At 71.5% G+C, this 56,923-nt stretch carries 46 protein-coding genes, 1 tRNA gene and 1 pseudogene (2 of these 48 only partly in view); 30 read left to right on the forward strand and 18 right to left on the reverse strand.

The annotated features are described in order from the left end of the window. A protein-coding gene (locus tag ACZ4Z2_RS19780) for a helicase domain-containing protein (protein ID WP_468077692.1) crosses the window boundary here: on the forward strand, window positions 1–1,368 show its 3' portion. The gene continues 174 nt to the left of window position 1, outside the view; the window shows 1,368 of its 1,542 coding nt (coding positions 175–1,542); the start codon falls outside the window, past its left edge; the stop codon is at window positions 1,366–1,368. Beyond that, complete coding sequence (locus tag ACZ4Z2_RS19785) at window positions 1,365–1,826, forward strand: hypothetical protein (RefSeq protein ID WP_468077693.1); 462 nt, start codon at window positions 1,365–1,367, stop codon at window positions 1,824–1,826. The genes ACZ4Z2_RS19780 and ACZ4Z2_RS19785 overlap by 4 nt, the downstream gene beginning before the upstream one ends. Before the next feature lie 38 nt (window positions 1,827–1,864). On the opposite strand, the gene ACZ4Z2_RS19790 is transcribed toward ACZ4Z2_RS19785, so the two are convergent. Next, complete coding sequence (locus tag ACZ4Z2_RS19790) at window positions 1,865–2,497, reverse strand: class I SAM-dependent methyltransferase (protein ID WP_468077800.1); 633 nt, start codon at window positions 2,495–2,497, stop codon at window positions 1,865–1,867. 186 nt (window positions 2,498–2,683) lie between these two features. Here ACZ4Z2_RS19790 and ACZ4Z2_RS19795 point away from each other — a divergent pair. Then, window positions 2,684–2,869, forward strand: a pseudogene (locus ACZ4Z2_RS19795) (site-specific integrase); the annotation flags it as partial. A gap of 106 nt (window positions 2,870–2,975) precedes the next feature. Here ACZ4Z2_RS19795 and ACZ4Z2_RS19800 read toward each other — a convergent pair. The 3 genes from ACZ4Z2_RS19800 to ACZ4Z2_RS19810 form a co-directional block, all read right to left on the reverse strand. Further along, window positions 2,976–3,049, reverse strand: a tRNA-Pro gene (locus ACZ4Z2_RS19800). 29 nt (window positions 3,050–3,078) lie between these two features. Next, the gene (locus ACZ4Z2_RS19805; RefSeq protein WP_468077695.1) at window positions 3,079–3,912 is read right to left on the reverse strand and encodes a Pr6Pr family membrane protein; all 834 of its coding nucleotides are present in this window, start codon (window positions 3,910–3,912) and stop codon (window positions 3,079–3,081) included. A gap of 269 nt (window positions 3,913–4,181) precedes the next feature. Next, a complete protein-coding gene (locus ACZ4Z2_RS19810) occupies window positions 4,182–5,111 on the reverse strand; it encodes a metallophosphoesterase (protein WP_468077697.1) in 930 nt (309 codons plus the stop codon). A gap of 187 nt (window positions 5,112–5,298) precedes the next feature. On the opposite strand from ACZ4Z2_RS19810, the gene ACZ4Z2_RS19815 reads away from it, so the two are divergent. Then, a complete protein-coding gene (locus ACZ4Z2_RS19815) occupies window positions 5,299–5,763 on the forward strand; it encodes a GatB/YqeY domain-containing protein (RefSeq protein WP_055716363.1) in 465 nt (154 codons plus the stop codon). A 335-nt stretch (window positions 5,764–6,098) separates the two neighbouring features. On the opposite strand, the gene ACZ4Z2_RS19820 is transcribed toward ACZ4Z2_RS19815, so the two are convergent. Then, complete coding sequence (locus ACZ4Z2_RS19820; protein WP_468077699.1) at window positions 6,099–8,402, reverse strand: transglycosylase domain-containing protein; 2,304 nt, start codon at window positions 8,400–8,402, stop codon at window positions 6,099–6,101. 407 nt (window positions 8,403–8,809) lie between these two features. Here ACZ4Z2_RS19820 and wblA point away from each other — a divergent pair, with 407 nt between their 5' ends. Beyond that, entirely contained in the window at window positions 8,810–9,148 is a 339-nt protein-coding gene (wblA, locus tag ACZ4Z2_RS19825; RefSeq protein WP_033524587.1) for a transcriptional regulator WblA, read from the forward strand. Between the two features lie 315 nt (window positions 9,149–9,463). Here the strand turns inward: wblA and bagB are convergent, their stop codons facing one another. Both bagB and bagA read right to left on the reverse strand, forming a co-directional pair. Beyond that, the gene (gene bagB, locus ACZ4Z2_RS19830) at window positions 9,464–10,810 is read right to left on the reverse strand and encodes an ATPase BagB (RefSeq protein WP_468077701.1); all 1,347 of its coding nucleotides are present in this window, start codon (window positions 10,808–10,810) and stop codon (window positions 9,464–9,466) included. Continuing rightward, the gene (bagA, locus tag ACZ4Z2_RS19835; RefSeq protein WP_468077703.1) at window positions 10,807–11,784 is read right to left on the reverse strand and encodes an ATPase BagA; all 978 of its coding nucleotides are present in this window, start codon (window positions 11,782–11,784) and stop codon (window positions 10,807–10,809) included. The genes bagB and bagA overlap by 4 nt, the downstream gene beginning before the upstream one ends. A gap of 129 nt (window positions 11,785–11,913) precedes the next feature. Here bagA and ACZ4Z2_RS19840 point away from each other — a divergent pair, with 129 nt between their 5' ends. The 4 genes from ACZ4Z2_RS19840 to ACZ4Z2_RS19855 all read left to right on the forward strand — a co-directional run bounded on the left by ACZ4Z2_RS19840 (window position 11,914) and on the right by ACZ4Z2_RS19855 (window position 14,318). Further along, window positions 11,914–12,078, forward strand: coding sequence for a DUF4177 domain-containing protein (locus ACZ4Z2_RS19840; protein ID WP_099966959.1), 165 nt, complete (start codon window positions 11,914–11,916; stop codon window positions 12,076–12,078). Beyond that, on the forward strand, window positions 12,075–12,542 hold the full coding sequence (locus tag ACZ4Z2_RS19845; protein ID WP_468077706.1) for a RidA family protein: 468 nt from the start codon (window positions 12,075–12,077) through the stop codon (window positions 12,540–12,542). The genes ACZ4Z2_RS19840 and ACZ4Z2_RS19845 overlap by 4 nt, the downstream gene beginning before the upstream one ends. A gap of 79 nt (window positions 12,543–12,621) precedes the next feature. Beyond that, a complete protein-coding gene (locus tag ACZ4Z2_RS19850; protein ID WP_468077708.1) occupies window positions 12,622–13,491 on the forward strand; it encodes an NUDIX hydrolase in 870 nt (289 codons plus the stop codon). Continuing rightward, window positions 13,488–14,318, forward strand: a complete 831-nt coding sequence (locus ACZ4Z2_RS19855) for an MBL fold metallo-hydrolase (protein WP_468077710.1) — start codon at window positions 13,488–13,490, stop codon at window positions 14,316–14,318. The genes ACZ4Z2_RS19850 and ACZ4Z2_RS19855 overlap by 4 nt, the downstream gene beginning before the upstream one ends. 249 nt (window positions 14,319–14,567) lie before the next feature. Here ACZ4Z2_RS19855 and ACZ4Z2_RS19860 read toward each other — a convergent pair whose 3' ends face one another. Together ACZ4Z2_RS19860 and ACZ4Z2_RS19865 are read right to left on the reverse strand one after the other, a co-directional pair. Further along, complete coding sequence (locus ACZ4Z2_RS19860) at window positions 14,568–15,404, reverse strand: nucleotidyltransferase domain-containing protein (RefSeq protein WP_468077712.1); 837 nt, start codon at window positions 15,402–15,404, stop codon at window positions 14,568–14,570. A 196-nt stretch (window positions 15,405–15,600) separates the two neighbouring features. Next, window positions 15,601–16,275: a Crp/Fnr family transcriptional regulator gene (locus ACZ4Z2_RS19865; protein WP_005476003.1), complete on the reverse strand. Its 675-nt coding sequence runs from the start codon at window positions 16,273–16,275 to the stop codon at window positions 15,601–15,603. A 275-nt stretch (window positions 16,276–16,550) separates the two neighbouring features. Here ACZ4Z2_RS19865 and nth point away from each other — a divergent pair, with 275 nt between their 5' ends. The 3 genes from nth to ACZ4Z2_RS19880 all read left to right on the forward strand — a co-directional run bounded on the left by nth (window position 16,551) and on the right by ACZ4Z2_RS19880 (window position 19,917). Further along, window positions 16,551–17,615, forward strand: coding sequence for an endonuclease III (gene nth, locus ACZ4Z2_RS19870; RefSeq protein WP_468077714.1), 1,065 nt, complete (start codon window positions 16,551–16,553; stop codon window positions 17,613–17,615). 181 nt (window positions 17,616–17,796) lie between these two features. After that, window positions 17,797–18,600: an NUDIX hydrolase gene (locus ACZ4Z2_RS19875; protein WP_468077716.1), complete on the forward strand. Its 804-nt coding sequence runs from the start codon at window positions 17,797–17,799 to the stop codon at window positions 18,598–18,600. Window positions 18,601–18,717: 117 nt separating this feature from the next. Continuing rightward, the gene (locus ACZ4Z2_RS19880) at window positions 18,718–19,917 is read left to right on the forward strand and encodes a MarP family serine protease (protein ID WP_468077720.1); all 1,200 of its coding nucleotides are present in this window, start codon (window positions 18,718–18,720) and stop codon (window positions 19,915–19,917) included. Between the two features lie 79 nt (window positions 19,918–19,996). Here the strand turns inward: ACZ4Z2_RS19880 and ACZ4Z2_RS19885 are convergent, their stop codons facing one another. From ACZ4Z2_RS19885 to ACZ4Z2_RS19910, 6 genes are all read right to left on the reverse strand, one after another. Further along, window positions 19,997–20,188, reverse strand: a complete 192-nt coding sequence (locus tag ACZ4Z2_RS19885; protein WP_468077722.1) for a hypothetical protein — start codon at window positions 20,186–20,188, stop codon at window positions 19,997–19,999. Between the two features lie 159 nt (window positions 20,189–20,347). Then, window positions 20,348–21,304 carry an alpha/beta fold hydrolase gene (locus ACZ4Z2_RS19890; RefSeq protein WP_468077724.1) on the reverse strand — a complete coding sequence of 319 codons (957 nt, stop codon included), beginning with the start codon at window positions 21,302–21,304 and terminating at the stop codon, window positions 20,348–20,350. Further along, on the reverse strand, window positions 21,301–21,780 hold the full coding sequence (locus ACZ4Z2_RS19895) for a phage holin family protein (RefSeq protein ID WP_055521650.1): 480 nt from the start codon (window positions 21,778–21,780) through the stop codon (window positions 21,301–21,303). Before ACZ4Z2_RS19895 ends, ACZ4Z2_RS19890 begins: the two co-directional genes overlap by 4 nt. 110 nt (window positions 21,781–21,890) lie before the next feature. Continuing rightward, a complete protein-coding gene (nhaA, locus tag ACZ4Z2_RS19900; RefSeq protein ID WP_468077802.1) occupies window positions 21,891–23,294 on the reverse strand; it encodes a Na+/H+ antiporter NhaA in 1,404 nt (467 codons plus the stop codon). A gap of 216 nt (window positions 23,295–23,510) precedes the next feature. Further along, a complete protein-coding gene (gene acs, locus ACZ4Z2_RS19905; RefSeq protein WP_468077726.1) occupies window positions 23,511–25,466 on the reverse strand; it encodes an acetate--CoA ligase in 1,956 nt (651 codons plus the stop codon). Between the two features lie 171 nt (window positions 25,467–25,637). Beyond that, on the reverse strand, window positions 25,638–28,010 hold the full coding sequence (locus ACZ4Z2_RS19910; RefSeq protein WP_468077728.1) for a SulP family inorganic anion transporter: 2,373 nt from the start codon (window positions 28,008–28,010) through the stop codon (window positions 25,638–25,640). 293 nt (window positions 28,011–28,303) lie between these two features. Here ACZ4Z2_RS19910 and ACZ4Z2_RS19915 point away from each other — a divergent pair, with 293 nt between their 5' ends. After that, window positions 28,304–29,629 (forward strand): polysaccharide deacetylase family protein, encoded by a 1,326-nt coding sequence (locus ACZ4Z2_RS19915; RefSeq protein WP_468077729.1) that lies wholly within the window; start codon window positions 28,304–28,306, stop codon window positions 29,627–29,629. A gap of 69 nt (window positions 29,630–29,698) precedes the next feature. Here the strand turns inward: ACZ4Z2_RS19915 and ACZ4Z2_RS19920 are convergent, their stop codons facing one another. Continuing rightward, complete coding sequence (locus tag ACZ4Z2_RS19920; RefSeq protein WP_468077731.1) at window positions 29,699–30,679, reverse strand: ATP-binding protein; 981 nt, start codon at window positions 30,677–30,679, stop codon at window positions 29,699–29,701. A gap of 99 nt (window positions 30,680–30,778) precedes the next feature. Between ACZ4Z2_RS19920 and ACZ4Z2_RS19925 the strand changes: the two genes are divergently transcribed. Next, window positions 30,779–31,612, forward strand: a complete 834-nt coding sequence (locus tag ACZ4Z2_RS19925) for a Fic family protein (RefSeq protein ID WP_468077733.1) — start codon at window positions 30,779–30,781, stop codon at window positions 31,610–31,612. Between the two features lie 344 nt (window positions 31,613–31,956). Here ACZ4Z2_RS19925 and ACZ4Z2_RS19930 read toward each other — a convergent pair whose 3' ends face one another. Further along, window positions 31,957–32,781: an HAD family hydrolase gene (locus ACZ4Z2_RS19930; RefSeq protein ID WP_468077734.1), complete on the reverse strand. Its 825-nt coding sequence runs from the start codon at window positions 32,779–32,781 to the stop codon at window positions 31,957–31,959. Window positions 32,782–33,390: 609 nt separating this feature from the next. Between ACZ4Z2_RS19930 and ssd the strand changes: the two genes are divergently transcribed. The 7 genes from ssd to ACZ4Z2_RS19965 all read left to right on the forward strand — a co-directional run bounded on the left by ssd (window position 33,391) and on the right by ACZ4Z2_RS19965 (window position 38,659). After that, window positions 33,391–34,485, forward strand: coding sequence for a septum site-determining protein Ssd (ssd, locus tag ACZ4Z2_RS19935; protein WP_468077736.1), 1,095 nt, complete (start codon window positions 33,391–33,393; stop codon window positions 34,483–34,485). Between the two features lie 121 nt (window positions 34,486–34,606). Next, window positions 34,607–35,809 (forward strand): TadA family conjugal transfer-associated ATPase, encoded by a 1,203-nt coding sequence (locus ACZ4Z2_RS19940; RefSeq protein ID WP_468077738.1) that lies wholly within the window; start codon window positions 34,607–34,609, stop codon window positions 35,807–35,809. Window positions 35,810–35,828: 19 nt separating this feature from the next. Further along, window positions 35,829–36,647, forward strand: a complete 819-nt coding sequence (locus tag ACZ4Z2_RS19945; protein ID WP_468077804.1) for a type II secretion system F family protein — start codon at window positions 35,829–35,831, stop codon at window positions 36,645–36,647. Next, window positions 36,644–37,438 carry a type II secretion system F family protein gene (locus ACZ4Z2_RS19950; protein WP_468077740.1) on the forward strand — a complete coding sequence of 265 codons (795 nt, stop codon included), beginning with the start codon at window positions 36,644–36,646 and terminating at the stop codon, window positions 37,436–37,438. Before ACZ4Z2_RS19945 ends, ACZ4Z2_RS19950 begins: the two co-directional genes overlap by 4 nt. Before the next feature lie 147 nt (window positions 37,439–37,585). Next, the gene (locus tag ACZ4Z2_RS19955) at window positions 37,586–37,810 is read left to right on the forward strand and encodes a DUF4244 domain-containing protein (RefSeq protein ID WP_468077742.1); all 225 of its coding nucleotides are present in this window, start codon (window positions 37,586–37,588) and stop codon (window positions 37,808–37,810) included. A gap of 43 nt (window positions 37,811–37,853) precedes the next feature. Beyond that, window positions 37,854–38,186: a TadE family type IV pilus minor pilin gene (locus ACZ4Z2_RS19960; protein ID WP_468077744.1), complete on the forward strand. Its 333-nt coding sequence runs from the start codon at window positions 37,854–37,856 to the stop codon at window positions 38,184–38,186. A gap of 44 nt (window positions 38,187–38,230) precedes the next feature. After that, window positions 38,231–38,659 carry an Rv3654c family TadE-like protein gene (locus ACZ4Z2_RS19965; protein WP_468077746.1) on the forward strand — a complete coding sequence of 143 codons (429 nt, stop codon included), beginning with the start codon at window positions 38,231–38,233 and terminating at the stop codon, window positions 38,657–38,659. Window positions 38,660–38,684: 25 nt separating this feature from the next. On the opposite strand, the gene ACZ4Z2_RS19970 is transcribed toward ACZ4Z2_RS19965, so the two are convergent. Next, the gene (locus ACZ4Z2_RS19970; RefSeq protein WP_468077748.1) at window positions 38,685–41,150 is read right to left on the reverse strand and encodes a DEAD/DEAH box helicase; all 2,466 of its coding nucleotides are present in this window, start codon (window positions 41,148–41,150) and stop codon (window positions 38,685–38,687) included. Window positions 41,151–41,233: 83 nt separating this feature from the next. On the opposite strand from ACZ4Z2_RS19970, the gene bldG reads away from it, so the two are divergent. The 9 genes from bldG to tmk all read left to right on the forward strand — a co-directional run. Further along, window positions 41,234–41,575 (forward strand): anti-sigma factor antagonist BldG, encoded by a 342-nt coding sequence (gene bldG, locus ACZ4Z2_RS19975; protein WP_005475923.1) that lies wholly within the window; start codon window positions 41,234–41,236, stop codon window positions 41,573–41,575. Window positions 41,576–41,686: 111 nt separating this feature from the next. Next, on the forward strand, window positions 41,687–42,121 hold the full coding sequence (locus tag ACZ4Z2_RS19980) for an ATP-binding protein (protein WP_468077750.1): 435 nt from the start codon (window positions 41,687–41,689) through the stop codon (window positions 42,119–42,121). A gap of 303 nt (window positions 42,122–42,424) precedes the next feature. After that, window positions 42,425–44,830 carry a sodium-translocating pyrophosphatase gene (locus ACZ4Z2_RS19985; RefSeq protein WP_468077752.1) on the forward strand — a complete coding sequence of 802 codons (2,406 nt, stop codon included), beginning with the start codon at window positions 42,425–42,427 and terminating at the stop codon, window positions 44,828–44,830. 225 nt (window positions 44,831–45,055) lie between these two features. Beyond that, entirely contained in the window at window positions 45,056–45,643 is a 588-nt protein-coding gene (locus ACZ4Z2_RS19990; protein ID WP_468077754.1) for a small secreted protein, read from the forward strand. A gap of 82 nt (window positions 45,644–45,725) precedes the next feature. Continuing rightward, a complete protein-coding gene (locus tag ACZ4Z2_RS19995) occupies window positions 45,726–47,258 on the forward strand; it encodes a DUF7059 domain-containing protein (RefSeq protein ID WP_468077756.1) in 1,533 nt (510 codons plus the stop codon). Window positions 47,259–47,496: 238 nt separating this feature from the next. Next, window positions 47,497–49,788: a serine/threonine-protein kinase gene (locus tag ACZ4Z2_RS20000; RefSeq protein WP_468077758.1), complete on the forward strand. Its 2,292-nt coding sequence runs from the start codon at window positions 47,497–47,499 to the stop codon at window positions 49,786–49,788. A gap of 96 nt (window positions 49,789–49,884) precedes the next feature. Then, entirely contained in the window at window positions 49,885–50,082 is a 198-nt protein-coding gene (locus ACZ4Z2_RS20005) for a hypothetical protein (RefSeq protein ID WP_468077760.1), read from the forward strand. 314 nt (window positions 50,083–50,396) lie between these two features. Beyond that, window positions 50,397–53,246, forward strand: a complete 2,850-nt coding sequence (gene topA, locus ACZ4Z2_RS20010) for a type I DNA topoisomerase (protein ID WP_468077762.1) — start codon at window positions 50,397–50,399, stop codon at window positions 53,244–53,246. 391 nt (window positions 53,247–53,637) lie between these two features. Further along, window positions 53,638–56,923: the 5' portion of a dTMP kinase gene (gene tmk / locus ACZ4Z2_RS20015; protein ID WP_468077763.1), read on the forward strand. The gene runs 152 nt beyond the window's last position; the window shows 3,286 of its 3,438 coding nt (coding positions 1–3,286); it begins with the start codon at window positions 53,638–53,640; the stop codon falls past the right edge of the window.

Consider the following 56,923-nt stretch of genomic DNA (forward strand, 5'->3'; position numbering starts at 1 on the left):
AGTTACGCCGGTCTCGGGGGAGAGGCCCTGGTCATCAGCCGGGTCGACGTCCAGGACCCGGGCGACGAGGAGCCGGAGACGTTCTACGTCGGACGTCGCCCCGTGTTCGACCCCGAGAACCGGGACCAGGTGGTCGTCAACTGGACGACCCCGATCGCCGTACGCTGGCACAACGCACTGCCGGAAACACCCGGCGAGGTGCTGCTGCGGCGGCAACTGCGCTGCGTCGAGCGCACGGTCGAGGACTACCGCGACGAGATCACGCGAGCCCGAGCACCGCAGACCGGTGAGTCACGGGCCGAGGCGCCGGCGCCCGAGCATGAGACGCCCGTACCGGAAACGACCGCCGTGGGCACCGCCGCACCGGAAGCCGCCCCGCGCGGCCCCACAGCACCGGACGTGGCAGACGACGACCGGACCGGCGAGGAGCAGTCCGTACCGCCCCGGCCCGCTCCGTCGCCACGTGACGTCGCCCGCAGGCAGCGGAGGAAGCCCCAACCGGTCGACGACTTCCTGCTTCAGGAGCTGCGCAGGTCACGCAGCGGCCGGATGCGGGACATCGTCGAGACGATCCGACGCGACCAGATGGCCCTGGTCACCGGCTCACCCGCGGACATCCTCGTCATCCAGGGCGGACCCGGAACGGGTAAGTCCGCGGTCGGCCTCCACCGCGTGACCTGGCTCGTCAACAACGACCACTTCCGCGCCCAGGACATCCTGGTCGTCGGACCGCACCAGAACTTCCTCGACTACGTGGGCCGAGTCCTGCCCACCCTCGGCACCCGCAACGTCAACGCGGTCCAGTCGGCCCGGCTGTGGGAAGGAGAGATCCGCGGCACCGACACCGTCGCCGCGCGGCTGGTGAAGTCCGACGAACGGATGGCGGCCGTCCTGCGGCGACGGGTGGAGAGCGAGTGCCGACCGGAAGCCCTGGACTCCCTCGTATCCGCTCCCTCGCATGCCCAGGACGAGGCGGCCTTCGTCGTCACCGTGGGCAGCCTGGCCCTCCGGCTCCCGCGCTCTGAGGTGCTCGGCCTCCTCCAGGACGCCCGCGAGGGTGCCGGAGCGTACCGGGCGCGCAGGGACCGCTTCCGCACCCTGCTGGTCGACCGGCTCCTGAGCGAGCTCGTACGGATCGCTCCGCGCCGCAGCCGGGACCGGACCGTACGCCGCGACCTGGAGCGCAACCGGCAGGTCACGGCTGTCGTCGAGCGGACATGGCCCTCGTTGAGCCCCGAGGAGGCACTGCGCAGCCTGCTCGACTCGCGCACCCGGCTGAGCGAGTGTGCCGCGACCGACCTCGACGAAGCGGAGCAGGCCGCCCTCCTCGACGCCGCCAGCACCATCGCCCACGAGGAGTCCGCATGAGAATCTCTGGAACCCAGCGGACCGAGAACGAGAACCGCATCCGCGCCGCCATGGACCGTCTCCTGCGCGGCGAGATCCCACCCGGCGGAAAGTGCGACGTCAAGACCCTCGCCCGCGAAGCGGGCGTCGACCGCACGGCCTTCTACGGCACCCGCCCCTACGCACACCTCCGCGTCGAGTTCGAGCGACGTCTGGACGCCATGCGCGAGACCGGCGAGATCCCCGATCCTCGCGAAGCCCAGATCACCCGGCTGAAGGCAGAGAACACCAAGCTCCGGGAACGGCTGGCCCGGTCGGAAGAGACAGTCGAAGAGCTCAGCGACTTCCGCAGCCAGGCCCTGGCCCGGCTGGCCGCACAGCACGAGGAGATCGTTCGGCTCCGTCAAGCCGCTGCAGGGACAAACCGAGTCAGCCGCCTTCCCACTCCGCGAACCACGGTGATCGGGACCTGCAGTTGATGCGGGGCGGAGCAGAGGGGAAACACCACGTGGTCCCGTCAGCCGTGGTTGCGAAAGACGAGCAGATAGCGCCAGAAGAGGAGCCTGCGGATGTTGCATCCGGGCAGCAGCACCGCGGCTTCCCGGCGGATCTCGGCCAGGGGCATGGCCGGCTGTCTCACCGGCGCCTTCACCCCTTCCCGACGAGTCGCAGCAGAGACAGAGCGGAGTTTGTCCCTCACCGCGGCAGCCAGCCTGGCGACGGCGTTGACGGGCACAGCTGCCAGGCTCCAAGCCCAGTCGAGCCGGGTCTTCTCCGGATAGCACCCCAAGATCACGAGAACCCCGCCGGGCGCAAGCGCGTCACGCAATGCGGCGACGGTGTCGAACGGCATGTGGTGAATGCTGGCGAGGCACGAGATGAAGTCGTAGTGCGCCTTGGGAAGTTCGACTTCAGTCACGTCCGCGTGCTGGAAGCGCGGACTCCGGTCACCGGTCATCCGACCGGACAGCGCGCGAGCCTCCGCGATGACCTCCTCCGACGGATCGATCGCATCGACCTCTATGCCCAGATGAGCGAGCCGACGCGCGAACTGGCCGGTCCCGCACCCCACATCCAGTGCCGCACCGCAGTTCCGCGGCACCTGGCGCAACAGCAGACGGTGATAGTGATCGTTGTGATCAAAAGGCATGGCCCCGACCCTGCCACAGCGGACGCACTCGGCCTCACCTTCCGCCATCAAGACCCTTGCGGTGATCTGCGTCACATCAGCGGGTCCGGAATGCAACACGAGCCGCTGTCATCGTCGCGAACGCGGCGCCGGCAGCGGACCTGCTCAATGGCAACACGCACCCGACCGCACACGCCCTCTGCGGACACAAGGCACAGCTTCGTGTCACTGCTCTCCGACCGGGGCGTCCCGCTGGAGGAGATCTCGCGGCTCGTCGGGCACTCAGGTACCGCCGTCACCGAGGAGGTCTACCGTAAGCAGATCCGGCCCGTGATCCAGACTGGAGCCGTGGTCATGGACGGCATCTTCGGAGCCGCGCGGCAGCAGCCGTAGTCACTCAGCAGGCACTCTAGAATCGATAGTCACGCAGTTAGACACGCAGCAACGCCAGAGGGCCCTTACCGAGTCGGTAAGGGCCCTCTGACCTGGTACTTCACTGTCGGGGTGGCGGGATTTGAACCCACGACCTCTTCGTCCCGAACGAAGCGCGCTGCCAAGCTGCGCTACACCCCGATTGTCGCTGCTTGTCGCGGCGACGTCGTTTACTTTAGCCCACCGGGGGCTGGAGACGAAATCCGGTTTTCGGGGCGGCGGTCATGGCTGCGCGGGCGGCCTCGGCGGGGGCGGACGAGGTCGGGGCGGAGGCGGTCGAGGGCGACCAGTGCCAGGGCGAGGGCGTAGAGGGCGAGGCCCAGGAGCAGGGCGTTGCCGAGCACGCTCTTGTAGCCGTGGCGGTCGACGTCCAGGAACGGGTAGAGGTACGGCGCCGGCCAGTCGGGGGTCAGCAGGGCGGCCCGGCCCAGCGTGAACGCCAGGAACGCCATCGGGTAGAGCGTCCAGACCACGGTGTGGCCCAGCCGCAGGGCCGCCGGGCGGGTCAGGAAGAGCCAGTCCGCCACCACTGCCGCGGGGATCACCGTGTGGAACCCGAGGTTCGTCAAGGCGTGCCAGCTCGTCGGCGTCACCGGCGCCCCCGTCGATGTCACCGTCATCGAGAATGCCGTCGCGTCCGTCATCAGGACCAGGTGGTACACCAGCGCCGCGACCACGGCATACAGGACCGTGCCACCCGTCACCACGGGCGGCAGCGGGCGCTGGGCCGCCCAGGCGCGGCGGGACGACGCGGCGAAGACCAGCGCCACCAGCACCGTGCTCTGGACCGAGAAATGGCTGAGGACGCGCAAGGGGCTGCCCGCGACCATCTCGATCATCACAGTCACCGCCGCTGCCAGTGCCACCACGGCGCGGAAGACAGCTGTCGGCTTCCGTCGGGTCGGTGCCACCACCGCCGTCGCGGGCACGACGGACGTCACCGGTGCGGGGATGCCCGAGATCGCGGGCAGGTCTGGGATGTCCCTGGGTATCGGTGCGGTCATGCGCTCACGCTAGGCTGCGCCGACATACCGGGCGATTCGGGCGGGCCGTTCGGGCGATCCGTCCACTGGCAGTGGTCTTTCGTTCGGCCAGGCAGTTCGGCCAGGCAGTTCGGTCAGGCAGCGCCCGCTCGCGTTGTGACCGGCGGCGATCACCCTCCGTTCAGTTCACCGGCTCTCCGCCACGCCCCGGTCCAGTCCACCCGCTCGTCTTGCGCCTCGCCGCGGCCCACCGGCCCCGTCGGCCCCCGTCCCTTCCGCGCGCCGCGCCCCTACCGATCCCTCTCCACCAGCGTCAGCAGTGACGCCTCCGGTGGGCAGGCGAAGCGGACGGGGGTGTAGCGGTTGGTGCCGCAGCCTGCTGAGACGTGCATGTAGGCCGTGTGGTCGCCGACCGTGTGCGTGGAGAGGCCCTTGACTCGGTCCGTGTCGAGGTCGCAGTTGGTGACCAGCGCACCGTAGAAGGGGATGCACAGCTGGCCGCCGTGGGTGTGGCCGGCCAGGATCAAGGGGTAGCCGTCGGCGGTGAACGCGTCCAGCGACCGCAGATACGGTGCGTGGACGACACCGAGGGAGAGGTCGGCCGACTCGGACGGGCCGCCGGCGACCCGGTCGTAGCGGTCCCGCTTGATGTGCGGGTCGTCCAGGCCGGTGAGCTCGACCGACATGCCCTCGATCTTCAGCGTGCCCCGTGTGTTCGTGAGGTTGAGCCAGCCGGCGCCGTCGAAGCCGTCCCGCAGGTCCTCCCACGGGTTGTGGATCGCACCGACCACCGGCTTGTTGCCGTTCAGGCCGTGGCGGCCCTGCGCCTTCTCCATCAGGTACCGCGCGGGGTTGCGCAGCTTGGGGCCGTAGTAGTCGTTCGACCCGAAGACGTACGCCCCCGGGAACTCCATCAGCGGGCCCAGCGCGTCCAGCACCTCCGGGACGCCCTCGGTGTCCGACAGGTTGTCCCCGGTGTTGATCACGAAGTCGGGGCGCAGCCCGGCCAGGGAACGCAGCCAGCGCTGCTTCTTGCGCTGCCCGCTCACCATGTGGATGTCGGAGACCTGGAGTATGCGCAGCGGCCGCATGCCCGGTGGCAGCACCGGCACCGTCACCCGCCGCAGCCGGAACGAACGGGCCTCGAAACCCGCCGCGTACAACACACCGGCGGCACCGGCCGCCGCGATCCCCAGAGGTACTCCGTAACGCGCTCGCATGCGTCCATCGTGTCAGACCCCGGCGCGGCATCGCGCAGCCTGTGGACAACCGTGCCGCGACGCCGCCGCTCGCCAACTCTGCCTGTGGACAACCGACTCCGGGCCCGCCCTCCCGAACCGTCCCCTTCCGCGCACACCGGCGAAATCAAGGCGCGCCTCCCGCATCACACCTGCGACAATCGACGGCATGACCACGCTCAAGTCGAAGCTGCAGGAAGACCTCAACGCCGCGATCAAGGAGCGCGACGAGCTCCGCTCCTCGACGCTCCGGCTGACGCTCGCCGCGATCACCAAGGAGGAGGTCGCGGGTAAGGAGAAGCGCGAGCTCTCCGACGACGAGGTCCTCAAGGTGATCACCAAGGAGGCGAAGAAGCGCCGCGAGGCCGCGGACGCCTTCGCTCAGGGTGGTCGGGCCGAGTCGGCCGAGCGGGAGAAGGCCGAGGGCGAGATCCTCGCCGAGTACCTGCCCAAGCAGCTCTCCGACGAGGAGCTGAAGCAGATCGTCGTCCAGGCCGTCGAGGAGGCGAAGGCGGCCGGTGCGGAGGGTCCGCGCGCCATGGGCCAGGTCATGAAGATCGTCAACCCGAAGGTGGCCGGTCTCGCCGAGGGCGGCCGCGTCGCCGCGATCGTCAAGCAGCAGCTCGCGGGCTGACCATGACCGCGTGAGCGGCTGGGCCCTCAAGCCCGGCCCGGCCCCGGCCCAGGGGCCCCTGCTCAGCAGGCACCGGCTCTGCAGGCCACGTGCCCACCATCCCGAGCCCCACAGGTCCCGAGGCAGGTCCTGAGCGGCTGAGCCCTCGGCCACCACAGCCATACGGCGGTGGGGCGCCCCTTCCTGGAAGGAGCCCCCCACCGCCGTACGCATATGTGCCCGGGGCCGTCAGGCCCGACCCTTGAGCGGCCCGTCGGCCCTACCGCCAGCGGCCCCACGCCCCGAAACCCTCAACCACGGAACGCCGAACGCGGAACGCCGAACCCGCCGGCCCCTCACCCGCCGAACCCTCCGCCGTTGCCGCCGTTCCCGTTGCCCCGGTTGCCGCCGTTCGTCTGGCCCTGGATCCAGTCCTCGGGGATCGTGAACTCGGGCGTCGGGAACGTACCGCCGTCGGTGCCGCCGATGAAGCCGTCGTCGCCGCCGTTTCCGTTCCCGCCGCGACCGCCGTTGCCGTTCCCGTTGTCGTCCCCGTTGTCGTCGTCGTCGCGGTCGCGCGGCCGGTCCTCGGGGAGCGGGACGGTGGTGAAGCCGGGGGCTGGCTCGCCGGCCAGCGCGCCGGTCATCATGTCGCGCCAGATCGGGCCCGGGACCTTGCCACCGAAGACCTTGCCCCAGGTGGTGCCGCCGATGGTGATGTTGACCATGCGCCGCTTGTGGGCCGGGTCGCCGACCCAGACAGCGCCCGCCATGTTCGGCGTGTAGCCCACGAACCAGGCCGCGTAACGGAAGTCCGTCGTACCGGTCTTACCGGCGCTGGGGCGGCTCGCGCCGAGGCCCGCCTCGGTACCCGTGCCGTCCTCGACCACGCCCCTCAGCAGGGTGTTGATGGTGTCCGCGGTGTTCTCCGACATCGCGCGGGAGCACGTCGACTTCGGCACCTCCAGCGACTTCGACTTCTCGCCGACCCGCTGGGTGATGGACTCGATGGCGACCGGCGTGCAGTACATACCGCGCGCGGCGAACGTCGCGTACGCGTTGGCCATGGTCAGCGGGGACATCTCCTGCGTGCCCAGCGCGATCGACGGGTTCTGGCCGATCTTCGCGCCGTCGGCCCGGTCGACGCCCATCTTCTTGGCCATCTCCGTCACCGGGCAGATGCCGATGTCCGCGATCATCTGGACGAAGTAGGTGTTGACCGAGAGCGCGGTCGCCTTCCGCAGCGAGTAGGGGCCGACCTCGGACTCGTTCTCGTTGGTGAGCGTCGTGCCTGAGGTGTTCACCCAGTTCTTGCCGCCGCACACCGAGATCGGGCTCGGGTACTCCATCTTGTACGGCGCGGAGTACGTCTTGCCCGGGGACATCCCGCCCTCCAGCGCCGCCGCGGCCACGATCGGCTTGAACGTCGAACCGGGCTGGTAGCCCGCGCCGCCGCCCATGCTCTTGTCCACCGAGAGGTTGATGGTCGTCTCGTTCTGCTTGACGTCCATGCCGTACGGCCGGGACTGGCCCATCGCGAGGATCTTGCCGGTGCCGGGCTCCACGATGGTGGCGGCGGTCGCCACGTCGTCCTTCTGGTAGACGTGGTCCTTGATGGATGCCTGGACGGACTTCTGCGCCTTCGGGTCCAGCGTCGTCCGGATCGTGAGGCCGCCCTGGTTCCAGGTCTTGGCCCGGTCCTCCTTCGTCTTGCCGAAGACCGGGTCGTTCAGGAAGACCTCGCGGACGTAGTCGCAGAAGAAGCCCGCGCCCTTCACGGCCGTGATGCAGCCGTTCTTCGGCTTGCTGACGTCCAGGCCGAGCGGCTTCTTCTTGGCCTTGTCGGCCTCCGACTGCGAGATGTCGCCCACTTCGGCCATGCGCTGCAGCACGATGTTGCGCCGCTTGGTGGCCTCCTGCGGGTCGTTCACCGGGTCGTAGCGGCTCGGTGACTGCACGATGCCGGCGAGGAGCGCGGCTTCCTCGACGTCCAGGTCCTTGGCCGACTTGGAGAAGTAGCGGCGGGAGGCCGCCTCGACGCCGTACGCCTGCTGACCGAAGAACGTGATGTTGAGGTAGTTCTCGAGGATCTTCTTCTTGCCGAGCTCTTCCTCGAGCTGGATCGCGTACTTCAGCTCGCGGATCTTGCGGCCGAGGGTCTGCTGGGTGGCCTGGGCGACCTTCGTCGGGTCGTCACCGGCCTCCTCCACCGCCACGTTCTTCACCAACTGCTGCGTCAGCGTGGACGCGCCCTGGGCGACGCCGCCCTCCTGGGCGTTCCGGTTGAGCGCGCGCAGCACGCCCTTCAGGTCGATCGCGCCGTGCTGGTAGAAACGCGCGTCCTCGATCGCGACGATCGCCTTCTGCATGTACGGCGAGATGTCCTTGAGGTCGACCACCGTACGGTCGCGGGAGTAGACGCTGGCGATCTGGTCGCCCTTGCTGTCCAGGATCGTGGTGCGCTGACTCAGCGGCGGCTGCTTGAGGGTGGCCGGGAGTTCGTCGAATCCCTCGACCGACCCCTTGGCGGCCAGCCCCAGGACACCGACCGCGGGCAGCGCGATGCCCGCCATGACGGCGCCCGCGAGCACGCTGACACCGAGGAACTTGGCGGCCTGCTGCGTGGGGGACAGACCACCGCCCGAGCGCTTGTTTGGCATGGAGGCAGCCTACGTTCTCATTCGCCGGACACACGTACAGGCCTTGGCCTAAGCTGCTCTCAACTGTCACAACCGTTGGCCCTTGTATCAAGTACGTCCGGCGAGCCCGAATCGTTCCGACGTTCTTCCGATTTTTTCCGGGGTCGTGTCCGAATCCGCCTTGTGTGTCATTCGGTGTCCGTTGTGGCGCATGTCAACTGTCCCGATCTGTCGGGATAGTCACGTATGCCCTCGGGTCACTCCCGCGGGTGATCTGCCGCTTACGCATAGTCCGTTCGGGCCATTCAAGATTGGGCCCGAAGGGGGTGTTGCGCTGTGCCCTCCTTCCGTAACGTCCTCAACTGGCGGCGGTGAATATGCCGCTGCCGCCGTGGGGGAGCCTCGATTCGGGAGAGGACGGCGCCGGTATGGGCTGGGTAACCGACTGGAGTGCGCAGGCTGCCTGCCGCACTACCGATCCGGATGAACTGTTCGTTCAAGGAGCAGCGCAGAACAGGGCCAAGGCGGTGTGCACCGGATGCCCGGTGCGGACGGAGTGCCTGGCGGACGCGCTGGACAACCGCGTCGAATTCGGCGTGTGGGGAGGAATGACGGAGCGCGAGCGCCGCGCACTGCTGCGCAGGCGACCCACTGTCACCTCGTGGCGCCGGCTCCTTGAGACCGCGCGCACGGAGTACGAGCGTGGCGCGGGCATTCTGCCGCTCGACGATGACGAGATGTACGAGAACTACGCGGCGGTGAGCTGAGGACGAGACCCCTTGAGGGTCCCGTCGGTCCAGGGCGCCCTTGAGGTGTCGGCGCGTCGGGCAGGTGTGCCGACTCTCGGGTGCCCCGAGACATCGTTCAGCTCTCGTGACGCCGGTCGTTCGCAGGCCAGTCGTCAGGTCGTTCGCAGGCCAGTCGTCAGGTCGTTCGCAGGCCAGTCGTCCGGTCGTTCGCAGGCCAGTCGTCAGGTCGTTCGCAGGCCAGTCGTCAGGTCGTTCGCAGGCCAGTCGTCAGGTCGTTCGCAGGCCAGTCGTCAGGTCGTTCGCGGGTGAGTCGTCCGAGGTGGGCAGCTCCGGTCAGTCGTCCGAGGTGGGCAGCTCCGGTCGTACGGTCGCGAGCCGGTCCCCGATGTCCCGCAGGCCGGCCAGGTCATGGACATCGCCGGGCAGCGCGGCCACCTCGGCCACGGCCACCTCGGGATGCAGCGCGGTGAAGCGGTCACGTGTGCGCTGCTCGCGGGAGAGCAGCCGCATCCGCTCGGCGTGCAGCCTGAGCAGACCTGCGGTGAGCCGCTCGACGGCGCGATCCGGGGCGGGGGAGCCGTCCTGGGCGCCGGTGGATGCGGGAGATTCTGAACTGCCGGACGTGTCGGGAGAGTTACGAACTGCTTTCCCGTCCATCTGATCCACAATGCGGGGCTCGTCAAGATTTTCCGCGGCGGCGAGCGCGCGCTCGGCGGAGAGCTGGGCCGCGCCGCTGCCGTGGACGCGGTTGAGGACCAGACCCGCCAACGGCATGTCCTCGGCCGCCAGCCGCTCCACGAAGTACGCCGCCTCCCGCAGCGCGTCCCGCTCCGGCGCGGCCACCACCAGGAACGCCGTCCCCGGCGCCTGCAGCAGCTTGTACGTGGCGTCCGCGCGGGTACGGAAACCGCCGAACATGGAGTCCATCGCGGCCACGAACGTCTGTACGTCTTTGAGTAGTTGACCGCCGAGCAGCTTGCCCAGGGCGCCTGTCATCATCGACATGCCGACGTTCAGGAACTTCATCCCGGCCCGCCCGCCGACCTTCGCGGGCGCCAGCAGCACCCGGATCAGCTTGCCGTCCAGGAACGAGCCGAGCCGCTTCGGGGCGTCCAGGAAGTCCAGCGCCGAACGCGACGGCGGGGTGTCCACGACGATCAGGTCCCACTCGTCGCGGGACCGCAACTGGCCCAGCTTCTCCATCGCCATGTACTCCTGCGTGCCCGCGAAGCCCGCCGAGAGCGACTGGTAGAAGGGGTTGCCGAGGATCGCCGACGCCCGGTCCGGATCCGCGTGCGCCTCGACGATCTCGTCGAACGTGCGCTTCATGTCGAGCATCATGGCGTGCAGTTCCCCGTCGCCCTCGATGCCCTTCACCCGGCGCGGGGTGTTGTCCAGCGAGTCGATGCCCATCGACTGGGCGAGCCGCCGGGCCGGGTCGATGGTCAGCACGACCACCTTCCGGCCCCGCTCAGCGGCCCGCAGCCCCAGGGCCGCCGCCGTGGTCGTCTTGCCGACGCCGCCGGCGCCGCAGCACACCACGATGCGGGTCTCGGGGTCGTCGAGCAGCGGGTCGACCGCCAGGGGGCGGATCGAGTTGATCGCGCGGTGTCCGTCGGAGACGTGGGCGGGGTCGGTGGGGGCCGAGTCGTGCGGGGCGGCGGCCGGGTCCGAAGTCATGAGATCCCTTGCTGACGCAGTTCCGTGGCCAGTTCGTACAGTCCCGCCAGGTCCATGCCCTCGGCGAGCAGAGGCAGTTCGTGCAGCGGCAGGCCCAGCTCGCCCAGGACACCCCGCTGCTCGTGCTCCAGGGTGTGCCGCTCGGCGTACTCCTCGGCCTGGGTGAGCAGCGGCTCCACCAGACGCTCGGCGTTGCCGCCGCGCCGCGCGCCGCCGAGGCCGGCCGTGGACAGGGACTTGGCGACGGCCGTACGCGGCACTTCGCGCGCCAGCTCCAGCTCCTCGAAGTCCAGCAGCTCGGGCCGCACCATGTTGACGATGATCCGCCCCACCGGCAGCTTCGCCGCACGCAGTTCGGCGATCCCGTCGGCCGTCTCCTGGACGGGCATCTCCTCCAAGAGCGTCACCAGGTGCACGGCCGTCTCCGGCGACTTCAGCACCCGCATGACGGCCTGGGCCTGATTGTGTATAGGGCCGATCTTCGCGAGTCCGGCCACCTCGTCGTTCACGTTCAAAAAGCGCGTGATGCGGCCGGTGGGCGGGGCGTCCATCACCACGTAGTCGTACGTGTACCGCCCGCTCTTCTCCCTGCGGCGCACCGCCTCGCACGCCTTGCCGGTCAGCAGGACGTCCCTGAGGCCGGGCGCGATGGTGGTGGCGAAGTCGATCGCGCCGAGCTTCTTCAGGGCGCGGCCCGCACCGCCGAGTTTGTAGAACATCTGGAGGTAGTCGAGGAGGGCCAGTTCGGGGTCGATGGCCAGGGCGAACACCTCCCCGCCCCCGGGAGCCACCGCGATCTTCCGCTCCTCGTACGGAAGGGCCTCCGTCTCGAAGAGCTGCGCGATGCCCTGTCTGCCCTCGACCTCGACCAGGAGGGCGCGCTTCCCCTCGGTCGCGAGGGCGAGCGCGAGTGCGGCGGCGACCGTGGTCTTTCCGGTCCCGCCCTTGCCGCTGACGACCTGGAGCCTGCTCACGTATTCGAGACTAACCAGTCCGCGCGCGGCATACGCGGGAGGCTGTGGACAACTCCGCCCCACATGGCCCTCCGGACCGCCCCGGGGCAGCGGCGGAACCGGTACCGGCCAGGGGCTAAAGTCGGCCGCATGACCAAGAAGTGGGAATACGCGACCGTGCCGCTGCTCGTCCACGCCACGAAGCAGATCCTGGACACCTGGGGCGAGGACGGCTGGGAGCTCGTCCAGGTCGTGCCCGGGCCGAACAACCCCGAGCAGCTCGTCGCCTACCTGAAGCGCGAGAAGTCGGCATGAGCGCCGTCGAGGCCAAGCTCGCGGAACTCGGGCTGACCCTGCCCGAGGTGGTCCCGCCGCTCGCCGCGTACCAGCCGGCCGTGCGGTCCGGCGTGTACGTGTACACCGCCGGCCAGCTCCCCATGGTGGACGGCAAGCTGCCCGTCACCGGCAAGGTCGGCGCGGAGGTCACCCCCGAGGAGGCCAAGGACCTCGCCCGCACCTGCGCCCTCAACGCCCTCGCCGCCGTGAAGTCGGTCGCGGGCGACCTGGACCGCGTGGCCCGCGTCGTGAAGGTCGTCGGCTTCGTCGCCTCGGCCGCTGACTTCACCGGCCAGCCCGCCGTGCTGAACGGCGCGAGCGAGCTCCTCGGCGCCGTCCTCGGCGACAAGGGCGTGCACGCGCGGAGCGCGGTCGGCGTGGCCGTGCTGCCGCTGGACGCGCCGGTCGAGGTGGAGATCCAGGTGGAGCTCACGTCGGAGTGACCGCCCCGGGCCCCCTCGGCATCCACAAGATCGCGGGGGCTCACTCGAACATCCGGCCGTCACGGGTTAGCCTCCGCCCATGGCAAACGGGCAGTGGTACCCACCCGAGTGGCCGGACCGCATCCGCCGACTCGCGGCCGGCACGCTGACACCGGTGACCCCCAGGCGGGCCGCCACCGTCATGCTGCTCAAGGACACGGCCGACACCCCGGTCGTGCACATGCTGCGCAGACGCGCCTCCATGGCCTTCGCCGGGGGCGCGTACGCGTATCCGGGCGGCGGCGTCGACCCGCGCGACGACGACCACCGGATCCGCTGGGCCGGCCCCACGCGCGCGTGGTGGGCCGACCGGCTCGGTGTCGACGAGACCGGCGCCCAGGCGATCGTCTGCGCGGCCGTCCGCGAGACGTACGAGGAGGCCGGTGTCCTGCTCGCCGGCCCCACCCCCGACACGGTGGTCGGGGACACCACCGGCGACGACTGGGAGGCGGACCGCGCCGCCGTGGCCGCCAGGGACATCAGTTTCGCGGAGTTCCTGGACCGCCGGGGCCTGGTCCTGCGCTCGGACCTGCTCGGCGCCTGGACCCGCTGGATCACCCCCGAGTTCGAGGCCCGCCGCTACGACACCTGGTTCTTCGTGGCGGCCCTCCCGCAGGGCCAGCGCACCCGCAACGCCTCCACGGAGGCCGACCGCACGGTGTGGATCCGCCCCCGTGAGGCCGCCGAGGGCTACGACAAGGGCGAGCTGCTGATGATGCCGCCCACCATCGCGACCCTGCGCCAGCTCACCGCGTACGACACGGCCGCCGCGGCGCTCGCCGCGGCACCCGCTCGCGATCTGACCCCCGTGCTCGCCCGGGCCCGCCTGGAGAACGACGAAGTGATCCTCTCCTGGCCCGGCCATGACGAGTTCACCAAGCGCGTACCGTCCGGGGGAGGCCCCGCATGACCGACGCAGCAGCCCTCCCCGGACAGCCGCGCGGCGGCGTCCTCTCGGGCCCCGCCACCACCCGCGCGGTGAACGTCCTCGCGCCGAACGCGTCCGCGATGACCCTCGACGGCACCAACACCTGGATCGTCTCCGAGCCCGACTCCGCGCTGGCGGTCGTGATCGACCCCGGCCCGCTGGACGACGGCCACCTGCGCAACGTCATCGACACGGCGGAGCGGGCCGGCAAACGCGTCGCGCTGACCCTGCTCACGCACGGCCACCCCGACCACGCCGAGGGCGCCGCACGCTTCGCCGAGCTGACCCGGACGAACGTACGGGCCCTCGACCCCGCCCTGCGGCTCGGTGACGAGGGGCTCGGCGCGGGCGACGTCGTGAGCGTCGGCGGCCTGGAACTCCGCGTCGTCCCCACGCCCGGCCACACCGCCGACTCGCTCTGCTTCCACCTCCCCGCCGACCGGGCCGTCCTCACGGGCGACACCGTCCTCGGCCGCGGTACGACGGTCGTGGCCCACCCCGACGGCCGCCTCGGCGACTACCTCGACTCCCTGCGGCGCCTCAGGTCCCTCACGGTGGACGACGGTGTCCACACCGTCCTCCCCGGCCACGGCCCCGTCCTCGACGACGCCCAGGGTGTCGTCGAGTACTACCTCGCCCACCGCGCCAACCGACTGGCCCAGGTCGAGACAGCGGTCGAGGACGGCTACTCCACCCCTGGCGAGGTCGTCGCCCACGTCTACGCCGACGTCGACCGTTCGCTGTGGCCGGCCGCGGAGCTGTCGGTACGGGCGCAGATGGAGTACCTGACCGATCATGGCCTGATCTGAGGGGCGAGGCCCGGAGGGCCTTGCGGCGGCGTGAGCGGCCCGCTGAGGGCCGAGCGCGCGCCGGAGGCCGCTGGATGCCACCGGAGGTGCGCTGGGGTCCGAGAGGGGCTCAGGGGGCTGTGAGGCTCACGGGGGCTGCGGGGCTCACGGGGGCTGCGGGGCTCAGAGGGCTGCGAGAAGGCCGCGAGGGGGCTCGGGGCTGCGAGGGGCAGGAAGTCGTTCCCAGGGCCACGGTGCCCGCCCTCACCCCTACCCGTCTTCCGGGCGGGGCGTCTTCACGCCGTGCACGCGCGTGTACTCCTCGGCCAGCCAGGGGCCGAGGTCGTCGACATAGGACCGCAGCAGGGCTTCATGGCTCTCGGGGGCGGCATCCGGGTCGTACCCGGCGACCGCCGCCGCCCTCATCCGGTCGGCCTTCTCGGGGTAGTACTCGCCGAACGCCTCCGCCATCTCGTGGAGGTCGCTGGTCCAGCCGTTCCAGCGGGGCATGACCAGGGTGAAGCCGGTCCGGACCAGGCGGCGGGAGCAGGAGCGCACGAGGGAGCGCCGGTCCTCGGGGGAGGCCGCGTCGGCGATGCGTTCACGCCAGCGGGGCAGCAGCCGCGCGAGGTCGCCGTTGGTCTCGCGGGCGAGCAGGGAGTCGGGACGGTACCGGGGCAGGTCCTCGGCGAGGTCCTGGCCGAGCAGGGGGGTGCACAGGCAGGCCACGAACCACCCGAGGTCGTAGCGCTCCGGATCACTGAGCACCCGCGCCCGGCTGACGAGCAGCGTTCCTGCCCCGTCGATCTGCGGGAACTCCCGGTCCAGAGCCTCGTCCAGCGCTCCGGCCTCCGCCCGGTCCGCGTCGGTGGGCTCGTCGCGCAGCACGACCAGCAGATCGAAGTCGCTGCGTCCCGGGCGAGCGGTGCCGCGCGGGATCGACCCGTACAGGTACGCACTGTGCAGCCGCGGTCCGAACACCTCCAGCACCCGGTCCCGAGCCGTGGCCACCACGCCCCGGAACCCCTCCGGCACCCGCCCCAGCGCCCCCTCCCGCTCGATGTACCCCCGCGCGTCCAGCCCTCTGCGGGCCCCTCTCGCAGCCATACGACCACTGTGCCTCCAGGGGCGGAGCGAGGCAGGTCGTCCAAGGCGTGGCAAGAGCACGGAAAACCGCCGGGGCCCGCCCCCACGATCGGGACGGGCCCCAGTGACGTACGCGCAACCGCTGTCGGCGACCGGTGACCGGTGGCCGGCGACCGGCGACCGATGACGGCGACCGGTCATCGGTGGGTGGCGAAGGTCAGCGCGACCGCTTCGCCAGACGTTCCACGTCCAGCAGGATCACCGCGCGGGCCTCCAGCCGCAGCCAGCCACGCTGCGCGAAGTCGGCGAGCGCCTTGTTGACGGTCTCCCGGGAGGCTCCGACGAGCTGCGCCAGCTCCTCCTGCGTGAGGTCGTGCACCACGTGGATGCCCTCCTCGGACTGCACGCCGAACCTGCGGGACAGGTCCAGCAGCGCACGGGCGACACGGCCGGGAACGTCCGAGAACACCAGGTCGGACATCTGGTCGTTGGTCTTCCGCAGCCTCCGCGCGACGGCGCGCAGCAGCGCGGCCGCCACCTCGGGCCGCGCGTTCAGCCACGGCTGGAGGTCGCCGTGGCCGAGGCCGAGCAGCTTGACCTCGGTCAGCGCGGTGGCGGTGGCCGTCCGCGGTCCCGGGTCGAACAGCGACAGCTCGCCGATCAGCTCACCGGGTCCGAGCACGGCGAGCATGTTCTCGCGGCCGTCGGGCGACGCCCGGTGCAGCTTGACCTTGCCTTCGGTGACCACATAGAGGCGGTCCCCGGGGTCGCCCTCGTGGAAGAGAGCGTCACCGCGCGCGAGGGTCACCTCACTCATGGAGGCGCGGAGCTCCGCGGCCTGCTCGTCATCGAGCGCCGCGAAGAGCGGGGCGCGCCGCAGAACGTCGTCCACGAGTTCTCTCCTTGTCGACCTGCTCAGGGGATCTTGCTCCCCGTAGTACCAGGGGACCGTGTTCCCCGTTTAGCCGGACGGTCCAAACAGTGTGATCTGTCACAAGGATGCCGCACACATGTCCCTGGGTAAGCGTCAGGGGTCCAATTGGGGGCCGATCTTCAGGGCCCGGGGCGGATGTCGGTGGCGGGCTTTAGGCTGGCCGAGTGTCCAAATCGCCGGTGAGAGCACAGGCCAAGGGGGCTGGACGGGTGGTTGTACGTCGCGATTCCGCTGTGGGCGAACAGGGCCCCTCGGGAGCGAAGAAAACGGCAAAGAAGACGAACGCGTCGGCGCCCCCGGCGGTGGCGGAGCGCACGCCTCCGGCGGCAGAGCGCATGCCCGCGGCGGCGGAGCCCGCCCCCGGCGTGTCGACCCCCGCCAAGAAGGCGACCCCCGCCAAGAAGGCGACCCCTGCCAAGAAGGCGACCCCTGCCAAGAAGGTTGCCCCCGCCAAGAAAGCGACCGCCGCCCCGAAGCCCTCCAAGCCCTCCAAGGCCGCCAAACCCCCCAAGCCCCCCAAGCCCGAGTCCCCCACCGCCCTGGTCCGTCGCGCCCGGCGCATCAACCGTGAGCTGGCGGAGGTGTACCCGTACGCCCACCCGGAACTGGACTTCGAGAACCCCTTCCAGCTGATCGTCGCCACGGTCCTGTCCGCCCAGACCACGGACCTGAGGGTCAACCAGACGACACCGGCCCTCTTCGCGAAGTACCCCACCCCCGAGGACCTCGCCGCGGCCGACCCGGAGGAGGTCGAGGAGATCCTCCGGCCGTGCGGGTTCTTCCGGGCGAAGACGAGGTCGGTGATAGGGCTGTCGAAGGCCCTCGTGGAGAACCACGGCGGCGAGGTCCCCGGCCGCCTCGAAGACCTGGTCAAGCTGCCCGGCGTCGGCCGTAAGACCGCCTTCGTGGTGCTGGGCAACGCCTTCGGCCGGCCCGGCATCACCGTGGACACACACTTCCAGCGGCTCGTCCGGCGCTGGCGCTGGACCGAGGAGACCGAGCCGGACAAGATCGAGGCGGCCATCGGGGCGCTCTTCCCGAAGAGCGAGTGGACGATGCTGTCGCACCACGTGATCTTCCACGGCCGCCGTATCTGCCACGCCCGCAAGCCTGCCTGCGGAGCCTGCCCCATCGCCCCGCTCTGCCCGGCGTACGGCGAGGGCGAGACCGACCCGGAGAAGGCCAGGAAGCTCCTCAAGTACGAGAAGGGCGGTTTCCCCGGTCAGCGCCTGAAGCCCCCGCAGTCGTACCTGGACGCGGGCGGCATCCCGGCCCCGCCCCTGGGAGCCGCCGGATGACGTCCCTCCCTGTGCCGATCGCGCCACCCCCTTCTCGCCCGGCCCCGGGCCACCCACACGAGGGACTCTCGCCCGCAGCGGAACGATCAGTCGGCCTCCGGGCGTTGGCACGGGAAGAACGACGGGGGTGGCTATGACGCGCGCGAGTCGGACGGACGGCGGTACGCACACGGACACGAGCATGGACACGCACAGGGACGCGGGCAGGCACAGGGACGCGGACAGGCACAGGGACGCGGACAGGCACAGGGACGCGGGCACGGGCATGGGCGCCGACGCGCAGGTGGGGCGCCCCGCGGTGGCCGGGCACCCCGCCGCGCCCCCGCGCCTGGACAAGACGGGCTTGCCGTCATGGCTGGACCCGGTCGTCCGCGCCGCCGAGACCGTCCAGCCGCTCCAGCTGAGCCGCTTCCTGCCCCCGGAGAACGGCTCGGGGCGGCAGTCGGCGGTCCTCATCCTGTTCGGCGAGGGCGACCGGGGCCCCGAGCTGCTGCTCATGGAGCGCGCCGGCTCCCTCAGGTCGCACGCCGGACAGCCGTCGTTCCCGGGCGGCGCCCTCGACCCCGAGGACGGCGACCCGCAGACCGACGGCCCGCTGCGGGCCGCGCTCCGCGAGGCCGAGGAGGAGACCGGCCTCGACCCGCGCGGCGTCCAGCTCTTCGGTGTGCTGCCCAAGCTGTACATCCCGGTGAGCGGCTTCGTCGTGACCCCGGTGCTGGGCTGGTGGCGCGAGCCGAGCCCGGTCCGCGTCGTCGATCCGAACGAGACGGCACGCGTCTTCACCGTTCCCGTGGCCGATCTCACGGATCCCGCCCATCGCGCCACCACCGTCCACCCCAGCGGCCACCGAGGTCCGGCATTTCTGGTCGAATCGGCACTCGTGTGGGGTTTCACGGCAGGCGTCATCGACCGCCTGCTGCACTACTCGGGCTGGGAGCGCCCCTGGGACCGGGGGAAGCAGGTCCCGCTCGACTGGCGCTCATGACAGGGTGTCTGCGTGCCGCGTCTCGTGGGAAGCGTCGAGTCCCCGGTCGCCGCGCGGCGGACCGCATCCCGGGCCGACCTGTAGTGATCGCGAAGTGACGAGGCGAGGCTTGAAGCGGTGAACGTGCTGGACATCCTGTTGCTGGTCGCCGCCGTCTGGTTCGCGATCGTCGGCTTCCGCCAGGGCTTCGTCGTCGGCATCCTGTCGGTGATCGGTTTCCTGGGCGGCGGCCTCGTCGCCGTCTACACCCTCCCGGTCATCTGGGACTGGATGACCGACAACTCCGAGGTCAGCACGGCGGCCGCCGTCGTCGCGGTGGTCGTCGTGATCGTCTGCGCCTCCGTCGGCCAGGCCCTCACCACCCACCTCGGCAACAAACTGCGCCGGTACATCACCTGGTCCCCGGCCCGCGCGCTGGACGCCACCGGCGGCGCCCTCGTCAACGTGGTGGCGATGCTCCTGGTCGCCTGGCTGATCGGCTCCGCGCTCGCGGGGACGACGCTGCCCACGCTCGGCAAGGAGGTCCGCAACTCCAAGGTGCTGCAGGGCGTGGCCCGGGCCCTGCCCAACCAGGCGGACACCTGGTTCGCGGACTTCTCCTCGGTCCTCGCGCAGAACGGCTTCCCACAGGTCTTCAGCCCGTTCGCCAACGAGCAGATCACCGACGTCCAGCCCCCCGACCCCGCGCTCGCGAGCAGTCCCGTCGCCCAACGCGCCAAGCGGTCCATCGTCAAGGTGATGGGCACCGCCGAAAGTTGCGGCAAGGTCCTCGAGGGCACCGGCTTCGTCTTCGACGAGCGCCGCGTGATGACCAACGCGCACGTGGTCGGCGGCGTCGACGAACCCACCGTCCAGATAGGGGGCGAGGGCCGCAAGTACGACGCCAAGGTCGTCCTCTACGACTGGGAGCGCGACATCGCCGTCCTGGACGTGCCGGGCCTGAAGGCGCCGGTGCTGCGGTTCACCGCCGACGACGCCGCCAGCGGTGACGACGCCATCGTCGCCGGCTTCCCGGAGAACGGCGCGTACGACGTCCGCCCCGCGCGCGTGCGCGGTCGCATCACGGCCAACGGCCCCGACATCTACCACCGCGGCACGGTCCGCCGTGACGTCTACTCGTTGTACGCGACCGTCCGCCAGGGCAACTCCGGCGGGCCGCTGCTCACGCCCGAAGGCAGGGTGTACGGCGTGGTCTTCGCGAAGTCACTCGACGACCCCAACACCGGCTACGCGCTCACCGCGGACGAGGTCAAGGAGGACATCGTCAAGGGGAGAACGGCCAACCAGCAGGTGGACAGCGACAGCTGTGCGCTCTGAGGCCGAACCGGACGGGGCGACCACGCCCCCGCTCACGGACGAGGGCCGCGCGGCCCTCCACGCATGACGCTCCCGCGCCTCAGGGGCGGGGGTGGCGCAGGCGGGCCGAGACCCAGCGGGCCCGGCGGCGCAGGATGAGCGGAATGCCCAGCCGGGGGTCCGCGTCCGGGTCCGTGCCCGGCACCTGAGGGGCGCCCCGCTGGTGGGAGCTCAGGCCCGCGGCCGAGCGGCGGTTGCGTGCTGCGTCACTGTAGTCGTGCGTCCAGCCCATACCCCGACGTGTGCCCCCGCCCCAAGGTCAGTAACCTCCCCCACGCCCCCCAATTGGCCTATGCGCCGGGCAAGTGGCTGTGCGGGGAACGCGTGTTCCCGGCCGGGCTGTCGGCAGCAGCTCAGGGTCGCGGTCACCGGTCGGGATCCCCGGTCGGAATCACCGGTCGGGCTCGGGGTCCTTCAGCCAGTTGATCAGCTCCGACGAGAACGCCACCGGGTCCTCCTCGTGCGGGAAGTGCCCCAGCCCGTCGAACAGCCGCCACCGGTACGGGGCTTCGACGTACTCCCCGGAACCCGCCGCGCTGCGCGTCCGCATCACCGGGTCGAGTGAACCGTGCAGATGGAGCGTCGGCACACGCACCGGCCGCTTCATCCGCCGGTTGAACTGGATGCCGTCGGGGCGGGCGAGGGAGCGCACCATCCACCGGTACGGCTCGATCGAGCAGTGCGCCGTCGACGGGATGCAGATCGCCCGCCGGTACGCGTCCACGGCCTCGTCGTCGGGCAGCCGCGGCCCCGACCACTCCCGGATCAGCCGGCCCACCAGGGCGCCGTCGTCCGCGGTCAGCTGCCGCTCGGGGATCCAGGGCCGCTGGAACCCCCAGATGTACGACCCGGCGGCGGTCTGCTTCACGTCCGACAGCATCGCCGAGCGCCAGCGCCGCGGGTGCGGCATCGAGGAGACCGCGAGCCGCCGTACGAGCTTGGGCCGCATCACGGCCGCCGTCCACGCCAGATAGCCGCCGAGATCGTGGCCGACCAGCGCGGCGTCGGGCTCGCCGAGGGACCGGACGACGCCCGTGATGTCCAGGGCGAGGTTGGCCGGGTCGTAGCCGCGGGGCGTACGGTCGCTGCCGCCGACCCCGCGCAGGTCCATGGCGACGGCGCGGAATCCGGCGTCGGCGAGCGCGACCAGCTGGTGCCGCCAGGTCCACCAGAACTGCGGGAAGCCGTGCAGCAGCATCACCAGCGGCCCGTCGCCGAGTTCGGCGATGTGGAAGCGGGCGCCGTTGGCGGCCACGTCCCGGTGGATCACCTCTTTCGCGCCGGGCACATCGAGTCGTACGACCGAGGCGGGCTGGCCGGAGGCGGCTGAGGGGGCGGGGTCCGTCATGAGGTCGAGCGTGCCACAGCCTCGACGCCGCCGTCGGTCCGGGCGGGCCGGCGAGGGTGCGGCTTGGCGTTCTGCAGCACTCCGGCGGTCTGCTTCATGGACGCGGCGACCTTCTGCGGGCCCTGCCCCTTCTTGGCCTTCTTGGAGAAGGCGACACCGATGAGGGCCAGGACGACGGCGACCACGACGTTCGCCGCGAACGACAGCAGGAAGCAGATCGCCAGGTTCCAGTCGCTCCAGGTGCGGATGCCGTACGCCAGGGCGAAACTGAGCATCGGCAGGGAGAAGATCAGTACCGCTCCTGCCGCGGTGAACGCCCCGCCGCCGACCAGACCGCGCTTGACGTCCTGCCTGAGCTGGGCCTTCGCCAGCGCGATCTCGTCGTGCACCAGTGCGGACATCTCGGCCGTCGCCGAGGCGAACAGCTGGCCGACACTGCGTTCGGCACCGACCGGGCTGCCGTCGGGTGCGCTCATCGGGGTCTCCCTCATATGCGTCCGGAAGCGCCCCCGCCGTGCACGGGCCTCGACTCGGAGGCCGTCGTACGGTGCCGGGGGCGCCCTGCGTTTTGTACGGTCCTGTCAGATCATGCCGGACCGTCGTCCCCGTCGCCTGCCCCGCCCGCCACTTCGGCAAGCCTGCGGTGCTCGGCGGCCTTGCGTTCGTGGATCTCGGCCATGCGCAGGTGGTACGCCGGGTCGCCCTCCTCGTAGATGTCGGGGATGCCGTCCTGGTCCTCGTCGCGGTGCTCGGCGGCCCACAGCGCCTGGTACTTGGCGTTGCGCAGCTTCAACAGGACGGTCGCCAGGAGCGCCGCGATGAGCGACCCCGTGAGCACCGCCGCCTTGACGCCGTCGGTGAGCGCCGGGTCGCTCTCGAAGGCGAGTTCGCCGATGAGCAGCGACACGGTGAAGCCGATCCCGGCGAGGGACGCGACGGCGGCGACGTCCGGCCACACCAGGTCCTCGGAGAGGGAGGCCCGGGTGAAGCGGGCGGTCAGCCAGGTCCCGCCGAAGATCCCGACCGCCTTGCCGACGACCAGCCCGAGCACCACGCCGAGCGTCTCCGGCTGGGTGAACACCTTCCCCAGGGCGCCGCCCGACACGGCGACACCCGCGCTGAACAGGGCGAACAGAGGTACCGCCAGTCCCGCCGAGAGGGGGCGCACGAGGTGCTCGATGCGCTCGCCGGGGGAGTGCTCCTCACCCTCGCGCCGGGTGCAGCGCAGCATGAGGCCCATCGCGACACCGGCGATCGTGGCGTGGACGCCGCTGTTGTACATCAGCCCCCAGATGACGAGGGCGAGCGGAACGTACACGTACCACCCGCGCACCCCCTTCCTCAGCAGCAGCCAGAAGACGACGAGACCGGCGAAGGCGCCGCCGAGCGCGGCGAAGTCGAGGCCGCCGGTGAAGAAGACCGCGATGATCAGGATCGCGAAGAGGTCGTCGACGACGGCGAGGGTGAGCAGGAACGCGCGCAGCGCGGAGGGCAGCGAGGTCCCGATGACGGCCAGCACGGCGAGCGCGAACGCGATGTCGGTGGCCGTGGGCACGGCCCAGCCGGCGAGTGAGCCGCCGCCGGTGAGGTTGGTGAGCGTGTAGACGAGCGCCGGTACGGCCATCCCGCACAGGGCGGCGACGACGGGCAGGACGGCCGCCTTGGGGTCCCGGAGGTCACCGGCGACCAGCTCGCGCTTGAGTTCGATGCCGGCGACGAAGAAGAAGACCGCGAGGAGTCCGTCGGCCGCCCAGTGCTCGACGGAGAGGTTCAGCCCGAGGGCCTCGGGCCCGAAGTGGAAGTCGCTGACGCTCTCGTAACTGTTGTGCAGGGCGGGGACGTTCGCCCAGATCAGCGCGGTGACGGCGGCGAGGAGCAGCAGTACGCCGCCGACGGTCTCCGTGCGCAGCGCGTCCGCGACGAAGGTCCGCTCGGGCAGGGAGAGCCGGTCGAGGACCTTCCGGGCGGGGGTGGGGCGGGGTGCGGCCACGGCGGGGACCTCCGGGTCGAGGGCAGGACGGAACACTCGCCGACCAGACTTCCCGGCACACCTGATTGCTTAGTCTACCTAAGGGCACCGCTGGGGGTACCCCGCGCGCTGATCACCGGGCGCCCCTTCATGGATGTACCCCATCGTCGGCCTTCACACGGGCGGCGGCCACCCGGCCACCGCCCGTGTGCGTGTTCAGCCCCGATGGACGCGACCTCAGTCCTCGCTGGGCGCCGCCGGCAGCTTGGTCTGGATGAGGTCCATGACCGTGGAGTCCGTGAGCGTCGTGACGTCACCGAGCTGGCGGTTCTCCGCCACGTCCCGCAGCAGGCGCCGCATGATCTTGCCGGAGCGGGTCTTCGGCAGCTCCGCCACCGGCAGGATCCGCTTGGGCTTGGCGATCGGGCCGAGGGTCGCGCCGACGTGGTCGCGCAGCTCGCCGACAAGGGTCTCGGTCTCGGCCGCCGTGCCGCGCAGGATGACGAAGGCGACGATGGCCTGCCCGGTGGTCTCGTCGGCGGCGCCGACCACGGCCGCCTCCGCGACGGACGGGTGCGAGACGAGCGCCGACTCCACCTCCGTGGTGGAGATGTTGTGGCCCGAGACCAGCATCACGTCGTCCACGCGGCCGAGGAGCCAGATGTCCCCGTCGTCGTCCTTCTTCGCCCCGTCACCGGCGAAGTACTTGCCCTCGAACCGCGACCAGTACGTGTCGAGGAACCGCTGGTCGTCGCCCCAGATCGTGCGCAGCATCGACGGCCACGGCTCGGTGAGCACCAGGTAGCCGCCACCGCCGTCGGGCACCTCGTTCGCCTCGTCGTCGACGACGGTCGCGGAGATGCCCGGCAGCGGCCGCTGCGCGGAGCCCGGCTTGGTCTCGGTGACGCCCGGCAGCGGGGAGATCATCATCGCGCCGGTCTCGGTCTGCCACCAGGTGTCCACGATGGGCGTCCGGTCGGCGCCGATGTGCTTGCGGTACCAGATCCACGCCTCGGGGTTGATCGGCTCGCCCACCGAGCCCAGCACCCGCAGGCTGCTGAGGTCGAACTTCGCGGGGATGTCGTCGCCCCACTTCATGAACGTGCGGATGGCCGTGGGCGCCGTGTACAGGATCGTCACCCCGTACTTCTGCACGATCTCCCAGAACCGCCCCTGGTGCGGGGTGTCGGGCGTGCCCTCGTACATGACCTGGCTCGCGCCGTTCGCCAGCGGGCCGTAGACGATGTACGAGTGGCCGGTGACCCAGCCGACGTCGGCCGTGCACCAGTACACGTCCGTCTCCGGCTTGAGGTCGAAGACCGCGTGGTGCGTGTACGCCGTCTGGGTGAGGTAGCCGCCGGAGGTGTGCAGGATGCCCTTCGGCTTACCGGTGGTGCCCGACGTGTACAGGATGAACAGCGGGTGCTCGGCCCCGAACGCCTGAGGGGTGTGCTCGGCGGACTGCCGGTCCACGATGTCGTGCCACCACACGTCCCGGCCGTCGGTCCAGGCGACGTCCTGCCCGGTGCGGCGGACGACGAGGACGTGCTCGATGGTGCCCGCCTTGGCGACCGCGTCGTCCACGGCCGGTTTGAGCGCGGAGGGCTTGCCGCGGCGGTAGCCGCCGTCGGCGGTGATGACCACCTTGGCGTCGGCGTCCTGGATCCGGGTCGCGAGCGCGTCCGCGGAGAAGCCGCCGAAGACGACGGAGTGCGCGGCGCCGATGCGGGCGCACGCGAGCATCGCCACGGCCGTCTCCGGGATCATCGGCATGTAGACGGCGACCCGGTCACCTGCCTGAACTCCCAGCTCCAGCAGGGCGTTCGCCGCCTTGCTCACCTCGTTTTTGAGCTCGGCGTAGGTGATGGCCCGGCTGTCCCCGGGCTCGCCCTCGAAGTGGATGGCGACCCGGTCTCCGTGGCCGGCCTCGACATGGCGGTCGACGCAGTTGTACGCGACGTTGAGTTCGCCGTCCTTGAACCACTTGGCGAACGGCGGGTTCGACCAGTCCAGGGTCTCGGTCGGCTCCTTGGCCCAGCTCAGCCGCCGGGCCTGAGCCGCCCAGAAACCGAGCCTGTCAGCCTTGGCCTGTTCGTACGCCTCTGCCGTGACGTTGGCGTTCGCGGCCAGGTCAGCGGGCGGCGCGAAGCGTCGCTCCTCCTTCAAGAGGTTGGCCAGGCTTTCGTTGCTCACGACATCTCCCTTGCGGTGCTTTGCCGGGGCGACCGTTGTGTCCCAGGCCACAGCTCATCAGACCCGGACCCCCGCTGACAAGGGCCTTCCTGTGATTGGTTTAGACCTGTCGGCGGGTGGCCCCAACGGTCATGGGGCCACCCGTTGTCACGGACCGGCGAGGGGATCGGTTCACGCGCGCGTGTCGTGCAGAACCGTCCCCATCGGCCCCGTCGCCCCCGCGGTGGCCGCCACCCGGTCGAAGACGCCGCTGTCCGGGCCCTCCTCCGTGAGCAGATACGCCTGGGCCTCGCCCACGTGGAAGTACATCCCGTGCAGTTCGAGCGTGCCCTCGCGCAGGGCCCGTTCGACGCACTCGTGCGCCCGAAGATGCGTCAGCTGCTGGATGACGTTCGTCAGGCACAGCTGCTCGACCGCGTCGGCCGGCTCGCGTCCCGCGATACGGGCCCAGGGCCGGAGCTCGTCGGTGGCGCGCTCCAGACTGGGCAGGCCGTGCCGCAGCCAGCGCTTGAGCGGTGTCTGGGAGCCCTGCGGATCGGTGGTGAGCAGCGCCTGCATCGCGCCGCAGCCGGAGTGTCCGCAGACGGTGATGGACCGGACCTTCAGCACCTCCACCGCGTACTCGATGGCCGCCGCCACCGAGTCGTCGCCGCTCTCCTCGCCCGGCAGGGGCACCAGATTGCCGACATTGCGCACGACGAAGAGGTCACCGGGACCGCTGGAGGTGATCATCGAGGTGACGAGCCGGGAGTCGGCGCAGGTGAGGAAGAGCTGCGAGGGCTGCTGGCCCTCCCGCGCGAGCCGCGCCAGCTCTCGGCGGACCAGGGGAGCGGTGTTGGTCTGGAACGCGCTGATGCCGCGGGCCAGTTGATGAGTGCTCGGCCCCTCGGACGTCTGCTCGGCCGGACCGCCGACCGGGACGGGAGCCGGGGCCGCGCACTGGTGGTTGCGCCATGCCGTCCAGGGCCGGCAGCGGCAGCCGGCCGCGGAGGTGCCCGCGGGTTCGGCGATCCGCGTCCCGGCGCGTCCGGTGATCTCCACCGAACCGCCACGCGCGCGATGCGCGTGCTGCCAGTCCTGCAGCGACTCGTACGCCGCGTGGTCCATGAACGACCCGTCCAGCTCCACCACCGTGTCGGCACCCTGCGGTACCTGGTGCAGCGCACGGCTGAGGCGGGGCACGGCGAGGAACGTCAACTGCCCCCGGACGTGGACATGGTGGACGTTGTCCTTCTCCTCGTGGGTGATACGGGTGCGGGTGAGGCGGTGCAGGGCGACGCCGACGGCCACGGCGATGCCGAGCGCGACGCCTTCCAGAACGCCGAGGAGGACGACGCCGATGGTGGTGCCCGCGTAGACCAGGACCTCGCGGTGTCGGGTGACCGTGCGGATGTGGTGCAGGGACACCATCTGGATCCCGACGGCCATCACCAGCGCGGCGAGCGACGCCAGGGGGATCAGCTCCAGCGCGGGGACCAGGAACAGTGCGGCCGCGACCACCCACACGCCGTGCAGCATCGTGGAGTTGCGGCTGACGGCGCCGGCTCGGACGTTGGCCGTGCTGCGGACGGCGACACCGGCGATGGGCAGGCCGCCGAGGGCTCCGGAGATGACGTTGGCCGCGCCCTGGCCGCGCAGCTCACGGTCGAGGTCGGAGCGGCGTACGTCGGTCCGGCCGGCCGCCAGCTTGTCCATGGCGACGGCTCCGAGGAGCGACTGCACGCTGCACACGAGTGTCGTGGTGAGGACGGCGGCGACCAGGCCGAGCACCGGGCCTTCGGGCAGCCCGGCCAGGGCGTGGCTGCGCCAGGAGGGCAGCTCGACCTTGGGCAGGCTGAGCCCGGCGAGCGCGGCCACGGCCGTGGCACCCGCGACCGCGACGAGGGCGGCCGGGACGCTGCGCAGCCGCCGGCCCACGGGCCCGGGGAGCCGGGGCCAGGCGAGCAGCAGGGCGAGGGTGAGCACGCTCATGGAGACGGCGGCGGGATGCAGGTGCGCCAACTGGGCGGGCAGCGCGCCGATGTTGTCGAGGACGGCGCTCTGCGGGGTGCCGCCGAGCACGATGTGCAGCTGGGCCACGGCGATGGTGACACCGATGCCGGCGAGCATGCCGTGCACGATCGCGGGGCTCACGGCGAGCGCCGAGCGCGCCACGCGCAGCTGGGCGAGGCCGAGTTGGGAGGCCCCGGCGAGCACGGTGACGGCGCAGGTCGTGCGCCAGCCGTACTGGTGGATGAGGTCCGCGGTGACGACGGTCAGTCCCGCGGCCGGGCCGCTGACCTGGAGCGGTGAGCCGCCGAGGCGTCCGGCGACCAGGCCCCCGACCGCGGCGGCGACGAGGCCGGCCTGGAGCGGTGCGCCGGTGGCCAGGGCGATGCCCAGGGACAGGGGGAGGGCGATCAGGAAGACCGCGATGGAGGCGGACACATCGGCGCCCGCGACGCGGAACCGGCGGGGTCGCTCGGGCGGGCTGTGCGGTTGGTGGTCGGACTCCGCCCGATCCGGGCTGGAGTCGGGGGCGTGGGTGGGGACGCAGGCGGACATGGTTCCCGTCTCCTCCGGGGCTGCGCGGTCGCGGATCAGGTGGTCCCCCGCTCTGTGACGGGGGTCGGGTCGCGGCCGTGGGTCACGGCGTACAGCGGCGGGATTTCTCAACGCTCAGTAAATGAATCGTAATGCAGAGTAAAGGTCATGCAAGGACATTAGCGGCAAATGGGTTATCAGATCACCCAGGAGGATGAATCATGCATTTCTTCGGCTTGTCACATTAATTTGGTCGGCACTCTGTGTGATCTTGGCCCCTCTGCCCCTGAGCAAAGGAAGAAGGTGGGCGGAAGATGGCCGTCACCCAGAGGATCGCCGTCGGCGTGACCCTCGCCGCGACCTGCGCCGCGGCTCTCGCCGGCTGTGGCGCCGGCGACACGGACACCGCCGGCTCGGCCGGCGCGAACAACACCGGGAAGGAGGGGGTGCGGGGCGCGCGCGGCGGCAAGGAGGCGGCGCCCCGAGCGGAGGAGGGCGCGCCCGCCCCGCCCAAGGCCGCGGTCCGCCTCATCGGCGACGGGTCCACCGCGTACACCGGCACGCAGCCGCATCTGCCCAGGCCCGAACGGCTGAAGCCCGGTCAGAAGCCCCCGCAGTTCGTGGTCTTCTCCTGGGACGGCGCCGGCGAGGACAGCCAGCGGCTCTTCTCGCACTTCCGCGAGGTGGCCCGCGCCAACAACGCGACCATGACCTACTTCCTGAGCGGCGTGTACATGCTCCCGGAGGAGAAACGGGATCTCTACCGACCGCCGCAGCACTCACCGGGCCGCTCCGACATCGGCTTCAACGACGTCCGCGGAATCAAGGACACCGTGGAGCAACTGCGGGGCGCCTGGCTGGAGGGCAACGAGATCGGCACGCACTTCAACGGCCACTTCTGCGGCAAGGGCGGCGGGGTCGGAGAGTGGTCGGTCGAGGACTGGAAGAGCGAGATCGCGCAGGCCAAGGCGTTCGTGAAGGCATGGAAGACCAATACGGGCACCGGCAAGGCGGAACCGCTCCCCTTCGACTACGACAAGGAGCTGATCGGCGCCCGCACCCCCTGCCTGGAGGGCCAGGCCAACTTCATGCGGGCCGCCCGCGAACTCGGCTTCCGCTACGACACCAGCGGTGTCCGCGACCAGGTCTGGCCCGAGAAGAAGGACGGCCTGTGGGACCTGTCGATGCAGCTGGTCCCGATGCCCGGCCGTGCCTTCGAGACCCTGACCATGGACTACAACTTCTACGTCAACCAGTCCGGTGCCCGCGCGGGCAGCGAGGCCAAGAGGCAGTACTGGGGCGACCAGTTCCGGGACGGACTGCTCGCCGGCTTCGAACGCGCCTACGCGGGTAACCGAGCGCCGCTGATCATCGGCAACCACTTCGAGTCCTGGAACGGCGGCGTCTACATGCGCGCCGTCGAGGAGACGATCAAGACCGTCTGCGGCAAGCCGGACGTGCGCTGCGTCTCGTTCCGGCAGCTCGCCGACTGGCTCGACGCCCAGGACCCGCAGGTCCTGGACAAGCTGCGCACCCTCGGTGTCGGCCGCTCCCCCAAGGAGGGCTGGGAGGCGTTCCTGTCCGGTGGGCCGGCCCCGGCCCCCAAGGGGGTCCCGGGCGCCCCGGCGGCTCAGCCGTAGAAGAGGGCGGACCGTGAGGCGAAGCCGAAGGAGTAGGGCGTACGGGGTGCGCGCCCGGAGATGAGCGGGTCAGACCGTGGCCGCGAGCCGCTCGCCGAGGACGAAGTCGGGGTCGATCTGGGACGCCAGGTCGGCCCCGGTCCGCTCGTTGCCCCAACCGCCGGCGTTCTTCAGATGGAAGTGCACCATCTGACGGGTGTAGCGCTCCCAGTCGCGCCGCTCGTACATGGCGTCCGCCGCCTCGTGCAAGGCGTACAGCGCGCGGCGGTTGGACTCCTCCAGGTGCTCGAAGCGGGGCGGACGGCCCTTCTCCAGGGCGCGCACCCAGTCCGAGTGCCCGACGGTGACCAGCAGGTCGTCCCCGACCTCAGCACGGAGGAAGTCCAGGTCCTCCGGGCCGTGCACCTTGTTGCCGATGACCTTCAGGGCGACGCCGTAGTCACTGGCGTACTCCTTGTACTGCCGGTAGACGGAGACCCCCCTCCGGGTCGGCTCGGCGACGAGGAACGTCATGTCGAAGCGGGTGAACATGCCGGACGCGAAGGAGTCCGAACCGGCCGTCATGTCGACCACCACGTACTCGTCGCGGCCGTCCACCAGGTGGTTCAGGAACAGCTCCACCGCTCCCGTCTTGGAGTGGTAGCAGGCGACCCCCAGGTCGGCGTCGGTGAAGGGGCCGGTGACCATCAAACGGATGGCCCCGCCGTCGAGTTCCACCGGCCGGGCGCAGGCGTCGTAGATCGGGTTGGGGTCGCAGATCCGCACCAGCCGGGAGCCCTCGCCGGGCGGCGTCGTCTTGATCATCGTCTCGGCGGAGGCGATCCGCGGGTTGGAGCCGCGGAGGTGGTTCTTGATCAGCGACAGCCGCTCGCCCATCGCCGGAAGTTCCGCCGACTCCGACTCGTCGAGCCCGAGAGCGGCCCCCAGATGCTGGTTGATGTCCGCGTCGATGGCGACGACCGGGGCTCCGGAGGCGGCGAGATGGCGGATGAACAGGGAGGACAGCGTGGTCTTGCCACTTCCGCCCTTCCCGACGAAAGCAATTTTCATGTTCACCAACGGTAGTCGGATGATCGCCCAGGGTGGGCCGGCCGAGGGGAAGACCACTCCTTCGAGGGGTCGGCGGCCGGGGCGCGTAGGGTCGTACTCATGAGTACGACAGGTGCGAGCGCCGATCCGCTCGCGGCCCTCGCCGAGCTTCCCGGCGTGGCCGAGTCCGTGGAGTCCGTGCGCAAGGCCGTGGACCGGGTCTACGGCCACCGTGTCATGCGGCGGCGCAGCAACGAGATCACCTCCGAGGCCGCCCTGCGCGGCGCGCGTGGCTCGGCCGCGCTCTCCTGCGCCGACTGGGCGCTCGAAGAGGTGCGCCGACGAACCGACTTCAGCGGGCAGGGCGGCGACGACGAGGCGCGCACCGTGGGCGCGGCCCTGCGTCTGACCGCCGAAGCCGGCCAGCTGCTGTCCATCTGGCGGCAGTCACCGCTGCGGGTGCTGGCCCGGCTGCACCTGGTGGCGGCGGGTGAGGACCACGCGCGCGTGGGGCGTCCCCGGCAGGACGGCGAACCCGTCGACGAGCCCCTCGTCGAGCTGCCGCTGCCGGGCGCGGCCGAGGTCTCCGGCCGTCTCGACGGCCTTGCCGAGCTGATCATCCGGGGTAGTGCGGCACCCGCCCTGGTCACGGCGGCCGTCGTGCAGGGCGAGCTGCTCGCCCTGCGGCCCTTCGGCTTCCACAACGGCCTGGTCGCCCGCGCGGCCGAGCGGATCGTCCTGGTCGGCAGCGGTCTCGACCCCAAGTCGGTCTGCCCTGCGGAGGTCGGCCACGCGGAACTCGGCCGCGCCGCCTACCTCGCCGCCCTGGACGGCTATGTCTCCGGCACCCCGGAGGGGATGGCCGCCTGGATCGCCCACTGCGGCCGGGCCGTCGAACTGGGTGCGCGCGAGTCGACGGCGGTGTGTGAGGCACTGCAGCGCGGAGCGGCGTAGAGACCCCCGAAAAGAGTTGCGGCGGTACGAGAATTCGTACCGCCGCTGGCATGTCCACCGGGTTACCAAGCGTCCTCGATATGTGCCCATCAGGTCGGGAACTTCGCCCGTCACCTGGTGCGGCTGGCCCGTAATCGACGGGTCGACGTCGCGTGGGTGCCCAGTGTTCATGCTAGGTCCGTGGGGCCAAATGAGTTATTAAAGGTGATCCTCTCGGACGTCCTTTGGTCTCGCGGGCCTTGAATCCTTTCTACTCCAGGACCGGAGCAAGTGGAACCCCTCGATGCGCTTCTTTACTTTTGCATTCAATGAGGGTGAATCGGCCCTGGTCACCCCGGGTCCGGTCAGGCGGTCGCCACCCGGCGCCGGCTCGCGTACCAGACGAGGCCTGCGGTGGCCGCCGCCGCTCCTATGGCGGCCACCGCGAGCAGGGCGGGCCGGGGCCGGACGGCGAGTCGCTGCTTCAGCCGCACGGGGCGGTGGAAGTCGAGAATCGGCCACCCGCGCGCGAGAGCCTCCCTGCGGAGCGTCCGGTCCGGGTTGACCGCGTGCGGGTGCCCCACCGCCTCCAGCATCGGCAGGTCCGTCGCCGAGTCGCTGTACGCGTAGCAGTGCGCCAGGTCGTACTCCTCGGACTCGGCGAGCTCCCGGATCGCCTCGGCCTTGGTCGGGCCGTACGCGTAGTACTCCACCTCACCGGTGAAGCAGCCGTCCTCGCCGACGACCATCCGGGTCGCCACCACGCGGTCCGCGCCGAGCAACTCGCCGATCGGTTCGACGACCTCGGCGCCGGACGTCGAGACGATCACGACGTCCCGTCCGGCGGTGTGGTGCTCCTCGATCAGGGAGGCGGCCTCGTCGTAGATGATCGGGTCGATCAGGTCGTGAAGGGTCTCGGCGACTATGTCCTTCACCTGTTGGACGTTCCAGCCCCGGCACAGCGCGGAGAGATACTTCCGCATCCGCTCCATCTGGTCGTGGTCGGCGCCGCCCGCGAGGAACACGAACTGGGTGTATGCCGTCCGCAGGGCGGCCCTGCGGTTGATCAGGCCGCCTTGGTAGAACGACTTGCTGAACGTGAGCGCGCTCGACTTCGCAATGACCGTCTTGTCCAGGTCAAAGAACGCCGCTGTGCGGGGCAAGGAGTGGTTTTCCACGGGGCTGAGCATATGCGCCCGCCATTCGGGCTAGTGTGGGGCGCGTGGGTTTGCCTGAGAGGGCTCTCGGGTACACCATGGAAGTCACGGATCGTTCGCGACCGTGCTAACCCGGCCCGACTCCTCCCCCCCCCGAGTCGGCCGTGGGGACGACCCCCGCTCTCCCCCCCGGCGGGGGTCGTCGCATGTCCGGATGCATTTTCCCCTCCCCTTCCCGCCCGTGAGGCCGTCCCGTGCCCTCGCGGGCATTTCTGTGTACCCCCAGAGGAATCGTCACGGTGTGTAGCCGTCACGCTGCGCTGCGAGGCCCGCACGGGCATCGTCTGTTCGGGTGACGGCGATATTCACAACGGTCGAGCTGTCCACAGTTTTCGACCAAGATCCACACGATTTCCGGGATCGCTGCACCGTGATTCCAGCGCGTCCCGACGGCGGCGAGTTCCTGGCCGGTTCCGTTTCTCGGACGTCTTCGGCCGGTTTCCGCCGACCGCCCATTCGGCGGCCGGCGGCCGGCACTTCACACAGGACTTGAACAGGGCGTCCGGACACGGGCGGGCGGCCGGGGAGCGCCGAGGGGCGGCCCGGGCGCCGCGCGGGACGCAGCGAAGGGGGCTGGAGATCATGGCGGGAGCCATCACCGACGACCGGCGGTCCGCCGCCGAGGGGCGGCCCGGCAGGCCGTTGATCGTCACCGAGGACGTGGACCTGCTGGACGACCTGCTGCGCCTGTGCGCGGCCGCCGGCGCCCGAGCCGAGGTCCACCACGGAGTGCCGGAAGGCAGAGACCGCTGGGAGGCGGCGCCGCTCGTGCTCGTCGGCGACGACGCGGCGCGCCGACTGCGGGGGGCCGTCCGCCGCCGTGGGGTCGTGCTCGTCGGCAAGGACCAGGACGACTCCGGGGTCTGGCAGCGCGCGGTGGAGATCGGCGCGGACCACGTGCTGATGCTGCCCGACGGCGAACAGTGGCTCGTCGACCGCATCGCCGACGTCGCCGAAGGAGTCGGCAGGCCCGCCCTCACCGTCGGTGTGATCGGGGGACGCGGCGGCGCCGGGGCGTCCACCCTGGCCTGCGCGCTCGCCGTTACCTCGGCCCGGCAGGGCAGGCGCACGCTCCTCGTGGACGCCGATCCGCTCGGCGGCGGGCTCGACGTACTCCTCGGCGGAGAGAGCGCCGAGGGACTGCGCTGGCCCGCGTTCGCCGCCTCGCGCGGCCGGGTCGGCGGTGGCGCCCTGGAGGAGTCCCTCCCCGAACTGCACTCCTTGCGGGTCCTCAGCTGGGACCGGGGCGACGCCGTCGCCATCCCGCCCCAGGCCGTGCGCGCGGTCCTGGCCGCCGGCCGACGGCGCGGCGGGGCGGTCGTCGTCGATCTGCCGCGCCGCATCGACGAGGGCGTCGCCGAGGCCCTCGCCCAGATCGACATCGGTCTGCTGGTGGTCCCTGCCGAGCTGCGCGCCGTCGCGGCGGCCTCCCGGGTCGCCTCCGCCTTCGGCATGGTCCTGCGGGACCTCCGCGTGGCGGTCCGGGGCCCGTACGCGCCGGGCCTCGGCGACCAGGACATCGCCCGCCTCCTCGCTCTCCCGCTCGCCGGTGAGATCCCCACCGAGCCGGGCCTCCACGAGGGCGCGAAACCGCCGGGAGGCATCCCCCGCGCACCCCTCGCCCGCTTCTGCGAGGGCTTCTGGAATCGGGTGGCCGTGGGGAGTGAGGCGGTGTGAACGGGGGCGCGCGGTGTGAGGGGTGCGTAGTGCCGGGTGCCGGGCGGTGGTGCGCGGCCTTGGGGCTCCGGGGCCGCGGGTGCGGGACGGCGTGGGTCGGGGGTGAGGGCTGGTGAGGGCGATGGCGGATGACGGGGTCCTGGACGACGACGGGCTGCTGGACGGTGTGCGCCGGTGGCTCGTCGAGAGCGGGGCCGAGCCGACGCCGGCCCGGGTGGCACAGGCGCTCCGGGAGCGGGGCAGGGTGCTGGGGGACGCCGAGGTGCTCGGAGCGGCCGAGCGGTTGCGATCGGAGCTGGTGGGGAGCGGGCCGCTGGAGCCGTTGCTCGCCGACCCGTCGGTCACCGATGTGCTGGTGTCGGCGCCCGACCGGGTGTGGGTGGACCGCGGCGGCGGCCTGGAGCTGACCGGGATCTCCTTCCCCGACGCGGCTGCCGTACGGCGGCTCGCGCAGCGCCTGGCGGCCGTCGCCGGACGCCGCCTCGACGACGCCCGACCGTGGGTCGACGCGCGGCTTCCCGACGGCACCCGGCTCCACGCGGTCCTGCCACCGGTGGCCGTCGGCTCTACTTGCCTGTCGCTGCGAGTCGTCCGGCCACGGGCGTTCACGCTCGACGAACTGGCGGCGGCGGGCACGGTACCGCCGGGCGGTGACCGGGTGCTGCGGGCACTGATCCGCTCCCGGCTGTCGTACGTCATCAGCGGCGGCACGGGCACCGGCAAGACAACCCTGCTGAGCGCCCTGCTCGGCCTGGTCGACCCCGGGGAGCGGATCGTGCTCGCCGAGGACTCGGCGGAGCTGCGGCCCGACCATCCCCACGTGGTGCGGCTGGAGGGCAGACCGGCCAACCAGGAGGGCGTCGGCCTCGTCGAACTCCAGGACCTGGTGCGCCAGGCGTTGCGGATGCGCCCCGATCGGCTGGTCGTCGGGGAGGTCCGCGGCCCTGAGGTGGTGTCACTGCTGGCCGCCCTGAACACGGGCCACGAGGGCGGCTGCGGCACCCTCCACGCCAACGCGGCCGGACAGGTGCCCGCCCGGCTGGAGGCGCTCGGTACGGCCGCGGGGCTCGACCGGGCGGCGCTGCACAGCCAGTTGGCGGCCGCGCTGTCGGTGGTCCTGCACCTGGTGCGGGACCGGGGCGGGCGGCGCCGGATCGCCGAGGTGCATGTGCTGGAGCGCGACGCGTCGGGGCTGGTGGTGACGGTGCCCGCGCTGCGCTGGAGCGCGGAGGCGTTCGTGTACGAGCGGGGCTGGGAGCGGCTGCGGGGGCTGCTCCGGGGCGAAGTGCCGGAAGGAGGTGGGTCCTTTGGCGGGGCTCGGTGAGGCGTCGGCAGGGGCGGCCATGGTGTGTGCCGGGGCGGCGGCCTGGATGGTGGGCGGCGGCCGGGACAGCGTCGCTCGACGGGCCGGGTCCCTGCTGGCCGGGGGCGGGGCGATCGGGCCGCCGCCCTGGCAGCGGGTGGTCGGCCGGGTGCGGCGGCTCGGGTTCGAGTGGTGGGCGCCGGTGGCGGGTCTGCTGCTCGCGTTGCTGGGGGCCTCGGTGCTGCCGCTCCTCGCGGGGGCGGCCGGGGTGCCGCTGCTGCGGCGCGTGCGCCGGGCGGCGCAGGAGCGCCGGGCCCGGGAGCGGCGCGGGGAAGCGGTGGTCGCGCTGTGCGCGGCGCTCGCCGGGGAGGTGCGGGCCGGGCGGCAGCCGGGGCAGGCGCTGCTGCGGGCCGCGCGTGACTCGGGCGGCCTGGGCGAGGCGCAGGCGGTGGTGCTGGCGGCGGCCCGGTTCGGCGGGGACGTGCCGGGTGCGCTCGCCGACGCGGCACGGCAGCCGGGCGCCGACGGACTGCTGGGGCTCGCCGCGTGCTGGCGGGTGGCCGTCGACCGGGGCGCGGGCCTCGCCGCCGGGCTCGACCGCCTGGAGGGTGCCCTGCGCGCCGAGCGCGACCAACGGGCCGACCTGCGCGCCCAGTTGGCCGGCTCCCGCTCGACGGCGGTGATGCTCGCCGGGCTCCCGGTGCTGGGCCTGCTGCTGGGCACCGCCCTCGGCGCCGACCCGCTGCACGTGGTGCTGCACAGCGCGGCAGGGCTGGGCTGCCTGGTGGTCGGGGCGGTGCTGGAGGGCGCCGGCCTGTGGTGGGCGCTCCGGATCGTACGGGGAGCGGAGGCGGCATGACCGAGGAAGCTGTCCACAGACTGGGGGTGGCCCTGTGCGTCCTCGTGGGCCTGTGGTGGTCGGCCCGGTCGCTGGCCGCCGCACGAAGCCGACGGCGGCTGCGCGCCCGGCTGGGCGTGGTCCTGGCCCTGGCCGCCGCTCCGCCCCGACGGCCCCTTACCCCGCAGGGCGCCGTGCGGCGGTGGCTGCCGGTCGCCAGCGCGGTGTGCGCCGGGTGGGTGCTGATGGGCGGCCTCCTGGGGCTGGCGCTGGGGCTCGCTGCCGGTACGGGGGTCTGGCAGTGGCTCCGGCGGACCCGGAACACGGAGGGCACGTCGACGGAGGCGTTCGACGCGGCGGAGGCGGCCCGGCAACTGCCCCTCGCCGCCGATCTGCTGGCGGCCTGCATCGCGGCCGGGGCGAGCCCTGTCGTGGCCGCACAGGCCGTCGGTGAGGCCCTGGGCGGGCCGGTGGGGGAGCGGCTGGCCAGAGGCGCGGCCGAGGCCCGTCTCGGGGGCGAGCCTGCCGACGCGTGGCACGCGTTGGCCGTCCTCCCCGGGGCGGGACCGCTGGCCCGCCTTCTGGAACGGGCCGACCAGGCCGGTGTACCGGCCGCCGCCCCGGTCGCCCGTCTCGCCGCCGAGGCCCGCGCCGACTGGGGCCGCGCCGCGACGGAACGGGCCCGCCGAGCCGCCGTGATGGTCACCGCCCCGGTGGGCCTGTGCTTCCTGCCCGCCTTCATCGCGGTGGGAGTGCTGCCGGTGGTCATCGGCCTGGCGGACGGGTTGTTGGGAGGAGGTGGTGGGCGATGACCGACTGAGACGACTACCGATCTACGACCGATCTTGACCGATCTAGGACCGAACAACGACCGATCTAGGACCGATCGACGGATCGACCGATCGGCTGACCGACTACGAAGCGAACGAGCGACAGAACCTAGCCTCACGGGGGTTGAGATGTACAAGGCAGTACGGGATGCGGTGCGGGTCCGGCTGATGCGTGCCCTGATGTGTCGGGTGCGAGCGGCACGGAGGGACGCGGGAATGGTGACGTCCGAGTACGCCGTCGGCATCATCGCGGCGGTGGCCTTCGCCGCGGTGCTCTACAAGGTGGTGACCAGCGGGCAGGTCCAGGCGGAGCTGCAGGACATCGTCGGGCGGGCCCTCAGTGGCGGGGCGTGAGCCACGGCGGCGCGGCAGGGCCCTGGGCGGCGATCAGGGGTTCGTGACGGCCGAGGCGGCCATGGCCCTGCCCGTGCTGGTGCTGTTCGCGATGGCCCTGGTGTGGGCCCTGCTCGCGGCCTGCGCCCAGATCCAGTGCGTGGACGCGGCGCGGGTCGGGGCCCGCGCCGCCGCCCGGCAGGACCCGCCGGGCGCGGTAGCGGCCGCGGCCCGGCGCGCGGCGCCCGACGGTGCGCGGGTCAGTGTCGGCCGGGACGGCGACTACGTCCGTGTCGTCGTCTCGGCCCGCTCGCCGGGCCCCGGCGGCCTGGGCATGGACCTGAGCCACACGGCCGTGGCCCTGGCGGAGGAGACCGTGGGGGTGGGGACCGGATGAGTGACCGGACGAGCCGGATGAGCCGGACGAGCCGGACGAGCCGGATGAGAGCGCAGTCGACTGCCCACCCGGTCGGCCGCTCGATCAACCGCTCCACCGCCCGGTCGACTGCGCGTTCGGACAGGGGCTCCGCGACCGTCTGGGTCGTCGGTGTGCTCGTCGTGCTGTGTGCCGTGTTCGGTGCCGTGCTCGTGATGGGCCAGGCGGTGGTGGTCCGGCACCGTGCGGCCGGCGCGGCCGACCTCGCGGCGCTGGCTGCCGCCGATCACTGGATGAAGGGCGGCGAGGGCGCCTGCGCGACGGCTGCCAGGGTGGCACGGGCCCAGGGCAGCCGCGTCGTGCGCTGCGAGGTGGAGGGAGAGATCTCCGACGTCACTGCGGCGTCGGGAAGCGGCCCGCTGACTGCTGAGGCCAGGGCGAGAGCGGGCCCGCCGATGCCGGCCCCCGCCCCCCACCTCCGGAGCCCTCGATGACCAAAGCCGTCCCTGACCCTCTGCCCTAAGCCGCCCCGCCCTCCTTCGGAGCGCCCCGGAGCAGTTCCGTGAGGAGGCGTACCGCTCCCCTCTTGTGCAAGGGGTCGTTGCCGTTGCCGCACTTGGGGGACTGGATGCAGGACGGGCACCCGGCGTCGCATTCGCACGCGGCGATGGCCTGGCGGGTGGCGTCGAGCCAGGCGGCGGCCGTGTGGAAGGCGCGCTCGGCGAAGCCCGCGCCGCCCGGGTGGCCGTCGTAGACGAAGACGGTCGGCAGCAGGGTGTCGGGGTGGAGCGGTACGGAGACGCCGCCGATGTCCCAGCGGTCGCAGGTGGCGAAGAGCGGCAGCATGCCGATCGACGCGTGCTCGGCGGCGTGCAGGGCGCCGCCGAGGATCTCGGGGCTGATGCGGGCCGCGTCGAGCTGGTCCTCGGTGACGGTCCACCACACGGCCCGGGTGCGCAGCGTACGAGGAGGGAGATCGAGTTTGGTCTCGCCCAGGACCTCGCCGGTGATGAGCCGGCGTCGAAGGAAGGAGACGACCTGGTTGGTGACTTCGACGGAGCCGTAGCAGAGCCGGCCGTCGCCCCAGGGGATCTCGGTGTCCGTCTCCAGGACCGAGATGGAGGTCGTGTCGCGGGCGACCGTCGAATAGGGCGGGTCGGCCTGTTCGACGAGGGCGACGGAGTCGTCCAGGTCCAGTTCGCGCACCAGGTAGGTGCGGCCCTGGTGCAGATGGACCGCGCCCTCGTGGACGGTGGTGTGGGCGGCGCCCGCGTCGACCGTGCCGAGGAGACGGCCGGTGGCGGCCTCGACGACCTGGACGGGGCGGCCGCCCTGGCCCCGGATGTCGGCGAGGTCGGCGGCCCGTTCCCGGCGGGTCCAGTGCCAGGCCCTGGTGCGGCGGCGGAGCAGTTGCGCGGCCTCCAGCTGGGGCAGCAGCTCCTCGCAGGCGGGACCGAACAGCTCGAAGTCGTCCTCCGTCAGGGGCAGCTCGGCGGCGGCCGCGCACAGGTGGGGGGCGAGGACGTAGGGGTTGTCGGGGTCGAGGACGGTCGACTCCACCGGTCGGTCGAACAGGGCCTCGGGATGGTGGACCAGGAAGGTGTCCAGCGGGTCGTCGCGGGCCACGAGGACGGCGAGGGCGCCCTGGCCCGAGCGCCCGGCGCGGCCCGCCTGCTGCCACAGGGAGGCACGGGTGCCCGGGTAGCCGGAGATGAGGACGGCGTCGAGGCCGGAGATGTCGACGCCGAGTTCGAGGGCGGTGGTGGCGGCGAGGCCGAGGAGTTCGCCGGAGTGGAGGGCGCGTTCCAGGGCGCGGCGTTCCTCGGGGAGGTAGCCGCCGCGGTAGGCGGCCACGCGCCGGGCCAGGGAGCGGTCGACCTCGGCGAGGCGTTCCTGGGTGATCACCGAGATCAGCTCCGCGCCGCGTCGGGACCGTACGAAGGCGACCGAGCGGACGCCCTGGACGGTCAGGTCGGTCAGCAGGTCGGCCGTCTCGGCGGTCGCGGTACGCCGTACGGGGGCGCCCTTCTCGCCCTGGAGCTCGGTGAGCGGGGGCTCCCAGAGGGCGAACACCAGTTCACCGCGGGGTGAGGCGTCGTCGGCGACCTCGGTCACCCGGACGCCGGTGAGGCGGCAGGCGGCGACGGAGGGCTCGGCGGCGGTCGCGGAGGCCAGCAGGAAGACGGGGTCGGCGCCGTAGCGGGCGCACAGACGGCGCAGGCGACGCAGCACCTGGGCGACGTGCGAGCCGAAGACACCGCGGTAGGTGTGGCACTCGTCGATCACGACGTACTTGAGGGCGCGCAGGAAGGAGGACCAGCGGGGGTGGGAGGGGAGGATCCCCCGGTGGAGCATGTCGGGGTTGGTGAGGACGTAGTTGGCGTACTGGCGGATCCACTCGCGTTCCTCGACCGGGGTGTCGCCGTCATACACGGCTGGGCGTACGGCATTGCCCAGAGGTTGTGAAAGTTCCTTCACCGATCGGCACTGATCCGCCGCGAGCGCTTTGGTGGGGGCCAGGTAGAGGGCGGTGGCCCCGCGCCCGTTGGCCGCCTCGGAGCCGTCCAGGAGGCACGACAGGACGGGCGCGAGGTAGGCCAGGGACTTGCCGGAGGCGGTGCCGGTGGCGACGACCACCGACTCGCCGTCGAGGGCGTGCTCGGCGACGCGTGCCTGGTGGGCCCAGGGATGTTCGATTCCGGCGGTCTGGACGGCCGCGACGACCTCGGCGCGGATCCGGTCCGGCCAGACGGCATGCCGACCCGCACGCGGGGGCACATGCTCCGTATGAGTGATGCGCGAAGCCCGGCTCGGGCCCGAGGCGAGCCGGTCCAGGACCTCGCCCGGCGAGGGGCTGGGTGCGGTGTCCGTCGAGGATCGATCGGATCGGTGATTCTTGGCCATCGGCACCGAGTGTGTCACCGGCGTGACGGACAATGGACCCAAGGCGTCGTGCACGCCTGCCGGTAAGTGATTGAATGCCATCGCGGCTGGCGAACCGTCCCGGGGGCTTTCAAGCCGAGGTGTCCCGAGGGGCGAACGCTCGATAGCAAGGTGCTGGAGGATCCGTGGACCTGTCCCTGTCGACCCGTACCGTCGGCGATCGTACGGTCGTCGAGGTCGGTGGCGAAATCGACGTTTATACCGCGCCCAAGCTGCGTGAGCAGCTGGTCGAGCTGGTCAACGACGGGAGTTTCCACCTCGTCGTCGACATGGAGGGCGTCGACTTCCTCGACTCCACCGGGCTCGGCGTGCTGGTGGGCGGCCTGAAGCGAGTACGGGCCCACGAGGGCTCGCTGCGCCTGGTCTGCAACCAGGAGCGCATTTTGAAGATCTTCCGCATCACCGGTCTGACCAAGGTGTTCCCCATTCACACCTCGGTCGACGAAGCGGTGGCGGCCACCGACTGACGACGTTCGTCCGGGCCCCGCGCCCGGAGGAGCCACTGACAAGTCAAGTGAGGGGACCGGGCCCGAGGGCCCGGCCCTTCGACCGCACGCCCGTAGTTCCGAGGGGGATGCATGGCCACCGTTGAGCTCCGCTTCAGCGCGCTGCCCGAGCACGTCCGTACCGCCCGACTGGTGGCGGCAGCGGTGGCGCGCAGGGCCGGAGTGGACGAGGCCGTCCTCGACGAGGTCAGGCTGGCCGTCGGCGAGGCGTGCACCCGTGCCGTCGGGCTGCACCGGAGCAGTGGTGTCTCGGCGCCGGTGCATGTGTCGCTGATCGAGGACGAGAAGCAGTTCTCCATCGAGGTCGGCGACGAGGCGCCCCACAGCGTCCCCGGCGACAAGGCGTCGGGTGCCGGCGGCGAGTCGGAGGCGGACAGCGAGGAGGACGACATGGGCCTCGCGGTCATCAGCGGCCTCGTGGACGACATGGAGGTCACCACCGGGGAGAACGGCGGGCTCATCCGTATGAGCTGGCCGACCACGCCGCCGACCGCGGTGCTGACCTGACTCCGTCGCCACGTCGAGCAATACCCCGAAGGGCCCTGCTGAGCAGGGCCCTTTCCTTTTCTTCCGATCAACGTTCATCGGGATTCCGGAATTCGTGAAGTAATTCACGATCAATGACGCGATAATTTGATCAAGCGTCAATGCCTTTGAGGCGTTACTTCTTTCGAGTAATGTAGCCGGGTGCGGATCATTTGCTGATGGGGATGCGAAGGCTAATTCCGTTTCCGCGCACTGTTTTGATCAGGGTCCGCTCCCTAGAATCCGTCCACATCTTGAGCTCAGCCCAAGCGTCAAGGAGGACGAATGGCGGGGCTTTCTACCCCTCAGCGGTTTGACCACCCCACGAACTTCGCAGCCGCAGTGCTGACCGACGACAACCGGATCATCGTCATGGTGATCGGGGTCGTGGCGCTGGCCGCGCTCGTCGTCGCCGGAGTCCTGGTGCGCCAGGTGCTCGCGGCGGGCGAGGGCACCGACAGCATGAAGAAGATCGCGGCTGCCGTACAGGAAGGCGCCAACGCCTATCTGGCCCGGCAACTGCGCACCCTCGGCGTTTTCGCCGTCGTCGTGTTCTTCCTGCTCATGCTGCTGCCCGCGGACGACTGGAATCAGCGCGCCGGACGATCGGTGTTCTTCTTGATCGGCGCGGCGTTCTCGGCGGCCACCGGTTATATCGGCATGTGGCTCGCCGTGCGCAGCAATGTGCGCGTCGCGGCGGCGGCCCGGGAGGCGACACCGGCGGAAGGTGAGCCGGAAAAGGATCTCACCACGGTTTCGCACAAGGCGATGAAGATCGCATTTCGCACGGGCGGCGTCGTCGGCATGTTCACGGTGGGGCTCGGTCTGCTGGGCGCCTCCTGTGTGGTGCTCGTGTACGCGGCCGACGCGCCGAAGGTGCTGGAGGGATTCGGCCTGGGTGCCGCCCTCATCGCCATGTTCATGCGTGTCGGCGGCGGCATCTTCACCAAGGCGGCCGACGTCGGCGCCGACCTGGTCGGCAAGGTCGAGCAGGGCATTCCGGAGGACGACCCGCGCAATGCCGCCACCATCGCCGACAACGTGGGCGACAACGTCGGCGACTGCGCGGGCATGGCGGCCGACCTCTTCGAGTCGTACGCGGTGACGCTCGTCGCCGCGTTGATCCTCGGCAAGGCGGCCTTCGGTGACGCCGGGCTCGCGTTCCCGCTGATCGTTCCCGCGATCGGCGTCCTCACCGCGATGGTCGGCATCTTCGCGGTGGCGCCACGCCGGAGCGACCGCAGCGGTATGTCCGCGATCAACCGCGGTTTCTTCATCTCCGCGGTGATCTCCCTGGCCCTGGTCGCCGTCGCCGTCTACGCCTACCTGCCGTCGACGTACGCCGGCCTGGACGGCGTCGGGGACCAGGCGATCCTCGACAAGGGCGGCGACCCGCGGATCCTCGCGCTCGTCGCGGTGGCCATCGGCATCGTGCTGGCCGCCCTGATCCAGCAACTGACCGGCTACTTCACCGAGACCACCCGGCGTCCCGTGCGGGACATCGGCAAGACCTCGCTCACCGGCCCGGCCACCGTCGTCCTCGCCGGTATCTCCGTCGGTCTGGAATCGGCCGTCTACACCGCCCTGCTGATCGGTCTCGGCGTGTACGGGGCGTTCCTGCTCGGCGGCACGTCGATCATGCTCGCGCTGTTCGCGGTGGCGCTGGCCGGCACCGGCCTGCTCACCACGGTCGGTGTCATCGTCGCCATGGACACCTTCGGACCCGTCTCCGACAACGCGCAGGGCATCGCCGAGATGTCCGGCGACGTCGAGGGCGCGGGCGCGCAGGTGCTCACCGACCTCGACGCCGTCGGCAACACCACCAAGGCCATCACCAAGGGCATCGCCATCGCCACGGCCGTGCTCGCGGCGGCGGCGCTGTTCGGCTCGTACCGGGACGCGATCCTCACCGCGGCGAACGACGTGGGCCAGAAGGTCTCGGGCGCCGACGCGCCCATGAACCTGATGATGGACATCTCGCAGCCCAACAACCTCGTCGGACTGGTCGCGGGTGCCGCGGTCGTCTTCCTCTTCTCGGGGCTGGCGATCAACGCCGTCTCGCGGTCCGCGGGCGCCGTGGTCTACGAGGTCCGGCGGCAGTTCCGCGAGAAGCCCGGGATCATGGACTACAGCGAGAAGCCGGAGTACGGCAGGGTCGTCGACATCTGCACCAAGGACGCCCTCAGGGAACTCGCCACGCCCGGTCTGCTCGCCGTCATGGCGCCCATCGCGATCGGATTCACGCTCGGGGTCGGCGCGCTCGGCGCCTACCTCGCGGGCGCGATCGGCACCGGGACGCTGATGGCGGTGTTCCTCGCCAACTCCGGCGGCGCGTGGGACAACGCCAAGAAGCTCGTAGAGGACGGCCACCACGGCGGCAAGGGCAGTGAGGCCCACGCCGCGACCGTCATCGGCGACACCGTCGGCGACCCGTTCAAGGACACCGCGGGCCCGGCGATCAACCCGCTGCTGAAGGTGATGAACCTGGTCGCGCTGCTCATCGCTCCGGCCGTCGTCCAGTTCAGTTACGGCGAGGACAAGAGCGTCGGGCTGCGCGTCACCATCGCCGTCCTGTCGATCGCCGTGATCGTCGGTGCGGTGTACGTCTCCAAGCGGCGCGGCATCGCCGTGGGTGACGAAGGCAACTCCGAGCGACTGGCCAAGTCGGCGGACCCAGCGGTGGTTTCGTAGACGGCCATACGACGGGTCCGGCGAGACCCCAGCTCAAAGGGCGGGCGGACGGCGCGTGTTGACGTGCCGGCCGCCCGCCCCGCTGTGTGCGCCGACGGCTCCGTGAGCCTTCTCTCTCTTGGTGCAAATGGTTACAAAATGATAGATAGAGGGGGCTCGGCACACAGGTGGCTCCCCTCCTGCGTGTATGTTCCGGGGCCGAGAGCCACGGAAGGGACCAATCCGGTGAACAAGAAGCTCACGGCCGCACTGTCCGGCGGTGCGGTACTGGTACTGGCGCTGTCCGGGTGCAGCAGCGACGACGGAAAGAACGACAAGCTGAACTCCTGGGCCAAGCAGGTCTGCGACGACGTACAGCCGCAGATCAAGAAGATCGCGGCGGCCAACGCCTCGATCCAGAAGGAGACCTCGGACGACAGCGCGCCGGCGGACGTCCAGAAGGCCGACTCGCAGGGCTTCCAGGACATCTCCGACGCGTACAAGGCCATGGCGACCGCCATCCAGCAGGCCGGGGCGCCGAACGTCGAGGACGGGGACAAGAAGCAGAAGGCCGCGGTCGCGGAGCTGAACCAGCTGTCGACCGCGTACGCCGAGCTGAAGAAGAAGTCGGACGCGCTGAACACCAAGGACCAGGCGAAGTTCGCGGACGGCCTCGAAGGTGTGGCCACGGAGCTGGAGAAGCTCAGCAAGACCGGCAGCAACGCGCTCAAGGAGCTGGAGAAGGGCGAGGTGGGCCAGGCGATGGCCGAGCAGCCGAGCTGCAAGTCCGCGACCGCGTCCGTCTCCACGTCGGCGGGGGCCACCCAGAGCTGACGACACGGGGCCTCGGCGGCGCGACCGGGCGCGGCCCGCACGGCTGCGGGCGGGGCGGCCCGGCGCGGATACCCTGAGGTCTGTGAGTCACTCCAAGCTGTCCTCCCTGCCGTCCGTTGACCGTTCCGACGTCGCCGCTCGGTTGCGCGAGGCCCTGCTCGGCGCCGACTTCACCGCCGACGGGCTGCTCGAACTGCTCGGTGCCTCCGCGTACGCGGCCCTCGCGCGCAGCGAAGTGGTGCCCGCGCTGCGGGCGACGCGCGGCGACTCGGCGCTGGAGGCGCTCGTCCGGCTGTTCCTGCTCCAGCAGCCGGTGGCACGCGCGCGCGTGGAGGCGGTGCTACCCGTCGACGCGTGTGTCGAGAGCGGATGGCTGGTTCCCGTCGGTGATTCCTCCGACGAGATCACTGCCACCGTCGACGTCCGGCCGTACGGCGGCCCTGGCGGCGAGGACTGGTTCATCGTGTCCGACCTCGGGTGCGCGGTCGGCGGGGCCGGCGGGATCGGCAGCAGGGACGAGGGCGTGGTCCTGGGGGTGGGCGGTGCCTCCACGACCTTGGCCGGCATCACCGTCCGGACGCCGGTCGGGTCCGCGCTCGACCTCGGGACCGGCTCCGGCATCCAGGCGCTGCACGCCGCCCAGCACGCCACCCGAGTGACGGCGACCGACCTGAACCCGCGCGCGCTCCACATCACGGCGCTCACGCTGGCACTCTCCGGCGCACCGGCGGCCGATCTGCGCCGGGGCTCGCTCTTCGAGCCGCTCACGCACGACGAGACGTACGACCTCATCGTGTCCAACCCGCCGTTCGTGATCTCGCCCGGCGCCCGGCTCACCTACCGCGACGGCGGCATGGGCGGCGACGACCTGTGCCGCACCCTCGTCCAGCGGGCCGGGGAGCGGCTCAACGAGGGCGGCTTCGCGCAGTTCCTCGCCAACTGGCAGCACGTGGAGGGGGAGGACTGGCAGGAGCGGCTCAGGTCGTGGGTGCCGCGCGGCTGCGACGCGTGGATCGTGCAGCGGGAGGTCCAGGACGTCACGCAGTACGTGGAGCTGTGGCTGCGGGACGCGGGCGACCACCGCGGTGACGCGGCCGAGTACCAGGCCCGGTACGACGCGTGGCTGGACGAGTTCGAGGCGCGCAAGGTCAAGGGCGTCGGGTTCGGCTGGATCACCCTGCGCAAGTCGGCCGCGGCCGACGACGAGCCCTCGATCACCGTCGAGGAATGGCCACATCCGGTCGAACAGCCGCTCGGCGATACGGTGCGGGCCCACTTCGCGCGCGTCGACTACCTGCGGGCCCACGACGACGCCGCCCTCCTCGGCGCGCACTTCCGGCTCACCTCCGAGGTCGTCCAGGAGCAGGTCGGACTGCCCGGCGCCGAGGATCCCGAGCACGTGGTGCTGCGGCAGAACCGCGGGATGCGGCGGGCCACGAAGGTGGACACGGTCGGCGCCGGATTCGCCGGTGTGTGCGACGGCTCACTCAGCGCGGGGCGGATTCTGGACGCCATCGCCCAACTCGTGGGCGAGGACCCGGTGGCGCTGCGCGACCGGACACCGGTCCAGATCCGGCTCCTCGTCGAGCAGGGCTTCCTCGAACCGGCCTCCTGAGAGGGCCCCGGCAGAAGCCCGGCAGACAGCCCGGCGGCTCGCCGAGGACATGTTCGAGCGCCCCGTTCGAGTAAGGGACGGGGCGCAGCGGTACCCCTGGGCCGCATGTGTCCGGTCTGGCTGGATTGATCCGTAAAAGGTCTCCTGTCAGTGGCGCGTGCGAAGCTATTTTCAAGAGACGGATTCGACGTGTCCTCGGGGGAGGCACGCGCTGTCTCTGGGGGATCGGGGGATCGCGATGGCGGGGGATACGCCGGAGCAGGGCCAGGGAAGGATCATCAACGGCCGCTATCGCCTGCTGCGCACACTGGGCGCGGGCGGCATGGGCCGGGTCTGGCTCGCGTACGACGAGGAGTTGGCCTGCGAGGTCTCCCTGAAGGAGATCTCCATGCCCGACGTCCCGATGGACGCGAGAGAGCCCGCGCAACGCATCGCCAGGGCCCGCAGCGAGGCCCGGCACGCAGCCCGGCTGCGCGGCCACCCCCATGTGGCGACGGTCCACGACGTCGTGCTGCACGAGGGCCTGCCGTGGATCGTCATGGAGTACGTGCCGGACGCCGTCGACCTCCAGGCCGTCGTCCGGCAGCGGGGGCCGCTCGCCCCCGAGCAGGTGGCCCGGATCGGGCTCGCCGTCCTCGACGCGCTCACCGCGGGGCACCGGATCGGCATCCTCCACCGCGATGTGAAACCGGCCAACATCCTGCTGGCCGCCGACGCCTCCGGCGACCCCTACGCGCGCGTGCTGCTCACCGACTACGGCATCGCGCTCCAGCCGGAGTCCCGCGAGCCCCGGCTCACCGCCACCGCCGGCATCCTCGGCACCCCCGGCTACCTGGCGCCCGAGCGCGCGCGGGGCGAGCCGCCGACACCTGCCGCCGACCTGTTCTCCCTCGGCGCCACGCTGTACGCGGCGGTCGAGGGCCGCGGCCCCTTCGACCGGCACGGCGAGTACGCGACGCTCACCGCCCTGCTGGGCGAGGAGCCCGCACCGCCCGCCCGCGCCGGTGAACTGGCGCCCGTGCTGCACGGACTGCTCATCAAGGACCCGGTACGGCGCCTGTCACCCGAGGCGGTGGCACGCGGACTGGAGCGGGTTACGGACGCCGGCGCCCCCGGCGGCCGGGCGACCGCCGGTTCGCCGCAGGGCCACGCGGCCGCCGCGCAGGGCGTCAACACGCCGAACACACCCGGCGCGCCCCACACGCCGTACACCCCGCACACGCCGGGGGCCGCCCCCTACACACCCCACACCCCCGGCGCCACCCCGCACACGCCGGGCGCCCCGCCGACCCCGAACACGCCGCACACCCCGGCGGGCGGCCCGAACACCCCTGGCGCGGGCCCGAACACCCCGGCCGGACCGTCGCCGTACGACCCCTGGCGGCAGGCGCAGCCCCGCGGCCCGTACGACGGCCACAACCCGTACGCGGGCGGCCGGCCCACGCCCTACGGCAATGTGGCGGGCGGTCAGCAACCCGCCCAGGGCGGCTATCCGGGCAGCCCGGCCACGCCGTACGGGAGCGCGATGGGCGCCCAGGCGCCGTTGTACGGCGGCACCATGGGCAGTCAGTCGCCGTACGCGGTCAACCGGTCCACGCCGTACGGCGGCGGCCCGCCCCCTCCGGGCAACGCCGGGTTCCCCACGGTCACCGCCGTCGCCCCGCAGCCCGGCCCGCCCCGGCGCAAGATGCCCCCGGCCGCGCTCGTCGCGATCGTCGTGGCTGTGCTGCTCGTGGCGGGCGGCGGCACCTGGGCCGTGGTCCACCTCATGAACGTCCCGCCGGACCCGCCCGGACAGGTGATCGCCACATATCCCTACGGCGAGAAGGCGGCCCTCACCAAGCCGCTCCAGGTAGGGGACTGCGTCAAGGCGGTCTGGACGGGGGCGGCGTTCAAGTCGCTGCCCGACCTCGGCGTGGTGGACTGCGAAGAGGACTGGCCGGACGGCCAGGTCGTGGCGATCGAGACGGCCTCCGACCACGAGGACGCCCGGGCCAACGGCCCGCAGCGCTGCGCCAACCAGGCCGACTCGATGGCCGAGGCCCTCCCCGACGCCGGCGTCTACGCGCTCGTGCCGACGAAGGAGGGCTTCACCGCGGCCAAGGGCGGTACGGCCTGTCTCGTCCTCGGCAAGCACGTCCCCATAGGCGGCGAGGTGGGCCGGCTCCGCGACACGGGCGTGCACCTGTGGCCCACGCAGATGGCGGTCGGCGACTGCTGGGACTACACCAGCCGGGACAAGGGATACGACGCGCCGCTGACCGACTGTGCCCAAGCGCACACCGACCAGGTCGTCGGATCGGTCCAGGCCCCGGACAGCATGACCTTCCAGGGCGCCCTCGACGAAGGGGGAAAGCTCTGCACCAACAGGTTCGAGTCGACTTGGGCGCCCGGCTCCGCCCTGATCGTGTCCGGCTGGGTCTCCGACGAGGACGAGTGGAAGAAGGGCTTCAACAAGGTGGTGTGCACGGTGCGCAACGCCGACGTCTCCCGGACGACCGGGCAGATACCCACACCCGGCTCGGTCTGAGACCCGGACGCCTCGCGTTCACCTCGGGTTCGTGTGTCCGCTTCCCGTGCGTGCCAGCCTCCCCTCCCTGGGAGTCGAGGGGTGGGAGAGCGGGACATGGAGAGCGGATCGGCGATCTTCACGGGCGCGGTGTTCGCCCTGTTCGGGGGCGGGCTGCTGCTGTGGACCACCGTCCGGCTGCGGCAGGGCCTGCCGGTCGCGCTCGGGGTGCGCCCTGTGATGTCGGCAACGCTCGCGAGCGTCGCCGCGGTCGCCGCCCTGCTGCTCGGCGCGTGGTGCTTCGCGCAGATCTGAGGGGGTGCCGGGTGCCGGGGCGGGGAGCGGGCACGGTAACCGCGAGGTGACCCTCCGCATCGGCGCGGAAAGGGCGGTGAAGACGCCGGGCGGCAGGAATGGCGGTAGTCGGGTTACCGTTCGAGTGGCCGTTGCGGGCTTTTCCCGTTTGACACGGGGGCGGGATGTACCGTCACACTCCGCAGCGTCAGCACGACCCGATCCCCGGGCCCATGGCCGCGCCTCCTGCGAGGCGCCGGTCTCCGGGGGTGCCCGACCCCGGACACAAGGCGACCCCGGGGAGATCCCAGCGTCGACCGGAGAGAAGAGCGAAGTTGTCCCCGACCAGCGAGACCGCGAAGGGCGGCCGCCGACTCGTCATCGTCGAGTCGCCTGCCAAGGCGAAGACGATCAAGGGCTATCTCGGCCCCGGCTACATCGTCGAGGCGAGCGTCGGGCACATCCGCGACCTTCCCAACGGCGCCGCGGAGGTGCCCGAGAAGTACACCGGCGAGGTCCGTCGCCTCGGCGTGGACGTCGAGCACGACTTCGCGCCCATCTATGTGGTCAACGCGGACAAGAAAGCGCAGGTCAAGAAGCTCAAGGACCTGCTGAAGGACTCCGACGAGCTCTACCTCGCCACCGATGAGGACCGCGAGGGCGAGGCCATCGCCTGGCACCTCCAGGAGGTCCTCAAGCCCAAGGTCCCGGTCAAGCGGATGGTCTTCCACGAGATCACCAAGGCCGCGATCCAGGCCGCCGTCGCCAACCCGCGCCAGCTCAACCAGAAGCTGGTCGACGCCCAGGAGACCCGCCGCATCCTCGACCGCCTCTACGGCTACGAGGTCTCGCCGGTCCTGTGGAAGAAGGTCATGCCCCGGCTGTCGGCGGGCCGTGTCCAGTCCGTGGCGACCCGGCTCGTCGTGGAGCGGGAGCGGGAGCGGATCGCGTTCCGCTCGGCCGAGTACTGGGACCTGACCGGCACCTTCTCCACCGGCCGCGCCGGCGACCCGTCCGACCCGTCGTCCCTGGTCGCACGGCTGCAGTCCGTCGACGGCCGCCGGGTCGCGCAGGGCCGCGACTTCGACTCGCTCGGGCAGCTCAAGGGCGCGAACGTCCTGCACCTCGACGAGGCGAACGCCCGCGCGCTGGCCGCCGCCCTGGAGAACACCCGCTTCTCCGTCCGCTCCGTCGAGTCCAAGCCGTACCGCCGCTCGCCGTACGCTCCCTTCCGTACGACGACGCTCCAGCAGGAGGCGTCGCGCAAGCTGGGCTTCGGCGCCAAGGCGACCATGCAGATCGCCCAGAAGCTGTACGAGAACGGCTTCATCACGTACATGCGTACGGACTCCACGACGCTCAGCGACACCGCGATCGCCGCCGCCCGCGCCCAGGTCACGCAGCTGTACGGCGCCGACTACCTGCCGGCGCAGCCCCGCACGTACGCCGGCAAGGTCAAGAACGCGCAGGAGGCGCACGAGGCGATCCGGCCCTCGGGTGATCGTTTCCGCACGCCCGCCGAGACCGGTCTGACCGGTGACCAGTTCAAGCTGTACGAGCTGATCTGGAAGCGGACCGTCGCCTCGCAGATGAAGGACGCGACGGGCAACTCCGTCACCGTCAAGATCGGCGGCACCGCCTCCGACGGCCGGGACGCCGAGTTCAGCGCCTCCGGCAAGACGATCACCTTCCACGGCTTCCTCAAGGCATACGTCGAGGGTGCCGACGACCCGAACGCCGAGCTGGACGACCGCGAGCGCCGGCTGCCGCAGGTCACCGAGGGCGACGCGCTGGCCGCCGAGGAGATCACGGTCGACGGGCACGCCACCAAGCCGCCCGCCCGCTACACCGAGGCCAGCCTGGTCAAGGAGCTCGAAGAGCGCGAGATCGGCCGCCCGTCGACGTACGCGTCGATCATCGGCACGATCCTGGACCGCGGCTACGTCTTCAAGAAGGGCACGGCCCTCGTGCCGTCCTTCCTCTCCTTCGCCGTGGTCAACCTCCTGGAGAAGCACTTCGGGCGGCTCGTCGACTACGACTTCACCGCGAAGATGGAGGACGACCTCGACCGCATCGCCCGCGGCGAGGCTCAGTCCGTGCCGTGGCTGAAGCGGTTCTACTTCGGCGAGAACACCGGGGACATCGGCACGGCCGCCGAAGCCGGGAACGGCGACGGCGACCACCTCGGCGGACTGAAGGAACTGGTCACCGACCTGGGCGCCATCGACGCGCGCGAGGTCTCCTCGTTCCCCGTCGGCAACGACATCGTGCTCCGCGTCGGGCGCTACGGCCCCTACATCGAGCGCGGCGAGAAGGACAGCGAGGGCCACCAGCGCGCCGACATCCCCGAGGACCTGGCGCCCGACGAGCTGAACGTCGAGCTGGCGGAGGAACTGCTGGCGAAGCCGAGCGGCGACTTCGAACTGGGCACCGACCCGGCGACCGGCCACCAGATCGTCGCCAAGGACGGCCGCTACGGGCCCTACGTCACGGAGATCCTCCCCGAGGGCACCCCGAAGACGGGCAAGAACGCGGTCAAGCCGCGGACGGCCTCCCTGTTCAAGACGATGTCCCTGGACACGGTCACGCTCGATGACGCCCTGAAGCTGATGTCGCTGCCGCGCATCGTCGGCACGGACGCGGAGGGCCAGGAGATCACCGCCCAGAACGGGCGGTACGGGCCGTACCTGAAGAAGGGCACGGACTCGCGCTCCCTGCAGTCCGAGGACCAGCTGTTCACGATCACGCTGGAAGAGGCGCTGGAGATCTACTCCCAGCCCAAGCAGCGGGGGCGGGCCGCCGCCAAGCCGCCGCTGAAGGAGCTGGGCGCGGACCCCGTCAGCGGCAAGCCGGTCGTGGTGAAGGACGGCCGCTTCGGGCCGTACGTCACCGACGGCGAGACCAACGCGACGCTGCGGTCCGGGGACAGCGTGGAGACGATCACGCCTGAGCGTGGGTTCGAGCTGCTCGCGGAGAAGCGGGCGAAGGGCCCGGCCAAGAAGACGGCGAAGAAGGCGCCCGCCAAGAAGGCGACCGCGACCAAGAAGGCCACCGCCAAGAAGGCGGCGCCGGCGAAGAAGACGGCCGCGAAGAAGACCGCCACCGCGAAGACGGCCGCGGCGAAGAAGACCGCGACCGCGAAGACGGCGGCTGCGAAGAAGACCGCGTCGTCGTCCGAGGGCTGAGAGGCGTCGAGAGGCGTCGAAAGGCGTCGAGAGACGTTCGGGCGTCCGGCTGAAGGCTGCCGGGCGCCCGACGGTTCTCGAACGGCCGAGGGTTCGGAACGCCCGACGGCGCGGGCGTGGCCGAGGCATCGGAACGCCCGACGGCGCGGGCGTGGCCGAGGGATCGGAACGCCCAAGGGGTTGGGGGTCCGGGAGCTTTGCGGCGGGTGCGGGAGCGTTGTGGCTGGTCGCGCAGTTCCCCGTGCCCCTTCGGCGGCGGTGGTGCCGAGCGGTGGCTGGAATCTTCACTTTGGTTTTTCTGAACCCGCGCTTTTTACACGACTTGATGGCGACGTGTGCGTGCGTTCGGGCGCCGGGTCGGGGTGTCGGTGGGTGCCGATAGGCTGAAAGCATGATGCGAGGCGAGCAGCCGACTGCCCTGACTCCGGCCCCCGACAGCGCCCTGGCAGCCGACTCCAGGGAGCGCGCGGTACGGGCGCTCTTGCGCCGACCTCAGCTCAAACGGCTGTGGAGCGCACAGCTCGTGGGAGGCGTGGGCGATGTCCTCGCCCTTTTCGTGCTGGTCCTCCTGGCCTTCCAGACGGCGATCGCCGAGGGCGCTTTCGGGGGCGGCTACCGGGGCGTCGCGCTGACCGTCGCCATCGTCTTCGGCACACGGGCCCTCGCGACCCTGCTCTTCGGCGCCGTCCTCCTCGGGCCGCTCACCTCACTGACCTCGCAGGACGGTCCGCTCGACCGGCGCTGGACCATGGTCGGCGCGGACGGGCTGCGCATCCTGCTGCTGATCGTCGCGCCCCTGTGGATCGACTGGACACCGGACAACGCGCTCGCGGTGCTCCTGGTGACCGTCTTTGTGACCGGTGTCGCCGAGCGGTTCTGGACCGTCTGCCGGGAGAGCGCGGCGCCCTCGCTCCTGCCCGAGCCGCCGCTGGAGGGCGCGACCGTACGCCCGCTGCCGGACCACATGGACGCCCTGCGGCGCCTGTCCCTGCGTACCGGCTTCGTGGCGGTGCCCCTCGCGGCCGCCACGCTCGTCGTCGTGGCCCTGCTCAACAACCTGCTGGGCGCCGGCCTCGACTGGTTCGGGCAGCACCAGGCGGCGCTCGCCTCGTACGTCGCCGCCGGTCTCTTCGCCGCCTCGCTGTCGGTGGTGACCTTCCTCGAACTGCCCAAGACGCGCACCCCGCGCGCGCGGTCCCCGCTGGAGGGGCTGCGCCGGCCCAGGACCGGCACGGGTGTGGACAAGGGCCGTACGGGCGCGATCCCGCTCCTGGTGCCCGCGTGCGCGGCGGTCGCCGGCGCGGTCGCCGCCGCGGTCGCCGTCGCCGTACTGCACGCCAAGGACCTGGGCGGCGGCCCGGTGCTGTACGGCCTGCTGGTCGTCGCGCTGACCGGCGGGGTGGGCCTCGGGATCCGCAAGGCCCCGTCCCTGCTGCCGTCGCTGTCCCGCCGACGGCTGCTCGCCCTGGCCATCGCCCTCACCGGTGTCGCACTGCTCGCCGGTGGGCTCGTACCGGATGTGACGAGCGTCGTACTGATCTTCGCGCTGGCGGGCGTCGCCGCGGGCGTCGCCGCGAACACCGGGCACACCCTGCTCGACCAGGAGGCCGAGGAGTTCCGGCGTGCCCGGACCACCGATCACCTCCACGCGGTCGTACGGGTCCTCGTGGCGCTGGCCGCGGTCGTCGCACCGCTGGTCGCCGCCGCCATCGGCCCGCACCGGCTGGAGAACGGCAAGTTCGTGTTCGCGCACGGCGGCGCGGCGTTCACACTGATGCTGGTCGGAGCGCTGCTGCTGCCGGTCGCCGCGCTCGTGCTCGCCAAGGTCGACGACCGGTCCGGGGTGCCGCTGCGGCACGACCTGCGCGACGCCCTGCTCGGCGGTGACGACCCCGACCAGGCACCGGCCGAGTCCGGGTTCTTCATCGCCCTGGAGGGCGGGGACGGCGCCGGCAAGTCCACCCAGGTCGAGGCGCTCGCCGAGTGGATCCGCGCCAAGGGGCACGAGGTCGTCGTGACCCGGGAGCCCGGCGCGACCCCGGTGGGCAAGCGGCTGCGGTCGATCCTCCTCGACGTGTCGAGCGCCGGCCTGTCCCACCGGGCCGAGGCGCTGCTGTACGCGGCGGACCGCGCCGAGCACGTGGACACCGTGGTGCGGCCCGCTCTGGAGCGGGGCGCCGTCGTCATCTCCGACCGGTACATCGACTCCTCCGTGGCGTACCAGGGCGCCGGACGGGATCTCTCGCCGACCGAGATCGCCCGGATCTCCCGCTGGGCCACGAACGGACTCGTGCCGCATCTGACGGTGCTGCTGGATGTCTCCCCCGAAGCGGCCAGGGAGCGGTTCACCGAGGCGCCGGACCGGCTGGAGTCCGAGCCGGCCGAGTTCCACGAGCGCGTGCGGGCCGGATTCCTGACGCTGGCCGCCGCCGACGCCGGGCGGTACCTGGTCGTCGACGGCGCGCAGGACGCGGAGGCCGTCACCACCGTGATCCGGCACCGGCTCGACGTGATGCTCCCGCTGTCCGAGGCCGAGGTGAAGGCCCAGGAGGAGGCACGGCGCAAGGCCGAGGAGGAGGCCCGGAAGCGGGCTGAGGAAGAGGCCGCGCGCAAGGCGGAGGAAGAGCGGCTGGAGCGGGAGCGCCAGGAGGAGCTCGCCCGGCTGCGTGCCGAGGAGGAGGAGCGCAAGCGGCGCGAGCTGGAGGAGGCGCAGCGGCGCGAGGCCGAGCGGCAGGCGGAGGAGGCCCGGCGACGGGCCGAGGAGGCGCGTCGCCGGGCCGAGGAGGAGCAGGCACGGCTCCTCGCGGAGGAGAAGGCCCGGGCCGAGGAGGAAGAGCGGCGCCGGGTCGAGGAGGAGCGCCGGCGTCAGCAGGCCGCGGAGGAGCAGCGGCTGCGGGCGGAGGCGGAGGCGCGCCGCCTGGAGAAGCAGCGGAAGGCCGAGGAGGCGTTGCTGCGCGCCGAGGAGGCCCGGCGGATCGCCGCCGAGCGGGCTGCCGCCGCCGAGGCCGAGCGCGTCGCGGAGGCCGCGCGGGCGGCGGCCGCGGCGGCCGAGGCGGAGAGGGCCGCGGCGGCGGAGCGGGCGGCCGCGCTCGCCCGGGCGGCCGCGGCTGAGGCTGCGCAGGGTGAGGCTTCGCAGAGGGCCGGGGCTGAGCAGGGACTTGCGGCCTCGCGCGGGCTTGAGGCTGACGGCGAGCGGGGTGCGGCGGACACCACCGTGCCCACGCCTGTGGTGACGCCTACGAACGCGTCCGGCGGGCCGTGGGACGAGACGGCCGTTCTGCCGCCGGTCCGGCCCGGAGGATCGGCGGACTCCGAGACCACGGCGAAGCTGCCCAGGCCGCCTGAGCCGACGGCCGAGGGGCCTGAGCCGGCGTCCGGGTTCGGAACTGGGGCCGGGGCCGCGCCGTCGGGGTTCACGCCGGATACCGCTTCGGGACCGGTGTCCGGAGCGGGGGCGCGTGCCGAGGACGAGACCGCGGTGCTGCCGCAGGTGCCTCCGGTGCCTCCGGGCGCGGCCGATGAGACCGCTGTGCTGCCGCCGGTTCGCGAGGACCGGGTGCCGCCGGTGCCGCCCGGGTTCTTCCGGGACGAGCGGCCGGCGGTTGGTGGTGCGGACGGCGCGGACGGCGCGGACGGTGCAGCGGAGCGGACGCGGGAGCTGCCGCAGGTCGACGAGG

The organism is Streptomyces sp. NPDC030183 (assembly GCF_055573455.1).

Bases quoted from the DNA above. Each gene is read 5' to 3' on its own strand.
- ACZ4Z2_RS19945 (WP_468077804.1), top strand. From the start codon at position 35,829: ATGGTGTGTGCCGGGGCGGCGGCCTGGATGGTGGGCGGCGGCCGGGAC.
- bagB (WP_468077701.1), bottom strand. From the start codon at position 10,810: ATGACTTCGGACCCGGCCGCCGCCCCGCACGACTCGGCCCCCACCGAC.
- ACZ4Z2_RS20000 (WP_468077758.1), top strand. From the start codon at position 47,497: ATGGCGGGGGATACGCCGGAGCAGGGCCAGGGAAGGATCATCAACGGC.
- ssd (WP_468077736.1), top strand. From the start codon at position 33,391: ATGGCGGGAGCCATCACCGACGACCGGCGGTCCGCCGCCGAGGGGCGG.
- ACZ4Z2_RS19940 (WP_468077738.1), top strand. From the start codon at position 34,607: ATGGCGGATGACGGGGTCCTGGACGACGACGGGCTGCTGGACGGTGTG.
- ACZ4Z2_RS19930 (WP_468077734.1), bottom strand. From the start codon at position 32,781: ATGCTCAGCCCCGTGGAAAACCACTCCTTGCCCCGCACAGCGGCGTTC.
- ACZ4Z2_RS19980 (WP_468077750.1), top strand. From the start codon at position 41,687: ATGGCCACCGTTGAGCTCCGCTTCAGCGCGCTGCCCGAGCACGTCCGT.
- ACZ4Z2_RS19855 (WP_468077710.1), top strand. From the start codon at position 13,488: ATGACCGACGCAGCAGCCCTCCCCGGACAGCCGCGCGGCGGCGTCCTC.
- ACZ4Z2_RS19875 (WP_468077716.1), top strand. From the start codon at position 17,797: ATGGACACGCACAGGGACGCGGGCAGGCACAGGGACGCGGACAGGCAC.
- ACZ4Z2_RS19890 (WP_468077724.1), bottom strand. From the start codon at position 21,304: ATGACGGACCCCGCCCCCTCAGCCGCCTCCGGCCAGCCCGCCTCGGTC.
- ACZ4Z2_RS19845 (WP_468077706.1), top strand. From the start codon at position 12,075: ATGAGCGCCGTCGAGGCCAAGCTCGCGGAACTCGGGCTGACCCTGCCC.
- ACZ4Z2_RS19815 (WP_055716363.1), top strand. From the start codon at position 5,299: ATGACCACGCTCAAGTCGAAGCTGCAGGAAGACCTCAACGCCGCGATC.
- ACZ4Z2_RS19785 (WP_468077693.1), top strand. From the start codon at position 1,365: ATGAGAATCTCTGGAACCCAGCGGACCGAGAACGAGAACCGCATCCGC.
- ACZ4Z2_RS19910 (WP_468077728.1), bottom strand. From the start codon at position 28,010: ATGTCCGCCTGCGTCCCCACCCACGCCCCCGACTCCAGCCCGGATCGG.
- ACZ4Z2_RS19820 (WP_468077699.1), bottom strand. From the start codon at position 8,402: ATGCCAAACAAGCGCTCGGGCGGTGGTCTGTCCCCCACGCAGCAGGCC.
- ACZ4Z2_RS19805 (WP_468077695.1), bottom strand. From the start codon at position 3,912: ATGACCGCACCGATACCCAGGGACATCCCAGACCTGCCCGCGATCTCG.
- ACZ4Z2_RS19895 (WP_055521650.1), bottom strand. From the start codon at position 21,780: ATGAGCGCACCCGACGGCAGCCCGGTCGGTGCCGAACGCAGTGTCGGC.
- ACZ4Z2_RS19810 (WP_468077697.1), bottom strand. From the start codon at position 5,111: ATGCGAGCGCGTTACGGAGTACCTCTGGGGATCGCGGCGGCCGGTGCC.
- ACZ4Z2_RS19965 (WP_468077746.1), top strand. From the start codon at position 38,231: ATGAGAGCGCAGTCGACTGCCCACCCGGTCGGCCGCTCGATCAACCGC.
- ACZ4Z2_RS19920 (WP_468077731.1), bottom strand. From the start codon at position 30,679: ATGAAAATTGCTTTCGTCGGGAAGGGCGGAAGTGGCAAGACCACGCTG.
- ACZ4Z2_RS19925 (WP_468077733.1), top strand. From the start codon at position 30,779: ATGAGTACGACAGGTGCGAGCGCCGATCCGCTCGCGGCCCTCGCCGAG.
- wblA (WP_033524587.1), top strand. From the start codon at position 8,810: ATGGGCTGGGTAACCGACTGGAGTGCGCAGGCTGCCTGCCGCACTACC.
- ACZ4Z2_RS19950 (WP_468077740.1), top strand. From the start codon at position 36,644: ATGACCGAGGAAGCTGTCCACAGACTGGGGGTGGCCCTGTGCGTCCTC.
- ACZ4Z2_RS19840 (WP_099966959.1), top strand. From the start codon at position 11,914: ATGACCAAGAAGTGGGAATACGCGACCGTGCCGCTGCTCGTCCACGCC.
- ACZ4Z2_RS19985 (WP_468077752.1), top strand. From the start codon at position 42,425: ATGGCGGGGCTTTCTACCCCTCAGCGGTTTGACCACCCCACGAACTTC.
- ACZ4Z2_RS20005 (WP_468077760.1), top strand. From the start codon at position 49,885: ATGGAGAGCGGATCGGCGATCTTCACGGGCGCGGTGTTCGCCCTGTTC.
- ACZ4Z2_RS19790 (WP_468077800.1), bottom strand. From the start codon at position 2,497: ATGCCTTTTGATCACAACGATCACTATCACCGTCTGCTGTTGCGCCAG.
- ACZ4Z2_RS19970 (WP_468077748.1), bottom strand. From the start codon at position 41,150: ATGGCATTCAATCACTTACCGGCAGGCGTGCACGACGCCTTGGGTCCA.
- ACZ4Z2_RS19860 (WP_468077712.1), bottom strand. From the start codon at position 15,404: ATGGCTGCGAGAGGGGCCCGCAGAGGGCTGGACGCGCGGGGGTACATC.
- ACZ4Z2_RS19915 (WP_468077729.1), top strand. From the start codon at position 28,304: ATGGCCGTCACCCAGAGGATCGCCGTCGGCGTGACCCTCGCCGCGACC.
- ACZ4Z2_RS19955 (WP_468077742.1), top strand. From the start codon at position 37,586: ATGTACAAGGCAGTACGGGATGCGGTGCGGGTCCGGCTGATGCGTGCC.
- ACZ4Z2_RS19885 (WP_468077722.1), bottom strand. From the start codon at position 20,188: ATGGGCTGGACGCACGACTACAGTGACGCAGCACGCAACCGCCGCTCG.
- ACZ4Z2_RS19850 (WP_468077708.1), top strand. From the start codon at position 12,622: ATGGCAAACGGGCAGTGGTACCCACCCGAGTGGCCGGACCGCATCCGC.